Source organism: Flavimobilis soli, assembly GCF_002564025.1.
Classification (GTDB): Bacteria; Actinomycetota; Actinomycetes; order Actinomycetales; family Cellulomonadaceae; genus Flavimobilis; species Flavimobilis soli.
The window spans coordinates 2625497-2683167 of the sequence record NZ_PDJH01000001.1 but is presented as its reverse complement, the minus strand read 5'-3'; the positions used below and the strand labels follow the sequence as shown (position 1 = coordinate 2683167).

Here is a 57671-nt window from a genome sequence, read left to right as displayed (position 1 = left end):
CTCATCACCGCCTGGCCGCGCGTGCGCGCCGAGGTGCCGGGTGCGATCCTCCTGATCGTCGGCGACGGCTCCGCCCGCAAGCGCCTCGACAAGCTCGTCGTCCGGCACGACGTCGCGGACTCGGTCATCTTCACCGGTCCCCTGCCGTGGACCGACGTGCCGCCGTACGTCGACGCCGGGGACGTCTTCGCGATGCCGTCGCGCACCCGACTCATGGGCCTCGAGCCCGAGGGCCTGCCGCTCGCGTTCTTCGAAGGGGCGGCGACGGCGCTCCCCGTCATCGTGGGCCGCTCCGGCGGTGCGCCCGATGCGATCGAGGAGGGCGTGACGGGCTACGTCGTCGATCCGCGCGACCCCGCCGACATCGCCGCGCGGCTCGTCGAGCTGCTCACGGACCCCGAGAAGGCCCGCCGCATGGGCGCAGCGGGGCGAGAGCGTGTGGCGCGCGACTGGACGTGGGACGAGGTCGCGACGACGCTCCACGGCTACCTCGGCCTGCCGCGCTGACCCCGGACGGCACAAGAACGCCCCCACGACAACGTTGGGGCGTTGCGGTTCCAGACGGATGACACCTGGTCGTCCGGGACGTCGATCCGCTTGTAGCCCTTCGGCGCGGCGACTTCGAGGACCAGGTTCTTCAGGTTCGCGTCCTTGTAGGCGCAGAATTCGCCAGCGTCGCACACGCCGTTGCGGTTCGTGTCTGCCCCGGTGACCTTGCCGTCCGAGTTGACCATCACGGTCTGGTACTTCGACCCCACATTGGCAGGGTCGGCGAGCAGGACGATCGCCGCGACGTTGCTGATCTTGCCAGCCGACTCGCCGTACTTCGCGATCCCGTCGTGCGCGACCCAGGCCCCCTGGGAGTATCCGATGATGACCAGCTTCGACTTCGCACAGCTCTTCTTGTCATGGTCGATTCGCGCGATGAGTGCGTCGCGTCCCTTCGCGACAGACTTGTCCATGTTGCTCGCCTTCGCGCCAGAACCGATGTAGCTCTTCAAGTCGGTCGCGCTCACAGCCGGGTACGAGATTCCCTCGAACTTGATCGTGGTGCTCGCCCCCAGTCCTTCCTTGATCTTGTTCGCCACCGCAGTCGTTCGTGTCCCGAAGAGGGCGCGAGCGTTCTTGGAGGCCGCGGTCGGTTCGCCCGACCTCCTCACACCGAGGACGACGACGTTCGCGCACGCCGTCGTCACCTCCTTGCCTGCTGCCTGGGCTGGTGCGCCCGCGACACCGATGGCGGCGAGCGCGAACTCGCCGACGAATGCGGACCGGATCAGCTTTCGCATATGTTCCCCTGAGTTCAGGTGTGAGCACCGTGCTCACACGGCCCAGCCCCTAGAGCGGATCCTTTTCCTCCGCCTCCGCTACGGGGGATCTACCTGGACTTTCACCCCCTCGCCCAAAGACGACGCAGCCCCCGCGACCAGAAGGTCGTGGGGGCTGCGTCGTGCGCGGGCGTGACGGTCAGACCGTCTTGCCAGCCTCGTCGTCGTGCGGGCCGGTCGGCGTCGTCTTCTGCACCTGCAGGAGGAACTCGACGTTCGACTTGGTCTCCTTGAACTTGCCGAGGAGCAGCTCGATCGCCTGCTGCTGGTCGAGCGCGGCGAGCACGCGACGCAGCTTCCAGGTGATCTTGAGCTCGTCGGCGCCCATGAGGATCTCCTCGCGGCGCGTACCCGACGCATTGACGTCGACGGCCGGGAAGATGCGCTTGTCCGCGAGCGAGCGGGACAGGCGCAGCTCCATGTTTCCGGTGCCCTTGAACTCCTCGAAGATCACCTCGTCCATCTTCGAGCCGGTCTCGACGAGCGCCGACGCGAGGATGGTGAGCGAGCCGCCGTCCTCGATGTTGCGCGCCGCGCCGAAGAACCGCTTGGGCGGGTACAGCGCCGAGGCGTCGACACCACCGGAGAGGATGCGGCCCGAGGCGGGCGCCGCGAGGTTGTACGCACGCGACAGACGCGTCAGCGAGTCGAGCAGCACGACGACGTCCTGGCCGAGCTCGACGAGACGCTTCGCGCGCTCGATCGCGAGCTCCGCGACGATCGTGTGGTCGGACGCCGGACGGTCGAAGGTCGAGGCGATGACCTCGCCCTGGACCGTGCGCTCCATGTCGGTGACCTCTTCGGGCCGCTCGTCGACGAGCACGACCATGAGGTGCACCTCAGGGTTGTTCGCCGTGATGGAGTTGGCGATCTGCTGCATGATGATCGTCTTGCCCGCTTTCGGGGGCGCGACGATGAGGCCGCGCTGGCCCTTACCGATCGGGGCGACGATGTCGATGACGCGCGGCGTGAGCTTGGTCGCCCCGACGTTCTCGAGGCGCAGACGCTCCTGCGGGTACAGGGGCGTGAGCTTCGTGAAGTCCGGACGGTCCATCGCCTCGGCGGGCGACATGCCGTTGACCGTGTCGAGGCGGACGAGCGGGTTGGCCTTGCTGCGGGCCGTGTGGACCTGCGGCTGCTCGCCCTCGCGCGGCTGGCGGACGGCGCCGGTGATCGCGTCACCACGGCGCAGGCCGTTCTTCTTCACCTGAGCGAGCGAGACGTACACGTCGCTCGCGCCCGGCAGGTAGCCGGTCGTGCGGATCGACGCGTAGTTGTCGCGGATGTCGAGGATGCCCGCCACGGGGAGCAGGACGTCGTCCTCGTGGACCTCGAAGTCCTCGGCACCGAGGTCGGCGGTGCCGCGCGAACGACCGCGCTTGCGGTCGCGGTCGCGGTAACGGTCGCGCCCGCGGCGGCGTCGGCCGCCGCGCTCCTCGTCGTCCTGCTGCTGGTTGCGCTGCTCACCCTGGGCGCGCTGCGGGCGGTCCTGACGGTCGTTGCGCTCGCGACGACGCTCGTCGCCGCCGTTCTTCTCGGTGCGCTCGCCGTCCTGCTGCGGAGCTCCGGCGTCGCGACCCGCGCGGCGGGAGCGCTGCCCGCGCTCGAGACCGCGCTCGATCGAGGCGAGGTCGGCGGCGACCGCGTCGCGCGCCTTGGCCTCGGGCTGGCCGGAGGCCTGCTCGCCCTGGCCGGCCTGCTCAGCGCGACGGCGCTCCTTGGCGGCGAGGCGGGCCTCAGCACGCTTCCGCGCGGCCTCCTCGCGGGCGAGAGCAGCGTCCTCCGAGCTCGCCGAGCGACGGTCGTCGCCCTGCGGCTGGTCGTCGGAGCCGCGGACGTCGCGCGGCTGCTCTGCCGCGGGCGTCTTCGCGGACGTGTCCGCAGAGCCGCTCTTGCGAGAGCTCGCGGCCGCACGGGGTGCGCTCGAACCGGAGCGCGCGGACTTGATGGCGTCGACAAGATCGCTCTTGCGCATCTTGGACGTACCCTTCACGCCGAGCTGCGCGGCGACAGCCTGCAGCTCGGGGAGACGCATCGCGGAGATGGCGCCGGTGGGGGCATCGATGGTGTCAGTCACGAAGGACCCTTCCCCTGGGGGTTGTGCGAGACGGCTCGTGGGCCGACCGCGGGTGGAGCCGGGGCCCGGGACCGCGCTGGATCTTGCGGTGGGCTCCCGACGATCGCGCGTGCCCCCGAGCCACACCGACGAGGGTGTGCGCGGGCTGACTCACGTGACCTGGTGTGATTCCCCCGACCGCGGACGTGTCGAGAAGAGCTCTGACGCGCGGGATGCTCACGGCGTCGCGAGAGCGGATTCGCTCTGCTGCGGGGAACCACGCCAATCGTAGCACCGCACCTGAGCTCCCAGACACAGCCTGCGACCGGTGTCTCAGAGGCGCTCGGAACGGGCGCCGACGAGGTCGAGGCCCGGCGTGAGCACGTCGAAGGAGTCGCTCCCGCCGAGCAGCTCGGCCACCGCCCGGGCGACGCGGTCACCCTCGCTCGCACGACCGAGCACGAGGACGGTCGGACCTGCACCAGAGACGACGGCTGGCAGACCGAGGCCCCGCAGGCCGCGCACCAGCTCGGTCGATCTCGCCATGACGTCAGCACGGTAGTCCTGGTGGAGCTTGTCCTCGGTCGCCTCGAACAGCAGGTCGGGGCGACGCGTGAGCGCCTCGACGAGCAGTGCGGAGCGTCCGGCGTTGAACGCCGCGTCCGCGTGCGGCACGTGCGTCGGCAGGACGCCGCGCGCCTTCTTGGTCGCGAGACGCACGGTCGGGACGAAGACCCACGGCTCGACGTCGGGGTGCACCTCGAGCCGCGCCGCGCGCGGCCCCTCTCGGCCCTCCCACGCAACGGTGGCGCCGCCCACGAGAGCCGGGGCCGCGTTGTCGGGGTGGCCCTCGAACTCGGTGGCGAGCGCGAGCGCCGCGTCGTCGTCGAGGGCGTCAGGGTCCGCGATGAGGGCGCGCGCCGCGACGATGCCGGCGACGACGGCCGCCGCGGACGAACCCATGCCCCGGCCGTGCGGGATCTCGTTGCGGCACACCATGTGCAGCCCGGTCTGCGGCGCCCCGACGAGGTCGATCGCGGCACGCAGGGCTCGTACGACGAGGTGGTCCTCGCCGAGCGGGACCTCACCGGCCCCCTCGCCGATCACCTCGACGACCGTCTCGGCGGCACCGATCGCGCGGACCTCGACGACGTCGTGCCGCCCGAGGGCGAGGCCGAGCGCGTCGAAGCCCGGGCCCAGGTTCGCGCTCGTCGCGGGCACGGACACCCGGACGTGGTCAGCTCCCAGACGCATGGCTCAGTCGAGGCCGAGCGCAGCCGCGATCGACACGACGTCCGCGGAGATCTTCTGCGGCTCGATCTCGGAGCCGTCGGAGGTGCGCAGCGCCCACTGCGGGTCCTTGAGGCCGTGGCCCGTGACCGTGATCGTGATGCGCGCGCCGGCGGGCACGAGGCCTGCCTCGGCGCGCTTGAGGACGCCCGCGACGCCGGCGGCGGACGCGGGCTCGACGAAGATGCCGACCTCGGAGGACAGGATGCGGTGCGCGGCGAGGATCTCCTCGTCGGTCACGGCCTCGATGACGCCGCCGGACGTGTCGCGGGCCTCCTCGGCCTGCTGCCACGACGCGGGGTTGCCGATGCGGATCGCGGTCGCGATCGTCTCCGGCTCGGTGATCGGGTGGCCGGCCACGATCGGCGCGGCACCTGCGGCCTGGAAGCCCCACATCTGGGGGCGGCGCGTCGCGGGGCCGTCCTGCTCGTACTCGACGAAGCCCTTCCAGTACGCCGTGATGTTGCCGGCGTTGCCGACCGGCAGCGCGTGGATGTCGGGGGCGTCGCCCAGGGCGTCGACGATCTCGAACGCGCCGGTCTTCTGACCCTCGATGCGGTCGGGGTTCACGGAGTTGACGAGCTCGACCGGGTACACCTCGGCGAGCTTGCGGGCGGCGACGAGGCAGTCGTCGAAGTTGCCGTCGACCTGGAGCAGGCGGGCGCCGTGGGCGATCGCCTGGCTGAGCTTGCCCATCGCGATCTTGCCGTCCGGCACGAGCACGGCGCACGTCATGCCTGCGGCGGTCGCGTACGCGGCGGCCGACGCCGACGTGTTACCCGTCGACGCGCACACGACGGCCTTGGCGCCACGGCCTGCCGCGGCCGAGATCGCCGTCGTCATGCCGCGGTCCTTGAAAGAGCCCGTCGGGTTCATGCCCTCGAACTTCACGTACACGTCGGCACCGGTGCGGCGGGAGAGCGCCGGCGCGGGGACGAGCGGCGTGCCGCCCTCACCGAGCGTGACGATCGTCGACTGCACGTGCGCGGGCAGCCGGTCGGCGTACTCGCGGATGATTCCCTGCCACTGGTGGGCCATCAGGCTCCCTCGACTCTCAGAACGGAGGTGACTTCCTGCACGACGTCGAGCCCGGCGATCTCGGCGACCGTCGCGGCGAGCGCGGCCTCGGGAGCGCGGTGCGTCGTCAGCACGAGGTTGGCGACGCCGCCGGCAGGCGTGCCCTGCTGGCGCATCGCCTCGATCGACACGCTGTGCTCCGCGACGACCTGGGCGACGCGCGCGAGCACGCCCGGCTTGTCGTCGACGCGCAGGCGGAACTGGTAGCTCGTGACCGCGGCGTCCGCGGGGGCGAGCGGGTGGGAGGCGTAGCTCGACTCGTCCGGGCCCTTGCCGCCGAGCACGCGGTGGCGCGCGACGGAGACGACGTCGCCGATGACGGCGGACGCGGTCGGGGCGCCGCCGGCGCCCTGGCCGTAGAACATGAGCGGACCGGCCGCCTCCGCCTCGACGAACACCGCGTTGAACGCGCCGCCGACACCCGCGAGCGGGTGCCGGGAAGGCAGGAGCGCGGGGTGCACGCGCGCGGAGACGCCGGCGTCGGTCAGCTCGGCGATCGCGAGGAGCTTGATGGCGTGACCCGTCTCCGTGGCCCACGCGACGTCGTCGGCGGAGATCTTGGTGATGCCCTCGCACGCGACGTCGTCGAGCGAGACGCGCGTGTGGAACGCGAGCGACGCGAGGATCGCGGCCTTCGCCGCGGCGTCGTGGCCCTCGACGTCGGCCGTCGGGTCAGCCTCGGCGTACCCGAGCTCCTGCGCGGTGCGCAGCACCTCGTCGAAAGCGAGACCCTTCGTGGTCATCTCGTCGAGGATGTAGTTCGTCGTGCCGTTGACGATGCCGAGGACGCGCGTGACGCGGTCCCCCGCGAGCGACTCGCGCATGGGCCGCACGAGCGGGATCGCGCCCGCGACGGCTGCCTCGAAGTAGAGGTCGACGCCCGCGGCGTCGGCTGCCGAGTAGAGCGTCGGGCCGTCCTGCGCGAGGAGCGCCTTGTTGGCCGTCACGACGCTCGCACCCGCGGCGAACGACTCGAGGATGAGCGTGCGCGCGGGCTCGATCCCGCCGAGCACCTCGACGACGATGTCGCAGCGTGCGACCAGGCCGTGGGCGTCGTCGGTCAGGAGCGACGGGTCGACGCCGTCACGAGCCTTCGAGGTGTCCCGCACCGCGATGCCGACGAGCTCGAGCGGTGCGCCGACGCGCGCCGCGAGGTCTTCCGACTGCTCGACGAGCAGGCGGGCGACCTGCGACCCGACGACCCCGCACCCGAGCAGGCCGACGCGCAGCGCCTCCTTCGGTGCCACCACGTGACCACACCCTTCGTCCGTGCCGCGCGCTCGCGCGGCCGTGTGCGCCGCGCCGTCGACCGCCGGGGCGCACCGTCTTGCCTGTCTGCGTCAGAGCCGACGTGACGGGCCCGTACGGGCCGTCCACGTCCTCGCCGGCGCCCCGATCCTCCCGCGTGCGGTCAGGCCGGGGTCGACCGTCTCAGGATACGGGTGCTCAGCCCTCGTCCAGGGCGAGCAGGTCGTCGACCGTCTCGCGCCGCACGAGAACCCCGCTCGCGCCGTCGCGCACCGCGACCACGGGCGGCCGGGTGAGCATGTTGTAGTTCGAGGCCATCGAGCGGCCGTACGCTCCCGTCGCCGCGACGGCGAGCAGGTCGCCCGCCTCGACGTCGCCCGGGAGGTAGACGTCGTGGACGACGATGTCGCCCGACTCGCAGTGCTTGCCGACGACGCGAGCGAGCACCGGCTCCGCGGTCGAGAGCCGCCCGACGACCTCCGCGTGGTACGCCGCGCCGTACAGCGCGGGGCGGATGTTGTCGCTCATGCCGCCGTCGACCGACACGTACGTGCGCACGCCGTCGTCCGTGCGGACCGGCTTGACCGTGCCGACCGTGTAGAGCGTCAGGCCCGCAGGGCCCGCGATCGAGCGGCCCGGCTCGATCGAGAAGCGCGGCAGCGGGGTGCCCAGGCGCGCCGCGGACTGCGCGACCGACGCTGCGACGTCCTTCGCGATGCGCGCCGGGTCGAGAGCGACCTCGCCCGGGAGGTACGCGATGCCGTAGCCGCCACCGAGGTCGATCTCCGGGACGAGCACACCCGTGCGCTGCGCGAGCTCGGCACGCAGGCCGAGCACCTTCTCGGCAGCGACCTCGAAGCCCGACGGGTCGAGGATCTGCGAGCCGATGTGCGAGTGGATGCCGAGCAGGTCGAGCTCGGGCCGCGCGACGACCGCGAGGAGCGCGACCATCGCGGGTGCGTCCTGACCGTCCTCCCCCGCTGCCATCGAGAGGCCGAACTTCTGGTCCTCGTGCGCGGTCGAGATGTACTCGTGCCCGCCCGCGTGGACACCCGTCGTCACGCGCACCATGACCGGCGCGCGCACGCCCGCCGCGGCCGCGGCGTCGGCGACGCGCTCGATCTCGACGAGCGAGTCGACGATGATCCGGCCGACACCCACCTCGAGGGCGCGGGCGATCTCCAGGTCCGACTTGTTGTTGCCGTGCAGTCCCAGGTCGCTGCCGGGGACGCCCGCGCGCAGCGCCGTCTCCATCTCGCCGCCCGAGGCGGTGTCGATGCGCAAGCCCTCGGCGTGCACCCAGCGGGCGAAGCCGACCGAGAGGAACGCCTTGCCCGCGTAGTAGACGTCGACGCCCGCGCCGATCTCGGCGAACGCCATCTCGAACGCCTCGCGGTACGCCCGCGCACGCTCGCGCACGTCCCGCTCGTCGACGACGTACGCGGGGGTGCCGTGCTGCGCCGCGAGGTCACGGACGTCGACGCCGCCGACGCGCGCCGCGCCGTCGGCCCCGCGCTCGACGCCGCGCGACCACGGCTCGCCCGGGATCGTCGTGCCGCCCGTGGGGTACGCGGGGACCGCGCCGCCTGCGGGCGCCCCGCTCACATCCGCTCCGGCGCGCTGACCCCGAGCAGGCCCAGCGCGTTCGCGAGCACCTGGCGGGTGGCGTCGTTGAGCCACAGGCGCGTGCGGTGCACGTCCTCGACAGGCGCGTCGCCGAGCGGCGTCACGCGGCACTCGCCGTACCACTTGTGGTACGCGCCGGCGAGGGACTCCGCGTAGCGCGCGACGCGGTGCGGCTCGCGCAGCTGAGCGGCCTGCGCGACGACGCGCGGGAAGTCCGTGAGCATGCCCAGCAGGGCCGCCTCGGTCTCGTGGGTCAGGAGCGACGGGTCGAAGCCGTCCTCCCGGCGCACGCCGTGCTCGGCCGCGTTGCGCGCGACGTTCGCGGTGCGCGCGTGCGCGTACTGCACGTAGTAGACGGGGTTCTCGTTCGTCGCGCTCGCGAGCACGCCGAGGTCGAGGTCGATCGTCGAGTCGCTCGACGAGCGGGCGAGCGAGTAGCGCGCCGCGTCGACGCCGACGGCCTCGACGAGGTCCTCGAGCGTGACGACCGTGCCGGCACGCTTCGACATGCGCACGGGCTCGCCGTCGCGCACGAGGTTGACCAGCTGGCCGATGAGGATCTGCAGGTTGCGGCCCGGCTCGTCACCGAACGCCGCGCAGACGGCCATCATGCGCGAGACGTAGCCGTGGTGGTCCGCCCCGAGCATGAGGATCGCGTCGTCGAAACCGCGCTCGCGCTTGTCGAGGTAGTAGGCGATGTCGCCCGCGATGTAGGCGGCCTCGCCGTCCGACTTGATGACGACGCGGTCCTTGTCGTCGCCGAACGTCGTCGTGCGCAGCCACGTCGCGCCGTCGGCCTCGAAGATGTGGCCCGCGGCGCGCAGACGCTCGATCGCGCGGTCGACCGCGCCGGACTCGTGCAGCGTGTCCTCGTGGAAGTACACGTCGAAGTCCACGCCGAAGCCGTGCAGCGACTCCTTGATCTCCGCGAACATGCGCTCGACGCCGCGCGCCCGGAACACCTCCTGCGCCTCGTCGTCCGGCAGCGTGCGCGGGTCCGGGTCGCCGGCCGCGAGCGCGTCCTCGATGACCGCCGTGGCGATGTCCTCGATGTACTGGCCGCCATAGCCGTCCTCGGGAGCCTCCTCGCCCTTGGCGCGCGCGAGCAGCGACCGCGCGAAGCGGTCGATCTGCGCGCCATGGTCGTTGAAGTAGTACTCACGGGTCACCTCGGCGCCCGCGGCCTCGAGGATGCGCGCGAGCGAGTCGCCGACCGCGGCCCAGCGCACGCCACCGATGTGGATCGGGCCCGTCGGGTTCGCCGAGACGAACTCGAGGTTGATGCGGCGCCCCGCCTCGGCGTCGCCGCGACCGTAGGCGGTGCCCGCCTCGACGATCGTGCGCGCGAGCGCGCCCGCCGCCGCGGCGTCGAGCGTGATGTTCAGGAAGCCCGGACCCGCGACGTCGACCTTCGCGATGCCCGGCGTCGACGCGAGGCGCGCCGCCAGGTCCTCGGCGAGAGCTCGCGGCGGGACGCCCGCCTTCTTGGCGAGCTGCAGCGCGACGTTCGTCGCCCAGTCGCCGTGCTCGCGCTGGCGCGGTCGCTCGACGTGGACGGACTCCGGCACGTCCTCGGCGGGAAGGGCCAGCGAACCGTCGGAGACGGCCGCGGCCAGGGCAGCACTGATCGCGTGAGAAAGCTCGAGAGGGGTCACCGGGACATCCTACCGGCGCGCGGAGGGCCTCAGCCGAGGTCGAGCTCGCGAGCGAGCGACGCCGCCTGGCCCGGCATGCCGACGACGACGAACGTCGTCGTGAAGTGCGTCCACACGACCGTCGCGCGACCGTCGACGTCCGCCCTGCGCGCGTCGTCGGGCAGGCCGCGCGGAACCTTGCGGAGCTTGCCGCCCTGGTCGACGACGGCACGCACCGCGTCGTCGCCCGCGCTGAGCGCGGCCGTCGTCGTCGGCCACGTCGTCACCTCGACGCGGACCGGCTCGTCCTTCGCCGCCTCGACGAGCGGGACGAACACGGCGCGGTAGGACTGGACGCCGTCGGGCGCCGCGACAGCGACGAAGCCGTCGGTACCGAAGCCCGGGATCTCGGCGGGGAGCGAGGCCTCGAGCGCGCTCTGACCCGTGAGGGGCACGCCGCTCGGCTCCGCCTCCGTGGGGACCCCTGCGAGCGCGGACATCACGCTGCCCCCGGCGAAGGACTCCGTACGAGCGCTCGCACCGCTCGCGGTCGGCGTGCCGGGCACCGAGACCTCGGCGCCCGTCACGACGTCGGCCGAGGCTTCCGTCCTGCCGAAGACGGCGAGGCACGCGTAGACGAACCAGACGAGAAGCGCGAGCACGACGAGGAAGAGCGCCACGCGGCCCAGGCCACGGGAGATCTCACGCTCGCGTGCGACGACCACCTCGCCACCTCATCCCTGTCGGACGGCTGCTGTCCTCACCCTCTACTTCGGCCTCGGGGAGGAGGACTTGAGCGCTGTGTCGCCTGATGGCTAGGCCGAACGGGTACCTGCGGTGTTGACTGTGACTCAGCACCCCGAGAACGGAGCAGTTCGCATGTCTACGCGCACCGGGTTGATCGACCGGACCGTGTCCCACCTGCGGGACGCGATCGTCAACGGCACCTGGCCCGTCGGAAGCAGGATCCCCACGGAGACCGACCTCGCGGCGACGCTCGGCGTCGGCCGCAACACGATCCGCGAGGCCGTCCAGTCGCTCGTGCACTCGGGGCTCCTCGCCCGCCGCCAGGGATCCGGCACCTACGTCCTGTCCGACTCCGAGCTCACCGTCGCGCTCGGCCGGCAGATGGCCCACGTCCACCAGCAGCACATCCTCGAGGTGCGCCGCAGCCTCGAGGTCGAGGCCGCCCGCCTCGCCGCGCAGCGCCGCACCGAGCGCGACATCGCGACGATCCGCACGCTCAACCAGCGCCGCGGCGAGTCGTTCGCCGCTCGAGAGATCGACGCGATGGTCACGACCGACCTCGCGCTGCACCGAGCGATCGTCGCCGCCGCACGCAACCCGCTGCTGCTCGACCTCTACGAGAACCTCATCGACGCGATCGGCGACTCGATCCGCGCGAACGTCGAGACCGACCACCCCGACCACACGCACGACGCGCTCGTCGAGGCGATCGCCGACGGCGACGAGGACCGCGCCGCGCAGGAGATCTACGGCTACCTCGAGGAGTACCTCTCTCCCCTGCGCGGCTGACCGGTCGCGCCCTGTCGCGCGTGCGCACCGGGGGCGCCGCGATGGTAGTCTCGGTGCTCGTGCTGGGCCGCGTCCGCGACCCGCACAGGTTCCAGGTCAGCCCTGGTCCCGCCCTCGTAGCTCAGTGGATAGAGCGTCTGCCTCCGGAGCAGAAGGTCGTAGGTTCGAATCCTGTCGAGGGCACCACGGACGCCCCGGTCTCCCGCGTGGAGGCCGGGGCGTCGTCGTTCCTGCCACGTGCACGGAACGATCGACCGCAGCTTTCATACCCGTCACACAGGATCGTCACAGGGCTGACGTAGCGGACGGTGGCTGACTAGGACACGTCCCCACCGTCGCACCCCTCGGAGCCTCACGTGCCGAACCTGTCCCTCGTCCTGGCTGACACCCTCGCGGTCGGCCTCCTCACCTTCGCGCTCTACCTGCCGCGGCACCGGCGTCGTGACCTCGCTGTGGCCTACCTCGGCGTCAACGTCGGGGTCCTTGCCGTCGCCGCCTCTCTCTCCTCCAGCACTGTTGGTGCCGGCCTAGGACTAGGGCTCTTCGGAGTCTTGTCCATCATCCGGCTGCGCTCGACCGAGCTGTCCCAGCGGGAGGTCGCCTACTACTTCTCCGCCCTCGCCCTGGGCCTGCTCGGCGGGCTCGCGGTCTCCACCCCCGCGGTCAGCATCGCATTCATGGGGCTGGTCGTCCTGGTGATGTACCTGGGTGACCACCCTCGTCTGCTGCCGAACCTGCGCTCACAAACCATCGTGATCGACCGCGCCATCAGCCACGAGGACGAGCTCACCGCCCACGTCGCCGAGCTGGTCGGAGGACGAGTGCACTCCGCTAGCGTCCAACGCCTCGACCTGGTCAACGACACCACTCTCGTAGACGTCCGCTACAGCCTCCCGCGCACCCGGCGGCACAGCTCTCGCCAGACCACGAGCGCCGCCCCTACCGTCCGCGAACCCGCGTCATCGGGCATCACCCTGACCCCGGATCCCGTCGCGCGCACCCGCGGGAGTCTCTCCAGCCTCACCGGTGCCGGACAGGCATCGCGATGAGCGCCGCCGACCTTCCCGTGAACCGGCTCCCCGGTGCTGAGCTGGCTGAAGTCAACGCCCAGGCCGCACGCCTGACCCGGGTGGACCGGAAATACCTCCTGCACCACGCTGACGCCACAGCCCTCATCGCGGACCTGCCGCCCGACGTTGCCGCACTGGAGATCGACGGCCGACGCTGCTTCGGCTACGAGTCGGTCTACTTCGACACACCCCAACTCGACAGCTTCGCTCTCACCGCCAGTCGCAGGCGCCGACGATTCAAGATCCGCACCCGCACCTACCTCGACACCGGAGAGTGCTGGCTCGAGGTCAAGACCCGCGGCCCACGCGGCACGAGCATCAAGGTCCGTCAGCACAGCGAGCCGGATTCGCCGTCAACGGTCACCACAACAGGACAACAGTTCCTCGCCGACACGCTGCAGAACGCGGGGATCGATCCATCCCCCGTGGCGACGCTCCAGCCGGTGCTGGTCACCCGTTACCGCCGGTCCACGCTCTACCTGCCCGGCGACGGCACGAGAGCCACTCTGGACACCGAGCTCGAGTGGACCGATGTGGCCGGCCACCGCCGCAGCGCTCCCGGTGCCGTCATCGTCGAGACGAAGACGGCCGCCGTCCCCTCGACCGTCGATCGCCTTCTCTGGGCGCGAGGCCACCGTCCGGCGCCCATCTCCAAGTTCGCCACCGGCCTCGCCCTGCTGCACCCCGACCTTCCCGCGAACCGTTGGCACCGCACGCTGCGTCGTCTCGAACCCGCCACCACCGACCATCTTCCCCACTGACCGGAGGACATCCCATGCGCACCATCACCCGATCCCTGGCCCGTCTGCTCGTGCTCGGTGGTCTCGTCGCCGGCTGCTCAGCCGGTGCCAATGACGACTCGGCCAGCCCCGCGCAGACCGTGGTCGTCACCCAGACCGTCCAGGAGGCTCTGGCCGCCAATCTCCAGGCTCACGAGTCGGAGACCGAGTGGGACACCGCCACGGAGGTCATGATCGACCTCGCGGACGGCGCCACGAGCACCTCCGGAACGGGAGGGGTCGTCGACGGGGACACGGTCACCATCACCCAACCCGGCACCTACCGGCTGAGCGGCACGCTGTCCGACGGACAGGTCGTGGTGAGGTCAACCGTCGAAGGCACCGTCCGCCTCGTCCTCGACGGAGCTGACATCACGAGTTCGACCACCGCACCGATCGCCATCGAGGAGGCCACCGATGCGGTCGTCGTGCTGGCCGAGAACTCGACGAATTCGCTCGCAGACACCGCCCGAACCGTGGCGGATGACTCGGACGAGCCCGACGGGGCGCTCTTCTCACGCGCCGACCTCACCCTCACCGGTACCGGCTCGCTGAGCGTCACCGGAGTCGTCAACGACGGCATCGCCGCCAACGACGGACTCGTCATCGAGTCTGGGACTCTGGAGGTGAACGCCGTCGACGACGGCATCCGCGGAAAGGACTACCTCGTCGTCACCGGCGGGAACGTCACAGTGACCGCGGGAGGCGACGGACTGAAGTCCGACGAGGACGAGGACGCCACAGCCGGGTATGTGGCCGTCCTCGACGGCACGGTCACGATCGACGCCGGCGCGGACGGCCTCGACGCAGCTACCGACGTCCTCGTCGGCGGTGGCGTCCTCGACATCACCACCGGCGGCGGCGCGGAGATGCCACTGGCCGCCGACGTCTCCGCCAAGGGCCTCAAGGCGAACGTCGCGGTCGTCGTCGGGGGCGGCACGACCGTCGTCGACGCAGCCGACGACGCCGTCCACTCCGACGGCGCGATCACCTTCACCGATGGCGAGCTCAGTCTGGCGAGCGGCGACGACGGCGTCCACGCCGAGGAGTCCCTGGTGGTCGCTGGTGGCTCCCTCACGGTCGTCGACTCGTATGAGGCCCTGGAAGCCGTGTCGATCACCGTCTCCGGCGGAGACGTCTCTCTCGTCGCCACCGACGACGGGATCAACGCCGCCGGCGGAGAGCCGACGACCACCGACCTGCCGAAGGAACCGGCACAGGAGACGTCCGGGCAGTACTCGGTCACCGTGACCGGCGGGACGGTGACGATCGACGCCGGCGGTGACGGGCTGGACTCCAACGGCACCGTCGACATGAGCGGCGGGACGGTCGTCGTCTCGGGCCCCACGGACAACGGCAACGGACCGCTCGACGCCCAGGGCGCCTTCACGATCGACGGCGGCGTCCTGTTCGCCGCTGGCAGCTCCGGCATGGCCGTGGCACCCGAGACGGACTCACCTCAGGCCTCCATCCTCGCGACCTTCGACCAGCAGCCTGCCGGCAGCGTCGTCGCGGTCACCACCGCCGACGGCCAGGTCGTGGCCTCGTTCGAGTCGACCAAGGAGTTCTCCTCGGTCGTTCTCTCCAGCAGCGAGATCGTCGCCGGGGAAACTTACGAGGTCCACGTCGGGGGTTCCGTGGCTGGCACCGCCACCGCGAGCCTGTACGACGACGGTGACCTGACCGGCACGACTGTGGTCGCCACCGTGACCGGTGGTGAGTATGCCGCAAGCGGCATGTCCGGCGGCGACATGCCGGGCAGGCCAGGCGGTCCGGGCGGCGACGTCCGCGAGCCGATGCCGGCACCGGCGGACGGCCCCGATGGGACGGCGGAGGGCACCGACGCCGACGCAGCGTCGGCGTGACCTCGTCTGCGCCCCGCTGCCCGGGCCTCGTCTTCCAGGTCCGGGCAGCGGGGTGAGCTGCGTGCGGCGCGGCGACAGTGCGACTCACGGCCGCGGCAGCCCGTGCGATACGACGCTCACGCGGGCAGGGCGATCATCGTGCGCGGAGACTCCGATCAGGGGGCGACCGGGGCGGCTGGCGCCTCTCAGCGGATCGGGTCGATGCCGAGCTCGTCCAGCAGCACCCGCACGCGAGCCTTGATGGCGTCCCGGATGGGGCGGACCGCCTCGATGCCCTGGCCAGCAGGATCGTCGAGCTTCCAGTCCTCGTAGCGCTTGCCGGGGAAGATCGGGCAGACGTCGCCACAGCCCATCGTGATTACGACGTCGGACGCCTTGACCGCGTCGGTCGTGAGGACCTTGGGGGTGAAGGACGTGATGTCGACGCCGTCCTCGGCCATGGCCGCAACAGCGACCGGGTTGATCTGGTCGGCTGGTTGCGACCCCGCGGAACGGACCTCGACCTGACCGGCCCCCAGAGCGTGCAGGTAGCCAGCGGCCATCTGGGAGCGACCGGCGTTGTGGACGCAGACGAACAGGACAGATGGCTTGGCCGAGGTGTGTTCGGCGGTGGGGTTCATGGGTATCTCCTGGTGCTGGTAGGAGAGCTCACCGGGGGTCCGGGAGCTCGAGGTCAGGGAGCAGGGAGGTGAGCAGGGTGCGCACGTGAGCGTCGATCTGGGCGGTGATGGCCATGACCCCGTCGTGCGAAGCAAGGGCAGGGTCGCCGACGACCCAGTCTTCGTAGCGGATCCCCGGAAGAATGGGGCAGGTGTCTCCGCAGCCCATGGTGACCACGACGTCCGCCGCCCGCACCGCGTCATCGGTGAGCGGCTTGGGATAGGCGTCGCCGCTGGACCCCATGGCAGCCAGCACCGTGCGGACGCCAGGATGGATGTCGCTGGCGGGCGCCGATCCTGCTGACCGCACGATGACGGCGTCCCCGGCGTACTGACGCACGAGCTCCGCGGCGATCTGCGAGCGCCCCGCGTTGGCCACGCAGACGAACAGCACCTGCGGGGCCTTCACGGACGGCTGGCTCGTGCGGGTGATGTCCTCGAGGCGTTGACGGGCGAAGCGTTCCGCCGTCGCTACGAGATGGGCCCGGACCCCGGCGCTGCGCGCTAGCGCGGTGTAGGACTCGCGGACCGTGGCCGTGACGAGGGCGGAGTCGATGTTCCCGAAGCGGGCGGCAAGCTGGCCCGCGATACGTGCGAGGACGGCGTCGACGTCGCTGAGGCCGTCGCTGCTCCGGGTCGCCTGGGCGATCTCGAGCACTGCCGGGGCGAAGGCATCGAGCAGCGTGCTCACCGCGCCGCGCAGGTCGGGAGCGATCCGGTAGTAGACCCAGGTGCCGCGCCGCTCAGAGACCAGGACTCCGACGCACTTGAGCACCTTGAGGTGATGGGAGACGGTGGGTTGAGCGACGTCGGCGACCGTCGCGATGTCGCAGACGCAAGCCTCGCCGGTGGGCTCGGTCGCGATGAACGAGAGCATCCGCAGGCGGAGCGGCTCGGCCAGCGCTCTCAGGACGGCCGAGACCTGGGTCGCGGCGTCCAGGCTCATGCTGTGAGCCTCAGCCGGACTCGTCGGGCACTCCTCGCGTGACGTGGTCATGATGCCCTCCCGGACGTGGCGATCGGACAGCGATCGCCCGCCCGACGTTGTTGCCGGCCGCGATGAACGCCCACCTGTATCGGTGTCGATCTATATTGACAGGTGTCGAAGCCGTGCGCCAGGGACCGCTACGGCTCGAACCTGTACCCCACTCCGGGCTCGGTGCGCAGGTGGCGGGGCGAGGCCGGGTCCGTCTCGAGCTTGCGGCGCAGCTGGGCGACGTAGACGCGGAGGTAGCGTGTTCGACGTCGTGACGCAGGGACCAGCGGCGAGCAGCGCTAGACCCGTCTGGGACGTTTGCCTCCACACCACCTTTGACCTGCGGAAATACAGGACAAAAGGTGGGACCTTTGACATGGGACCGGGCCCGAGATGCGCCGTAGCCTTGTGCACAAGATCACAAGCGCACCACAACAAGGCACGCGTACCCGACATCGAAGGGGACCTCAGATGAGTACCACCCAGGCCACGCCCGCCGCCGAGCAGTCGTCGGTCGCCGCGAAGATCGACGAGCTCGTCGCCCGCGGCCAGGAGGCGCTGACCGCCTTCCTCAAGCTCGACCAGGAGCAGGTCGACCACATCGTCAAGAAGGCCTCCGTCGCCGCCCTCTCCGAGCACGGCGAGCTCGCGGTCAAGGCCGTCGCCGAGACCGGCCGCGGTGTCTTCGAGGACAAGGCCGTGAAGAACATCTTCGCGTGCGAGCACGTCACGAACTCGATGCAGAGCCTGCGCACCGTCGGCGTCATCAACCGCGACGAGATCACGGGCATCACCGAGATCGCCGAGCCTGTCGGTGTCATCTGCGGCGTCACGCCGGTCACCAACCCGACCTCGACCGCGATCTTCAAGGCGCTCATCGCGCTCAAGACCCGCAACCCGATCGTCTTCGGCTTCCACCCGAGCGCGCAGCAGTGCTCCGTCGCCGCCGCCAAGGTCGTGCGCGACGCAGCGATCGCCGCTGGCGCCCCCGAGAACTGCATCCAGTGGATCGAGGAGCCGTCCCTCGAGGCCACCAACCTCCTCATGAACCACCACGGCATCGCGCTCATCCTCGCGACCGGTGGTAACGCGATGGTCCGCGCCGCCTACTCGTGCGGCAAGCCGGCCCTCGGCGTCGGCGCGGGCAACGTCCCCGCCTTCATCGAGCGCTCCGCCAAGCTCAAGCGCGCCGTCAACGACGTCGTCCTCTCCAAGGCCTTCGACAACGGCATGATCTGCGCCTCCGAGCAGGCCGTCATCCTCGACGCGCCCATCTACGACGAGGCCATGGCCGAGTTCGCCAAGCTGCACGCGTACCGCGCCACCCCCGCCGAGAAGGCCATGCTCGAGGAGTTCATCTTCGGCGTGACCGCCGGCGGCGAGAACTGCGCCGGGGCGAAGCTCAACCCGACGGTCGTCGGCCAGACGCCGCAGTGGATCGCCGAGAAGGCGGGCTTCTCGGTCCCCGAGGAGACGTCGATCATCCTCGCCGAGGTCTCCGAGGTCGGGCCGAACGAGCCGTTGACCCGCGAGAAGCTGTGCCCCGTGCTCGCCGTGCTGCGCGCCGACGGCGCCGAGGAGGGCATCCGCCTCTCCGAGCAGATGGTCGAGTTCGACGGTCTGGGCCACTCCGGCTCGATCCACTCCGAGAACAAGCAGATCATCGACGAGTTCGGGTCCCGCATCAAGGCGGTCCGCATCATCACCAACGCCCCGTCCTCGCTGGGCGGCATCGGTGACATCTACAACGCGTTCATCCCGTCGCTCACGCTCGGCTGCGGCTCGTACGGCCACAACTCCGTCTCGAACAACGTGTCCGCGATCAACCTCGTCAACATCAAGCGCATCGGGCGGAGGAACAACAACTTGCAGTGGTTCAAGGTCCCCGCGAAGACGTACTTCGAGCCGAACGCGATCCGGTACCTCACCGACATGCGCGGCATCGAGCGCGTCACGATCGTCACCGACACGACCATGACCCGTCTCGGCTTCGTCGACAAGATCCTCGACGTGCTCAACCGCCGCGGCGAGCGCATCGCGCTGCAGATCATCGACGACGTCAAGCCCGAGCCGACGGTCGACTCGGTCCAGCACGGCGCCGAGCTCATGCGTCAGTTCGCCCCGGACACGATCATCGCGCTCGGTGGCGGCTCGCCCATGGACGCGGCCAAGGTCATGTGGCTGCTCTACGAGCACCCGGAGATCAACTTCGCCGACATGAAGGAGAAGTTCTTCGACGTCCGCAAGCGCGCGTTCAAGTTCCCGGAGCTCGGTGACAAGGCGAAGCTCGTCTGCATCCCGACCACCTCGGGTACCGGTTCGGAGATGACGCCGTTCGCGGTCATCACCGACCAGGAGTCCGGGAAGAAGTACCCGCTCGCGGACTACGCGCTCACGCCGACCGTCGCGATCGTCGACCCGGCCCTGACCGCGATGATGCCCGGCTTCCTCGCTGCCGACTCGGGTTTCGACGCCCTGACGCACGCGACCGAGGCGTACGTGTCCGTCTACGCGAACGACTACACCGACGGCCTGTGCCTCCACGCGATCAAGCTGATCTTCGAGAACATCGAGGCGTCGGTCGTCGGCGGCCCGGGCGCCACCGACGAGCGCACGGTCAAGGCGCGCGAGAAGATGCACAACGCCGCGACGATCGCCGGCATGGCGTTCGGCAACGCGTTCCTCGGCATCGTGCACGCGATGGCGCACGTCACCGGGTCGACGTTCCACCTGATCCACGGACGCACCAACGCGACGTACCTGCCTCACGTGATCCGCTACAACGGCACGGTCCCGACCAAGCTCACGAGCTGGCCGAAGTACGAGCACTACGTCGCCCCGGAGCGCTTCCAGGAGATCGCCAAGCACCTCGGCCTCCCGGCCAGCACCCCGGAAGAGGGCGTCGAGTCGTACGCCCGCGCCGTCGAGGAGCTCCGCGACAAGGTCGGCATCCCGCGCTCGTTCCAGGCGCAGGGTGTCGCCGAGGAGGACTTCATCGGCAGCCTCGACAAGCTCGCCATGGGTGCCTACGAGGACCAGTGCGCGCCGGCCAACCCGCGCATGCCGATGCTCGAGGACATGAAGACCCTCATGGAGGCCGCGTACTACGGCACCTCGTTCGAGGAGGTCCGCGCCGGTCGCCGCGCCGTGACCGCTGCCGCGGTCGAGAGCGGCTCCGACGAGGCCCCGAAGGCCAAGACGCCGCGCAAGACCACCAAGAAGTAGACCGCACGAACCCGAAGGCGCCCCGTCGACGACGGGGCGCCTTCGGCGTACCTGGGGTGGGGTGGCGCACCGCGGTGTCCCCTCCCCGGCACGACGGCGTCGCTCCCCGGCCCGGGCAGGTGCCCGTGGCACGCCCCACGCCAAGGCGGCGACGCGCTCCGCGACGACGAGAGGCCCCGCCCGGACGGGCGGGACCTCTCGTGAGGTTCAGGTCGCTCAGTACTCGACGAGCGGGAAGTACTCCCAGTGCCACGGCTCGTACTTGCCGGAGCCGCCAGCCCGGGCCCACGCGGGGTTGTCCCAGCCGTACGTCGGGCCGTTCGCCTTGAGCCAGTTCCAGTGCGCGGTCGACGAGTACGCGGACTTGCACATGTCGACCGCGAGGCCGAGCCCGTGCTGCGAGGTGCCGGGGCGCGCCGAGAGGCCTGGCTTGGTGCGCGCGACCGAGTACTGGCCCTGGAGGCTGCGGTACGAGTCCGTCAGGCAGATGTCGTTGCCGAACTTCGCGCGGTACGCCTCGTTGAGGGCGTCGAACGCGACCGCGGCGAACGGCTGGAGCTTGTGTCCCTGCTGCGTCAGGTCGCACAGCTCGTCGCTGCTCAGACGACCGTTCGCGCTGCGCACGGACTGGCTCAGGTCGCAGCCGGCGAGCATGTCACGGGCCGAGCCACGCGAGGCGACCGCCGCGTCACGGCCAGCGAGGGTGTCCCCCTCGGCGACGATCGCCGCGTCGGTGACAGCCGCGGAGCCCGAGCTCGACGTGATGACCTCGAGAGTGCTGCGCCCTTCGGCGATGGCCGGGACGACCGAGGCGGAAGCGCCGTCGTTCGACGCGTTGGCGAGCGGGACGGCGATCGTCGTGATGCCGAGCGCCGCGAGGACGCCGGCACGGGCTACCCAGCCACCCTTGTGCGCGCGACCACCAGGACGGACGAACGACGAACCGGAGCGCGGCTTCTTGCCCGCAGCGGCGCGACGCGCCTCGACCATCGCGCGGCGGCTCATCGGCGCGTGCGGCGTCGGGACCGGGGCAGTCGCCGGCTCGGTCACGGTCGGAGCGGCGACCTCGGGAGCAGCAGGAGCAGCCGGGACGGGCGGCGCCGGGACGGCCGCGACGACGGGCAACTGGGGAACAGAGGTGCGCGGCGGCACCACGGGGGCGACGGCTGCGGGGCGCTCGTCCGGCTCGACCGACGGGACGACGACGGGCTGCGGGGGCGCAGGGCGCATGGCGGGTGCCGGGCGGACGGTCGCGGCAGGCGTGCGCGGCGCGGAGCCGTGGGCCGTGGGCGCGACGCCCCGGGCACGGTTCTCGCTCGTGCGGCGCAGCTCGGCGATCTCGCTGAACGCGGCGAGCCGCGCGAGGCTCGCCGGGTCAGCGACGACGGACGGCGAGGTGGCGTGGGGCGCGGAGGCGTGACGCACGGGACGGCCGAGCGTGCCGTGGGGGGCCGGCCCGGAGACCCGGGACTCCGTCGTCGGGCGCAGCGGCGACACGGTCGTCTCGCGGTGCGTGCCGAGGGCCGGCGGGACCGTGCCGTCGGGACGCGTCGGCGCGACGTGAGGGGCCGGGGTGCGGACGGCCCCGGGGATGGAGCTGTCCGGGTGGGCGGTGGTGCGGTGCGTGGAGGCTTCGAGGGCTGCGAGGGCCGCTTCGCGGCGTGCGCGGCGCGTCTGGAGGTTCGGCGCCGTGGCCTGGTCCTGCGACTCCATCACACCTCCTCGCTCTCTACCTGCTGCCGCTCGTGCCGTCAGCCGAGGCTGGACGGGCACAGAGGCGTCCTGTCATATGTGTCTCGGCAGGACGGGATCGTTCGTTCACCTCGCGGACGATAACGGAACCATAACGTCCCCGAGGGTCCATATCCAAGGGACCCGCCAAAAGTACGACGTATGTCTCATTTGTCGTCACTCGTCGCAGGTTGCGCCTCAGATCCCCCGTCGCTGCATCGCGTCCCGGACCTCGCCGACGAGCTCCTCGAGGATGTCCTCGAGGAAGACGACCCCCTGCTGCACCCCGCCCTGCTCGACGATCGCGAGATGCGCCCCGGACCGCTGCATCGCGGCGAGAACGTCCTCGATCTCGTCGCCCGGCCCGACGCCCGCGAGCGCGCGCACCCGCCAGCTCGGCACCGGGACTGAACGCTCGGGCCCGTGCGCGTAGAGCACGTCCTTGAGGTGCAGGTAGCCGACGACGCGCGGGCGCGGCTCCCCGCTCGCGCCCGTGACCGCCACGGGGAAGCGGGAGAAGCCGGTGCGGGCCACGAGACCTTCGACGTCGTCCGGGGTCGCGTCGGGCGCGATCGTCACGAGGTCGTCGAGCGGCACCATCACCTCGCCGGCCAGCCGCTCGGAGAACTCGATCGCTCCGGAGAGCAGCCCCTGCTCGTCGGCGAGCACCCCCTCCTTCTGGGAGCGCAGCACGATCGACTGGACCTCGGAGGCGGTGAACGCGGACGCGACCTCGTCCTTCGGGTCGACGCCGGACAGCCGCACCACGTGGTTGGCGATCCAGTTGAGGACGACGATGACGGGCTTGAGGACGCGTCCGACCCACACGAGCGGCGGGCCGAACCACATGACCGCCTTGTCCGGCCCGGACACAGCCATGTTCTTGGGCACCATCTCGCCGAGCACGACGTGCAGGTAGACGACGATCGACAGCGCGACGACGAGCGCGATCGGGTGCTGCCACCCGTCGGGGACGCCGGCGGCGTGCAGCGGGACCTCGATGAGGTGCGCGATGGCAGGCTCGGCGACGACACCGAGCCCGATCGAGCAGACCGTCACGCCGAGCTGGGCGGCGGCGAGCATCAGCGAGACGTGCTCCATGGCCCACAGGACGGTCTTGGCCCTGCGGTCGCCCGCCTCGGCGAGCGGCTCGATCGAGCTGCGCCGCGCGGAGAGGACCGCGAACTCCGCGCCGACGAAGAAGGCGTTCGCGAACAGCAGCACCAGGCCGACGACGAGTGCGGTTCCCGTGCTCATCGCTCCACCTCCGTGCTGTCGTCGCCGTCGGACGCCTCGTTCGTCTGCTCGAGCCGCAGGCGGTCCACCCGCCTGCCCTGCATCGCGACGACCGTGAGCAGGACGTCGCCCACGAGGACCGTGTCCCCCACCTCGGGCACGCGGCCCAGACGCGCCATCACGAGGCCTCCGAGAGTCTCGTAGGCGGGCGAGTCGGGTACCGAGAGCCCGGTGGCCTCCGTGAGCTCGTCGGGTCGCAGGAGCCCCGGGAGCGTCCAGGACCCGTCGGTCTGCCGCGCCGCGCCGACGCGTCGTGTGTCGTGCTCGTCGGCGACCTCCCCGACGAGCTCCTCGACGACGTCCTCGAGCGTCACGACGCCGGACGTGCCGCCGTACTCGTCGAGCACGACGGCCATCTGCAGCCCGAGGCCGCGCAGCGTGACGAGGAGCGGCCCGAGCCGGACCGTCTCGGGGACCGTCGGCGCCTCGACCATGAGCGCGACGACCGGGACGTCGCCCCGACGCTCGCGCGGAACCGCGACCGCGCGGCGAAGGTGCACGAACCCGATGATGTCGTCGCGCGAGTCACCGATGACCGGGAAGCGCGAGTGGCCGGTGCGGCGCGCGAGCGCGACGACGTGCGCCGCCGACTCGTCGCGGCCCACGACGGCGAGACGCGTGCGGTCCGTCATGACGTCGACCGCCGTGAGGGACTCGAGCTCGAGCGAGTTCGTCAGCAGGCGCGCCGTCGACGCCTCGAGCGTCCCCTGCTCGGCCGAGCGGCGCACGAGCGCCGCGAGCTCGGGCGCCGACCGCGCCCCCGAGAGCTCCTCGCGCGGTTCGATGCCCATGCGCCGCAGGAGCGCGTTCGCGGAGCCGTTGAGGACGACGATCACAGGCCGCAGCGCCTTCGTGAACGCACGCTGGAGCGGGACGGCGAGGCGTGCCGTCTCGAGCGGCCGGCTGAGCGCGAAGTTCTTGGGGATGAGCTCACCGAAGAGCATCGAGAAGACGTTGACCAGGACGAGGGTCAGCGTGACCGCGAGCGCGGAGCCTGCCGCCGTCGCCCAGGCCTGGTTCTCCAGGACCTTCTCGAAGATGCGCGTGAGCGCGGGCTGGGCCGTGTACCCGAGGAGGATCGTCGTCATCGTGATGCCGACCTGCGCGCTCGACAGCTCTGTCGACAGCTCGTGCAGGGCACGGACGACCGAGCGCGTGCGGCGGTCGAGCTGCGGTGCTGGCTCGCCGTCCGCGGCGTCCGGGTCCCCCTCGATGACTCCGGGGTCGAGGGTGACGAGCGCGAACTCGCTCGCCACGAAGACTGCGGTGCCAGCCGTGAGGGCGACACCGAGCAGGATCATCAGCCAGTCGGCTAGCACGTCTCGGCCACCGCCGTCGGGGTTCGTCGAGGTCTCATCGTTGTCGGATCGTATCGTCGTCGCGCTCTCCCCACCTTCTCTCCACAGCACAGGTGTGCCGAGTCGTGTGCTCGGCCAGGTGACGTGTGCCACGCTTGACGCATGGCACACACGTCACCAGCAACGACAGGCGGCGCCGCCCCGCGGGCCACCACCGTGCTCGTCGTCGAGGACGAGTCCACGATCGCGACGGCGATCGCCCAGCGACTGACCGCCGAGGGGTGGAAGGTCGAGGTCGCCCGCGACGGTCTGACCGCTGTGAGCGCGGCAGAGCGGCTGCGCCCGGACGTCGTGGTGCTCGACGTCATGCTCCCCGGCATCGACGGGCTCGAGGTGTGCCGCCGGCTCCAGGCGGACAACCCTGTCCCGGTCCTCATGCTGACGGCGCGCGACGACGAGACCGACATGCTCGTGGGCCTGGGCGTCGGCGCCGACGACTACATGACCAAGCCGTTCTCGATGCGCGAGCTCGTCGCACGGCTCAAGGCTCTCCTGCGGCGCGTCGACCGCGCCGCCCAGGCGGCCGCGTCGCCGTCGAGCGAGCCGCCGATCGTCGCGGGCGACGTCGTCATCGACCGCGCCCAGCGGCGCGTCATGCGCGCGGGCGAGGAGGTGCACCTCACGCCGACCGAGTTCGAGCTGCTCGTCATGCTCGCGAGCACGCCGCGCACCGTTCTCACGCGCGAGCGCCTCCTCGCGGAGGTGTGGGACTGGGCGGACGCGAGCGGCACCCGCACCGTCGACTCCCACATCAAGGCGGTGCGTCGCAAGCTCGGCGCCGAGCTGATCCGCACGGTGCACGGCGTCGGCTACGCGTTCGAGCCGCCGGCCACCGACGACGCTGCGGGTTCCTGAGCGCGTGAGCCAGCCGCGACACGGGTCGATCCCGCGGCCGCACCTGCCAGACGTGCGGCCGCTCGACCGCCTGCGGTCGCTCAAGATCAAGCTCGGCGTGCTCGTCGTCGCGACGAACTTCCTCGCCGTGCTCGTCACGTGGCTCGGGCTGCAGTTCGGCTTCGGGCCGACGCGCACCTTCCCGTTCGCGATCGTCGTGTCGGTCGTCATGACCTGGTTCCTCGCGAAGGGCATGACCTCGCCCCTGCGGGAGATGCGCAGCGCGGCGCGGGCGATGGCCGACGGCGACTACACGCGTCGGGTCCGGGCGACGAGCCGTGACGAGGTAGGCCAGCTCGCTGCGACGTTCAACTCGATGGCGGAGGATCTCGCGACGGGCGACCTGCAGCGCCGCGAGCTGATCGCGAACGTGTCGCACGAGCTGCGCACGCCCGTCGCGGCGCTGCAGGCGCAGCTCGAGAACCTGGTCGACGGCGTGACGCCCGCGACGCCCGCGACCCTCGGTTCGGCGCTGCACCAGACCGAGCGCCTCACGCGTCTCGTCAGCTACCTGCTCGACCTGTCGCGGATCGAGGCGGGCGCGACCGACCTGCGGCCGGCACCTGTCGCGCTGCAGGAGTTCCTCGACGACGCGGTCGACGAGGTCGAGATGCTCGAGGCGGGCAAGCAGCTCGACTTCGTCGTGGACGTGCACCCGGAGAACCTCACGGTGACGCTCGACCGCGACCGCTTCCGGCAGGTCGTGCTCAACCTGCTGCACAACGCGATCCGGCACTCGCCGTTCGGCTCGACGATCCGGCTGCGCGCGCGCCGGCGCGGGGACAAGGTCCTCGTCGATGTCGCGGACGAGGGGCCGGGCATCGCGCCGGAGGACCGGGAGCGGATCTTCGCGCGGTTCGTGCACGGCACGTCCCCTGAGCAGGCCGGTCCTGGCACGTCTGGCGGCGGCACCGGCATCGGCCTGGCGATCGTGCGCTGGGCGGTCGCGCTGCACGGCGGCCGGGTCGAGGTGGTGGACTCCGAGCGTGGGGCGACGTTCCGCGTGACGCTGCCCGCCCCCCAGCCGGGCGTGCGCGGTCTGGGCCGTCCGGGGACCGGCCCGACGCCCGCCGTCCCTGCGCCAGAGGCGCCTGCCGCGCCGGACGCGGACGGGGACGCTGCGCACGAGGATCTCGACCAGGTCGACGCGCGTGAGCAGGACGCACTGCCCACGGCGCCGACTCCGAGGACGCCACCGACGGTGTGAGCCCGGTCCGCTCACGACGACGGCGGGAGCCCGGGCCTGCGCCGCGTCCCTCGTCGGCGCCGCAGCAGCCCCGGCGATAGTTCTAGTTGCTCTAGAACTATCGAGGGAAGTAGTGTGGGGCCATGACCCCAGGAACCCCCATCACCGTCCGCGGCCTGACGCGCCGGTTCGGCCAGGTGCTCGCCGTCGACGACCTGAGCTTCGACGTCGCCCCGGGCCGGGTCACCGGCTTTCTCGGGCCCAACGGAGCAGGCAAGACGACGACGCTCCGCATGATCCTCGGCCTCGCTCGCCCCGACGCCGGCACGGCGACGATCGGCGGCCGCGCGTACGTCGACATCCCGCAGCCCACCCGCGAGGTCGGTGCCGTCCTCGAAGCGTCGAGCTTCCACCCGGGCCGCACAGCGATCCAGCACCTCCTGCTGTTCGCACCCGCCGCCGGCGCGACGCGGGCCCGCTGCGACGAGCTGCTCGCGCTCGTCGGGCTGACCGACGCCGCCGAGCGCCGCGTCGGTGGGTTCTCGCTCGGCATGCGCCAGCGCCTCGGTCTCGCGACCGCACTCCTCGGCGACCCGCAGGTGCTCATCCTCGACGAGCCGACGAACGGTCTCGACCCGGGCGGCATCGCCTGGCTGCGCTCCTTCCTGCGCGGCTTCGCGGCCGACGGCCGCACCGTCCTCGTGTCGAGCCACGTCCTGTCCGAGGTCCAGCAGTCGGTCGACGACGTCGTCGTCCTCGCGCACGGCCGCATGGTCCACGCATCCCCGCTCTCGGAGCTCGCCGCCCTCGCGACCCCCGCGGTGCACGTGACGAGCCCCGACGCGTCCGGGCTCGCCCGGCTCGTCGCCACCCACGGGTGGGCGGTCGCACCCGGCGCCCCCGCCGACGGCTCCCGCACGAGCGTCGCGCTGCTCGGCACGACGACGGGCGTCGTCGGCGCGGCCGCCCACGCCGCGAACCTCGAGCTCCACGAGCTGCGCGGCGAGACGCCGGGCCTCGAGGACGTCTTCCTGAGCCTCGTGGGCGAGGCTCCCCCGCTCCAGCGGCACGCCGCCGAACCGACGACCGCCCAGGAGGGCCGCGCATGAGCACCGCCGTCAGCACCGAGATGCGCAAGTTCTTCTCGACCCGGCTCTGGTGGGTCCTGCTCCTCGTCATGGCTGGCTACATGGCGTTCCTCGCGGCCGTGCTCGCGTTCTCCCTCGTGGAGTCGCCCGAGCAGCCCACGGTCGAGCCGCTCGACCTCGTCCGCTCGATCTACACGGTCGCGACGTCGCTCGGCTACGTCTTCCCGGCGATCGTGGGGACGCTCGCGGTGACGAGCGAGTTCCGGCACCGCACGATCGTGCCGACGCTCCTCGCCGACCCGAGCCGCACGCGGCTGATCACCGCGAAGATGATCGCGGCCGCCCCGATCGGCGTCCTCTTCGGCCTGGCCGGGACCGTCGCCTGCATCGGCGCCGGCGCCGGGATGCTCGCCGCGCTCGACGTCGACCCGATGCTCGGGGAGCCCGAGGTGTGGCGCTCCGCCGCCCTGTCCGTCGTCGCGCTGACGGTCTGGGCCCTCGTCGGCGTCGGTCTCGGCACCGCGCTGCCGAACCAGGTCGCGTCGATCGTGACCCTCCTCGCGTTCACGCAGTTCGTCGAGCCGATCGCACGCATGGCCCTGCCCGCGCTCCTCGACGACGCCGGGGCGCGCGTCGCCTCCTACCTCCCCGGCGCGGCTGGCGAGGCGATGACCGGCGCCAGCCTGTTCAACGCGTTCGCGCCGGGCGGGATCCTCGAGTGGTGGCAGGGCGCGCTCGTCCTCGTCGGCTACGGGCTGCTGTTCGCCGTCGTCGGACGGCTGACGACGTTCCGGCGGGACATCGGCTGACAGGCGCACGGGATGGCGGTCCGGCGGTCCGGGCCGCCGTCCCGTCGACCAGCGCCCGCTCGCCCCGCGCGCGTCGCGCGCGCGGGAGTGAGGTTCGTCACACGCTGCCGTCGGGCCTACCCTTTGATGGCAGTTCGTCAGACGTCTTTGGCGGCCCGACAGTCACCTCCTTGCCCGCCGTTTGCCATCCCTGGGGCCTGCCACGACGCAGACGCAGATCTCTGGGTCCAACGGCCCGATCCGGGCCCCCGAAGAAGCTCTCGCACCGTAGGGTTGAGGGTGATCGAGCAATCCGATCACATCACCGAGATCACGTACATCGTGTGGAAGAGGCGAGCTCAGAGTGGCCCCGAACGCTGAATCAAAGCCGATCAGCCCCGCGAACGCGTCCTTCGGGGCGAACGAGTGGCTCGTCGACGAGCTCTACGAGCAGTACCGCAAGGACAAGAACTCCGTCGACCCCGCCTGGTGGGACTTCTTCGCCGACTACAAGCCCGGCGAGCCGGACGATTCCGCGAAGCCTTCCACCCAGGCACCCGCCGCTGAGCCCGCAGTGCAGGCCCCCGCCCAGCCCGCGCCCGCGGCGGCCCCCGCCGCACCGGCCGCCCGCCCCGCCGCCGTGCAGCCGACGCCGAAGGCCACCCCGCCCGTGGCACCCGCTCCCGCAGCGCCCGGCGGCCACGGCACCCACACGCCGCCGCCCGCCGTCATCGCGCAGCCGCCGACCGCCGTCTACGCGCAGAAGCCCGCCACGCGCACGGACGCCGCCGTCGCGGGCAGCACCGAGAACGTGGAGAAGCTACGCGGCCCCGCCGCACGCGTGGTCAAGAACATGGAGGCGAGCCTCGAGGTTCCCACGGCGACCTCGGTGCGCGTCGTCCCGGCCAAGCTCATGGTCGACAACCGCATCGTCATCAACAACCACCTCGCCCGCGGGCGCGGCGGCAAGATCTCCTTCACGCACATCATCGGTTTCGCGCTCGTCGAGGCGCTCGCCGAGATGCCCGCGATGAACGCCTCCTACACGCTCGTCGACGGCAAGCCGAGCGTCCACCACCCGGCGGACGTCAACCTCGGCCTCGCGATCGACCTGCCCAAGCCGGACGGCACGCGCCAGCTGCTCGTCCCCGCCATCAAGGCCGCGCAGGCGATGGACTTCGCCCAGTTCTGGGCCGCCTACGAGGACGTCGTGCGCCGCGCGCGCGGCGGCAAGCTCGGCGTCGACGACTTCGCAGGCGTCACCATCTCCCTGACCAACCCCGGCACGATCGGCACCGTGCACTCGGTGCCGCGCCTCATGCAGGGCCAGGGCGCGATCATCGGCGTCGGCGCCATGGAGTACCCGGCCGAGTTCCAGGGCGCCTCGCCCGAGCGCCTCGCCCGCATGGGCATCTCCAAGGTCCTGACGATCACGTCGACGTACGACCACCGCATCATCCAGGGCGCGCACTCCGGCGAGTTCCTCCGGATCCTCGCGAACAAGCTCCTCGGTCTCGACGGCCTGTACGACCGCATCTTCGCGGCGCTGCGCGTCCCCTACGAGCCCGTCCGCTGGGTCCAGGACAACACGGTCGACGAGGACGTCGAGGCAGCCAAGCCCGCACGCATCGCCGAGCTCATCCACGCGTTCCGCTCGCGCGGCCACCTCATGGCCGACACCGACCCGCTCGCCTACCGCGTGCGACGTCACCCGGACCTCGACGTCCAGACGCACGACCTCACGCTGTGGGACCTCGACCGCACGTTCCCGACCGGCGGCTTCGGCGGCAAGCAGAAGGACACGCTGCGCAACATCCTCGGCCTCCTGCGCGACTCGTACTGCCGCTCGATCGGCTCCGAGTACATGCACCTCGCCGACCGCACCCAGCGCAAGTGGCTCCAGGCCCGCCTCGAGGCCGGCTACGAGCGCACCCCGCGCGAGGAGCAGCTGCGCATCCTGCGCCGCCTGAACTCCGCCGAGGCGTTCGAGACGTTCCTGCAGACGAAGTTCGTCGGCCAGAAGCGCTTCTCGCTCGAGGGCGGCGAGTCCGTCATCGCGCTGCTCGACGCCGTCCTCAACAAGGCCGCCAAGAACGGCCTCGACGAGGTCTGCATCGGCATGGCCCACCGCGGCCGCCTCAACGTCCTCGCGAACATCGCGGGCAAGAGCTACGCGCAGATCTTCGCCGAGTTCGAGGGCAACCTCGACCCGCGCACAGTCCAGGGCTCCGGCGACGTGAAGTACCACCTCGGCACCGAGGGCACGTTCACCGCGGAGACCGGCGAGCAGACCCGCGTCTACATCGCCGCCAACCCGTCGCACCTCGAGGCCGTCGACGGCGTGCTCGAGGGCGTCGTGCGCGCCAAGCAGGACCGGATCGACCTCGGCGGTGACGGCTTCTCCGTCCTGCCGATCCTCATCCACGGCGACGCGGCGTTCGCGGGCCAGGGAGTCGTCACCGAGACGCTCAACCTCGCCGGCCTGCGCGGCTACCGCACCGGCGGCACGATCCACGTCATCATCAACAACCAGGTCGGCTTCACGACGGGCCCCGCCTCGTCGCGCTCGACGCTGTACCCGACCGACGTCGCGAAGGGCCTCCAGGTCCCGATCTTCCACGTCAACGGTGACGACCCCGAGGCCGTCGTCCGCGTGGCCGAGCTCGCCTTCGCCTTCCGCGAGGAGTTCGACCGCGACGTCATCATCGACGTCGTCTGCTACCGCCGTCGCGGCCACAACGAGGGCGACGACCCCTCGATGACGCAGCCGCTCATGTACAACCTCATCGAGGCCAAGCGCTCCGTGCGCAAGCTCTACACGGAGAACCTCGTCGCCCGCGGCGACATCACCCTCGAAGAGGCCGAGCAGGTCCTCCAGGACTTCCAGACCCAGCTCGAGCGCGTCTTCACCGAGACCAAGGAGGGCGGCTTCATGCCGCCGTCTGACCCCGAGTCGGTCCGAGGCCTCGAGCGCCCCGAGTCGCAGCGCGAGGACGCCGGCACGATGGTCGGCTGGCAGACAGCGGTGCCCGGCTCGATCATCGAGCTCATCGGACGCTCGCACGTCAACCCGCCCGAGGGCTTCACCGTCCACCCCAAGCTCAAGCAGCTGCTCGCCAAGCGTGAGCAGATGTCCCGCGAGGGTGGCATCGACTGGGGCTTCGGCGAGCTCCTCGCGTTCGGCTCGCTCCTCGTCGAGGGCACCCCGGTGCGCCTCGCCGGCCAGGACTCGCGCCGCGGCACCTTCGTGCAGCGTCACGCCGTCATGCACGACCGCGAGACCGGTGCCGAGTGGACCCCCCTGCTCTACCTCACGGGTGACCAGGCGAAGTTCTGGGTCTACGACTCGTCGCTGAGCGAGTACGCGGCCCTCGCGTTCGAGTACGGCTACTCGGTCGAGCGTCCTGACGCGCTCGTGCTGTGGGAGGCGCAGTTCGGCGACTTCGTCAACGGCGCGCAGACCGTCATCGACGAGTTCATCTCCTCGTCCGAGCAGAAGTGGGGCCAGCGCTCGTCGCTCGTCATGCTGCTGCCGCACGGCTACGAGGGCCAGGGACCGGACCACTCGTCGGCACGCATCGAGCGCTTCCTCCAGCTCGCCGCGCAGGACAACATGTTCATCGCGCAGCCGTCGACGCCCGCGTCGCACTTCCACCTGCTGCGTCGCCAGGCGTACTACCGCCCACGCCGCCCGCTCGTCGTCTTCACGCCGAAGCAGCTGCTCCGCCTCAAGGCCGCAGCGTCCTCGGTCGAGGAGTTCACGTCGGGCTCGTTCCAGCCGGTGATCGGCGACGCCGAGGCTGCCGCTCGCGGTGGCGTCGACCGCGTCATCATGTGCTCGGGCCGCGTCTACTACGACCTGCTCGCGCGCCGCACGAAGCTCGAGGACGAGCGGACCGCGATCGTCCGCATCGAGCAGCTGTTCCCGCTCGAGGGCGACGCGCTGCGCGAGGCGCTCGCACCGTTCGGCGACGCCGAGCTCGTGTGGGTGCAGGACGAGCCTGAGAACCAGGGCCCGTGGCCGTTCATGTACGTGCACGCGACCCGCGAGGTCGGCCGCGAGATCCGGGTCGTCTCCCGCCCCGCGTCCGCATCGCCGTCGGCCGGGACGTCCAAGAAGCACCTGCGCCAGCAGGAGGAGCTGCTCACCGCGGCCTTCGCCCGCTGACACCAGCGACGCACCGAGAGGCGCCGCCCCGCGAGGGTCGGCGCCTCTCGCCGTCTCGGGCTGGCCTGAGGCCGAGCGATCTGTGCACGCTGCCAGCCGCGGACAGCGCTGTCGGCGGCGCAGGACCGACGACAAGGGCCGCCCGGGATACCGGGCGGCCCTTGTCATGACCTCAGCGTTGCTGCGCGGTCACCAGCGGTCGTGCACGTCCACCTTGATGAACCGCTCGTAGACGTCGCGCACCGCCGCGTCGAACGACGCGGGCAGCGGGCCGAGCTCGCCCGCCGACGCGTTCGAGCGCGCCTGCTCGGGCGAACGACCACCAGGGATGACGGTCGTGATGCCCTCCTGCTGCGCCAGCCACGCGATCGACGCCTGCGCGAGCGTCATGCCCGCCGGCACGGCCGCCGCGAGCTCCTGCGCCGCCGCGACACCGCGCGCGTAGTCCACGCCCGCGAAGGTCTCGCCGACGTCGAAAGCCTCGCCGTGCCGGTTGAACGTGCGGTGGTCGTTCTCAGCGAACGTCGTCTCGAGCGTGTAGCGCCCCGACAGGAGGCCCGACGCGAGCGGGACACGCGCGATGATCGACACGCCGCGCTCGGCCGCAGCAGGGATCACGTCGTCGAGCGGCGCGAGACGGAACGCGTTGACGATGATCTGGATGCTCGCGAGACCCGGGCGCTCGAGCGCGCGCAGCGCCTCGCTGCGCTTCTCGACGCTCACGCCGTACTGCTTGATCGCGCCCTCCTCGACGAGGGTGTCGAGCGCGTCGAACACCTTGTCGTCCTCGTAGACCGCCGACGGCGGGCAGTGCAGCTGCACGAGGTCCAGCCGCTCCACGCCGAGGTTGCGGCGCGACCGGTCCGTCCAGCCGCGGAACGCCTCGAGGTTGTACGCCTCGGGCACCTGCTCGACGCGGCGGCCCATCTTCGTCGCGACGAAGAGGTCCAGCCCAGGGTTCTGCGCGAGGTAGGACCCGATGATCTGCTCGGACCTCCCGTCGCCGTACACGTCCGCGGTGTCGAGGAAGGTCACGCCCTCCCCCACCGCCGTGTCGATCACCGCGTGGGCGTCAGCCTCGCTGACCTCGCCCCAGTCCGCACCCAGCTGCCACGTACCGAGCCCGACGCACGACACAGTGCGCCCGTCGCTCCATCGCTTCATCTCCATCGCCCCAGCCTAGCTATCGAAAGCCCGGCGTGTTGCCAGGCCGCGCGAGCGTCGTGGCGGACAATGGGCAGGATGCGACACCTGAGGAACGAGGACACGTGAGCGGGCAGGAAGTGCGGATCTGCGTCGTCGGCGACGAGCTGGCGGCAGGAACTGGAGATCCCAAGGCCCTCGGCTGGGTGGGACGCGTCGTCGCGCGCACCCAGTCGCCCGGGACGCTCTCGCACCACGTCCTCGCCGTGCCCGGCGAGACCACGACGGCGCTCAGCGCACGCTGGGAGGCCGAGGTCGACCGTCGCCTCGCCCACTCCCCCGACGTCGACGACCGTCTCGTCGTCGCGCTCGGGCGGCACGACGTCGCAGCCGGGCTCTCCGTCGCGCGCAGCCGTCTCAACCTCGCGAACATCCTCGACGTCGCCGAGTCGCGCAACCTCCCGGCGCTCGTCGTCGGACCGCCGCCCGGAGCCCGGACGGACAACGCCCGGCTCGGCGAGCTGTCCCGCGCGTTCGCCGACGTCGCGCACCGCCGCCGCGTGACCTACGTCGAGACGTTCGCGCCGCTCGAGACGCACGACCAGTGGCACGCCGACCTCGCGACCCGCGGGGACGACATGCCCGCGCAGGCCGGCTACGGGCTCATGGCGTGGCTCGTGCTCCACTCCGGCTGGCACGGCTGGCTCGGCATCCCCGACGCCGGCGCCTGACCGTCGAGACCGAGGACCCTGCGACCCGTCCCCCCGGAGCGGGCCGCAGGGCGCGGCCAGCGGCAGCTGCCGCCGTCAGACCTGCATGCCGGCGGCACGCAGGGACAAGGTGAGGTCCTGAGGCTTCGACGCCGTCTGGAGCGCCTCGTCGTACGAGATGCGACCGTCGAGGACGAGCTGCCCCAGGTGCTGGTCGAACGTCTGCATCTTGTAGTAGTCGCCCTCGGCGATGAGGTCCGCCAGCGGCGGGTTGTCGAGCGGGGCGACGATCGCCTCCGCCGTTCGGCCCGTGTTCACGAGGACCTCGACCGCGGGGCAGCGGCCGTCGTCGACCGTGCGCACGAGGCGCTGCGAGATGACGCCGCGCAGCGTCTGCGCGAGGGCCGTGCGCACCTGCATCTGCTCGTGCGGCGGGAAGAAGTCGACCACGCGGTTGATCGACTCCTGCGCATCGAGCGTGTGCAGGGTCGACAGCACCAGGTGACCGGTCTCGGCAGCCTGGAGCGCCGCGCGCACCGTGTCGATGTCACGCATCTCACCGACGAGGATGACGTCCGGGTCCTGACGCATCGCGGCGCGCAGCGCGGTCGCGAACGTCCGGGTGTCCTGACGGACCTCGCGCTGCGAGATGATCGCCTTCTTGTCCTCGTGGAGCACCTCGATCGGGTCCTCGATCGTGATGATGTTGACCTCGCGGTACGTGTTGATGAGGTCGACCATCGCCGCGAGAGACGTCGTCTTTCCCGAGCCCGTCGGGCCCGTCACCAGCACGAGGCCGCGCGGCTCGAGCGCCAGGTCGCCCACGACCGGCGGCAGACCGAGCTCCGCGATCGACGACGACACGACCGAGACGAGACGGAAGACCAGCGCCGTCGTGCCGCGCGCCTGGTACGCGTTGACACGGAAACGGCCGACGCCCGCGACCGAGTAGGCGAAGTCCGCCTCGTGCGTCCGCTCGAACTCCTCGACCAGGTCGGCCGGGAGCACCTCGGAGAGCATGTAGTCCGTGTCGACCGGCTCGAGCGTCGGGACCTGCAGACGGCGCAGACGGCCGTCGACGCGCACGCGCGGCGCCGAACCGACCTTGCAGTGCAGGTCGGACGCCCCCGCCTTGACGACGGCGTGCAGCAGGGGGATCACGGACTGAGGCGTAGCGTTCACACCAGGGGTATCGGAACGATCCCCCGACGACTTGACCCCGCGGCGTCGACGAGAGGGTCGAAACCCCCAACTTTCACCGAGACACCGAGGTGTGGGATCATGGTGGGCGCGTGAGCCGAGAGCGTGCGCGGACCATTGGTCCGGTGGCGCCCTGTGCCACGACCCCGGACCCGCACGAACGACAGGAGTCACCATGAGCAAGCGCGGACGCAAGCGTCGCAGCCGCAAGGGCAACGCCGCCAACCACGGCCGTCGTCCCAACGCCTGAGCAGGCGCACACGACATCGCCGGGTCTCCCGGTACACGAAGGGCCTCGGTGCACAGCACCGAGGCCCTTCGTGCATGTCCAGGTCTCGACCCGGAGGCCGGGGATCAGCCCTCCGAGCGCCAGACCGCCATCTGCGTGCGGACCCGCACGCGAAGCGTCTCCGGGGCGCGCTCGCAGCACGAACGCTTCATGATCACGCGGATGATCTCCTCGACCTCGAGGTCCGCGAGGCCCGGCAGGCTACCGGCGACGTTGTCGCGCAGGTCCTGCGCGTCGTCAGCCGACATCGGGGAGCTCAGGAACTCCTCGACGTGCCCGATGACCTGCTCGCACTCCTCCTGGTCCAGCGGAGGCGTGGTCGGGTCCTCGGGTTGCTCGGCCCCGGGGCCGCCGCGGAAGGGATCGACGTTCATGACTCGTCCTTCGTCGTGCGCACCGGGAGGAGCCCTCGGTCCGCTGCGTACTCGGCCAGCAGGTCGCGCAGCTGCGCGCGGCCACGGTGCAGGCGCGACATCACGGTTCCGATCGGGGTGCCCATGATCTGCGCGATCTCCTTGTAGGGGAAGCCCTCGACGTCAGCGAGGTACACCGCGATGCGGCGGTCCTCCGGGAGGGCCGCGAGCGCCTCCTTGACGTCCGAGTCCGGGAGCGCGTCGAGCGCCTCGACCTCCGCGGACCGCAGCCCCGCCGACGTGTGCGACGCCGCGCGGGCGATCTGCCAGTCCTCGATCTCGTCGGTCGCCGCCTTCTGCGGCTCACGCTGCTTCTTGCGGTACCCGTTGATGAACGTGTTGGTCAGGATCCGGTACAGCCACGCCTTGAGGTTCGTGTCCGGCCGGTACTGGTGGAACGCCGCGAACGCCTTCGTGAACGTCTCCTGGACAAGGTCCTCGGCGTCCGTCGGGTTGCGCGTCATGCGCAGCGCAGCCGCGTAGAGCGGGTCGAGAAACTCGAGGGCGTCGCGCTCGAACCGCAGGCGCCTCTCGACGTCTGTCTCTGTCTGCGGCGCGCGGTCCGTGTCTTCAGTCATCACCATCGAGCCTAGCCCTGACAGGGCGGTGCGGGCTCGCGGGGCGGGCGGTGCTTGGCAGGTCACGTCAGGAGGAACACCCCGGCCTGCGCGAACATTCCCCGTCCGTACGCAGGGCCGACCGCCGCGCCTGGCGATACGGTGGGACCACACGCCCGGTCGAAGGAGAACCCGATGCTGGTACGCCGCGTTGCCCGTCCCCTGCTCGCCTCCTGGTACCTCGCCGCGGGGGTCGACGCCGCCCGCAGGCCCGCGCCCCACGTCGAGGCCGCCCGCCCTCTCGCCGACAAGGTCGCCAGCGACGCCGGCCTGCGCCGGACGCTCACGGAGCGCGAGCTGAAGATCGCGGTGCGCGTGCACGGCGTCGCGACCGCGGTCGCCGCCGCGAACCTCGCTCTCGGCCGCGCACCCCGAACGAGCGGTCTCGCGCTCGCCGCGCTCACCGCACCCCTCGTCGTCGTGCACCAGCCGTTCGACGGTCGCCGCGTCGACCCCGAGAAGGTCACCCCGTTCGTCCAGTCGCTCGGCGCCCTCGGGGCCGCGCTCCTCGCGGGCGCCGACACCGCGGGCAGCCCGTCGTTCGGCTGGCGCGTGCGCCAGGCGCGCGGCAGCGTCGCGGCCCAGACGACCGAGGCCGTCGACTCCGTCGTCTCGTCCGCGACCTCGACCGGCAGACGCCTCGGACGCAAGGTCTCTATCAGCTGACGCGGCCCGCCCGCGCCGCCGCACCCGACCCGCCCGGACGCGTGCACCCCGATACCCTGGAGGCATGACGTCCCCCTCGCTCGGCTCCCCCGCGCGCCCTGCCCCCGGCGACGCGTGGGCGGCACCGACCGCGGCCGGTGCGCTCCGCGCGACCGTCGACGTCCCTGGCTCGAAGTCGCTGACGAACCGGCACCTCGTCGTCGCGGCCCTCGCCGACGGCCCGTCGACGATCTCCGGCGCCCTGCGCAGCCGTGACACCGACCTCATGGCCGACGCGCTGCGCGCGCTCGGCGCCCGCATCGAGACCGACGGTGCCGCGAGCTCGCTGCGCGTGACGCCCGGACCGATCGCCGGCCCCGCGACGATCCGCTGCGGGCTCGCCGGGACCGTCATGCGCTTCCTCCCCGCCGTCGCCGCCCTCGCCGACGGCGACGTCCGTTTCGACGGTGACGAGGCCGCGCGCAGGCGTCCCATGGGCCCAGTCCTCGCGGGCCTGCGCTCGCTCGGGGTCGAGGTGACCGACGACGACGGGGGCCGCCCGAGCACGCTCCCCTTCACGGTCGCGGGCCACGGCGGGGTCGTCGGCGGCGCCGTCGACCTCGACGCGAGCGCGTCGAGCCAGTTCGTCTCCGGGCTCCTGCTCGCTGCCGCCCGCTTCGACCGCGGGCTGCAGGTGCGGCACGTGGGACCGACCCTGCCGAGCCTGCCCCACATCGAGATGACCGTCGCCGTCCTGCGCGCCGCCGGGGTCCGCATCGACGACTCGCGGCCCGCGATCTGGATCGTCGAGCCGGGCCCGATCGCCGCGCGCGACGTGCGCATGGAGCCCGACCTGTCGAACGCCGCCGTCTTCCTCGCGGCCGCCCTCGTCGCGGGCGGCTCCGTGTCCGTCCCCGGTTGGCCCGGCGAGACCACCCAGGCGGGCGCGCTCGCGCCCGAGCTGCTCGCCGCGATGGGCGGCAAGGTCCGGCTGCGCGGCGACGTCATGACAGTGACGGGCGACGGCACGATCCACGGCATCGACGTCGACCTGCACACCGCCGGGGAGCTGACGCCGACGATCGCCGCGCTCGCCGCGCTCGCCGACTCCCCCAGCCGCCTGCGCGGCATCAGCCACCTGCGCGGCCACGAGACCGACCGCCTCACCGCGCTCACGACCGAGATCACGCGACTCGGCGGGCGGTGCGAGCAGACGTCCGACGGCGTCGTCATCGTCCCCGCGCCGCTGCACGGCGCCCTCGTCGAGACGTACCAGGACCACCGCATGGCCATGGCCGCAGCTCTTGTCGGGCTGCGGGTGCCGGGCGTGCAGGTGCGCGACATCGGCACGACGGCGAAGACGCTCCCCGAGTTCGCGACCATGTGGGGACGCATGATCGGCAGCGCCACCGGCACCGACGGAGGGACCGCGTGAGCCCGCGCTACCGCGACGAGTCCGACTTCAGGTCACGGCCGAGCAAGCGCGGCAGCCGCCCGCGCAGCAAGCAGCGCCCTGCCCACGACGAGGCGACGACGGCGTTCGTCACGGGCATCGACCGTGGCCGCTACACCCTCCTCGTCGACGAGGGTCTGCCCGACGAGCGCGTCGTCATCGCGATGAAGGCGCGCGAGCTCGGGCGCACGCGCGTCGTGTGCGGCGACCGTGTCGACGTCGTCGGCGACGTCTCGGGCGACGACGGGACCCTGTGCCGCATCGTGCGCATCACCGAGCGCGTCTCCGTGCTGCGCCGCACCGCCGACGACACCGACCCGTACGAGCGCATCATCGTCGCGAATGCGCACCAGCTCGTGATCGTCACGGCGCTCGCCGATCCCGAGCCTCGCCCGCGCATGATCGACCGTTGCGTCGTCGCCGCGTACGACGCCGGCATGCGTGTCCTGCTGTGCCTCACGAAGGCCGACCTCGCCGACCCCGAGCCGCTCGCGGCGATGTATCGCCCGCTCGGCGTCGAGGTCGTCGTCTCGCGCCGGGGCGAGGACGGCTCGGCGCTCGACGCCGAGTCCGTCGAGCGGGTGCGCGCAGAGCTCGTGGGCCGCACGAGCGTCTTCGTCGGGCACTCGGGCGTCGGCAAGTCGACGCTCGTCAACGCCCTGGTACCCGACGCGCGCCGCGCGACCGGCCACGTCAACGCCGTGACCGGCCGCGGACGCCAGACGTCCACGTCGGCGGTCGCGCTGCGCCTGCCCGGGCAGGCCGGCTGGGTCATCGACACCCCCGGCGTGCGCTCGTTCGGCCTCGCGCACGTCGAGCCGAGCACGATCCTCGCCGCGTTCGAGGACCTCGCCGAGGTGGCCGCCCAGTGTCCGCGTGGCTGCACGCACCTCGACAGCGCGCCCGACTGCGAGCTCGACGCGTGGGCCACCGAGGACCCGGAGCTCGCGCCCCTGCGGGCGGCACGCCTCGTGTCGTTCCGTCGCGTCATGAGCGCCCGCACCGAGCCGGCGGGCCGCGCCGACTGACGCTGCGGCGTCGTGCGTGCGAGCGCGGGACGCGCAGGACGCACCCTGCGCGGCCGCTGCCGTCGCGGCCCCCGTCATCGCGCTGCGCCGTCGGCGCCGCGCCGCGGACGTGGGACCTGCACGGACGCCGTGCGCGCTAGCGTGAGGGCATGACCCTCCAGGAGTCCTACGACGACGACCTCCGCCTCGCGCACGTCATGGCCGACCAGGTCGACTCGCTGACGATGGCCCGCTTCAAGGCGATCGACCTGCACGTCGAGACCAAGCCGGACCACACGCCCGTCTCCGACGCCGACCGCGCCGCGGAGGAGCAGATCCGCGGCCAGCTCGCGCGCGCACGCGGCCGCGACGCGTTCCTCGGCGAGGAGTCCGGGGCGACGGGCCACGGCGCCCGCCAGTGGGTCGTCGACCCGATCGACGGGACGAAGAACTTCGTGCGCGGCGTGCCCGTGTGGGCGACGCTCATCGCGCTCCTGCACGACGGCGCGCCGGTCGTCGGCCTCGTGAGCGCCCCGGCGCTGGGGCGACGCTGGTGGGCGGCGCGCGGCACGGGCGCGTGGACCGGGCGGAGCCTGAGCAGCGCCACGCGCATGCGCGTCTCGGGCGTGCGCGACCTCGCCGACGCGTCCTTCTCGTACTCGAGCCTGACGGGTTGGGACGAGCGCGGTCTGCTCCCCGGCCTCCTCGAGCTGTCCGACAAGGTCTGGCGCACGCGGGCGTACGGCGACTTCTGGTCGTACATGCTCGTCGCCGAGGGGGCGGTCGACGCGGCTGCGGAGCCCGAGCTCGCGCTGCACGACATGGCGGCGCTCGTGCCGATCGTCACGGAGGCCGGCGGCCGGTTTACGTCCCTCGCCGGCGAGGACGGCCCGTTCGGCGGTGACGCGATCGCGTCGAACGGGCTGCTGCACGACGAGATCCGCGGCTACCTCTCCCGGCCATGAGCCGGCGCCGCTGACCCCGGTCCAGCGGCCACCCGACAGCCGACGGCGCCTCGCGTCGTCGGCTGTCGCCGTTTCCGGCGGCCTCGGGCGGCTGCGTCGTCAGCCCTGGTCGACGAGGCCCGGCAGCTCGCTCGCGTCGTACCAGAGCAGGTCGCGCTCGACGAGGCGCTCGACAGCGTCGTCGTCCCCCGCGAGGGTCGCCTCGACGTCGGCCACCGCGTCACGCTCGTCGACGTGCCCGCACACCACGACCGCGCCCGGGACGGGCACCACGACGTCGACGGCCGACGGTGAGATGACGGTCGCGTCACCGGCTGCGGCGACGACCGCGTCGTCGGGGACCTCGACGGTCAGCACGAGCCGACGGCGCGGGGCTGTCGGCGAGGCCGCGATGAGCGCGAGCGTGTCGTCGGCCGCGGCGAGGTGTGCCGAGTACTCGAGACCTTCCTCGTCCTCGTCGGGCAGGGCGGCCGCGAGCGCGGCCGTCACGGCGTGCGCGCCGCGCGGCTGGAGATCGAGCGAGGCTGGACGCCTGGTCGACACCGCGAGGGCGGTGAGCTCGTCGAGCGTCGCCGGGAGGTAGATCCGCATGCCCTCAGTCAACCACCGCGCCCGCCCGTGCGACGGCACGCTCGCCGGTCGGGGCGCCACGCAGGCGTGCGAGCCAGCCTCGACGCCCGGCGCTGCCGAGCTGCGGCTCCCCCTGTCCCGGCGTGCCCGGTGACGGGCCGGGTGCGACGTCGTCGACCGGCGCGGGCGTGAGCCCGAGGGCGCCGACCAGCTCGAGGACAGCCCGTCGCGCGGCCGACGCAGGCACCTCCTCGGCGAGCACGCGACCCGCGAGGAGCGCGGCGTCGACCGAGGTGCCGTCCTCGGGGACGACCACGTCCGGCGTCGTGCCTGCGAAGCGCTCGAGGGCGTCGCGCAGGACGGTGGCCGGGCGTCCGCCGGCGACCGTGCCGCGGGCGCGGTTGAGCACGACGACGCGGCGGGCGCGCTCGGCGACGCCCGTCTCGCGCAGGTCGTCGAGCGCGACGACGAGCCGCTGCACCGCGACGGGGTCGCAGCCCGCGACGACGACCACGACGTCGGCGGCCGCGAGCGCGGCGAGCGTCGCGGCGTTGCGCTGGGGCGCACGGGTGTCGTAGACGAGGGCCTCGTCCTGCTCGAGCGACGCGGCGCAGTCGACGACGACGACGTCGGCCAGCTGTCGCGCAGCCTGCCAGACCGCCGGGAGGGTCGACGCCGGGACCTCTCCCCAGCGGGCGGCCCGGCCGATGCCCGTGAGGACGCGCAACCGAGGCAGGACGACGGGGGCGAGGGACGCGAGCGTGTGAGCGGTGAGCCGCCCTTGCGTCGCGGCTCGCGCGGCGAGCACGAGGCCCGATGACTCGTCGAGCAGCGCGAGGTGCTGAGCGACCGAGGGCGCGTGCGTGTCCGCGTCGATCAGGAGCACCTCCGGCACGGCGACCTGCTGGGCGCCGCGCGCACGGACGGCGGGAGGACGCGCGAGCTCGGCGGCCAGGTTCACGGCGATCGTCGTCCTGCCAGGGGACCCGGGCGGCCCCCACACGGCGACGAGGGTGCCGTCGCGCGGCGGTGGCGGGACCGCGGGGGCGTCGCTGGGAGGCGCGCCCGTGCTGGGCGGGTCCGCCCAGAACCGGTTCCCTGCTCCCGGCTCCCCGCGGCCCTCGTCGATCGCGGCACCCGGCCCGGCAGCCTGCGCGGCGAGCACGACGCTGCTGAGCCCCTCGGGGTCGAAGGGTGCACGGACCACCCCGTCGACGCCGAGCGCTCGAGCCGCGTCCTCCTCGTCCTGGCCGACGCCGTCGAGCAGGGCGAGCACGACGAGCCCGTCGGCGTGCAGCCGCGCGACGACCTCGAGGTCGAGCCGGTCCTGAGCCGGCCGGTCGACGCTCACGAGCGCGACGTGGCCACCGCCGGCCTCGGCTACCGCGAGGAGCTCGGCCAGGTCACCGCAGCGACGGACGAGACGTACCGGTCCGCGCGGCGCCGAGAGCGCCTCCGCGACCGCGGTCTCGCTCGGCCCGAGGACGGCTCCGAGCACCTCGCACGGGTCACCTGGCCTCATCGGGCGGCCCCAGGCACGGCGACGGGCGTGACCTCGCCGGGACCCGCGAGTGCGGCGAGCACCGCGGGGAGGTCCTCGGCCGGGACGAGGACGTGCACGACGGCACCGGACGAGATCGAGAGCGTCGACCCGCCGCGGTCGACCTCGGCGACCTCGACGCCCGTGACGAGGGGCGCAGGCGACGCGGCGCCCTCGTCCTGCTCGGGGACGTGCCACAGGTCCACCCGGCTGCCGGCGACGACGGCGGCCGACAGGTGCGGACCGGCAGGCACGGCGACCGGGCGGACGCTGACGGCGGAGGCTGCACCCAGCGCCGACCTGGGAACCAGCTCCCCTGCACCTATTCCGCGCAGGACGACCGTCCCCTCCGCGAGCGCCTCCGCGGCGAGGTAGAGCTCGGCGGTCGCGTCGGCCGCGATCTCGACGGGCCTGACGTCAGCCGCGGCGAGCGTCGTGCCCGGCGTGAGCTCGCGCGCGGCCGCGTGCACCGTGACCGTCGTGCGGGCACCGTCGACGACGGCGACGCCGAGCCCGACAGAGACGGCGACGAGGACGATACCGAGCACGAGCCTCGGGTCTCGCCAGCCGGGCCTGCGCAGCCGCGGCGCTGCCGGTGCCGGCAGCGAATCCCTCGTGCCCATGAGCACCCCTGTCATTCCCCTGCTCCTCGCGTCCGTGGGCGACCCAGCCCCCGTGCTGGCCGCTCCCGGCGGACATCCTGGCGCGGATCGCGCGTCCGCGCGCGTCGAGCGCCCGACCTGTGGACAGCGGTCCGCGCGCACGTCAGCGTGGTTTGATGGGGCCATGAGCCCGCGATTCATGACTCTCGCCGACGTGGCCGAGCAGCTGGCCATCAAGTCCGACCAGGCTTACGCCCTCGTGCGGTCGGGCGAGCTCCCCGCGATCCAGATCGGCGGGCGCGGCCAGTGGCGCGTCGAGGTCGACGAGCTCGAGAAGTTCATCGCGCGCAAGTACGACGAGGCACGCCAGGCGCGCGAGAAGGCGCGCAGCTGACCGGAGGCGGTCTCAGACGGCCTGGGCGGACTCCGCGACCGCGGCGACCGCGCTGAAAGCGACCGTGGTGGCTCGGGCGTCGCGCGCCCCACGTTCACCCCAGCCGTAGGCGGGCACGACGTCGAGGTGGTCGGAACCCACCCGGTCGACGCGGCCGACGTAGCTGCTGCCGCTGCGCGTGCGCACGTCCACGACGACACGGTCGCGCGCGAGCCTGCGCAGCGCGTGGGCGAGCGTAAGCCGTGAGGTGACGTCCTCGCGCGGCGCCGCTGAGCGCGGCCCGAGGCCGCCGATCGCCTCGATCGCACCCGTCGGCACGACGACGTCGCGCGCTGCCCCGCCGACGCTGGTCTCCAGGAGCACCCACTGCGCTGCGACCTGTGCGACGACACCCGTGATCGAGCCGCCGTCCCACGTCTGGACCACCACCTGGGCTCCTGACGACGCCCTGAGGCGATCGACGAGCGCCGATCCTGCCTCCTCCGCCCGGACCAGCTCGGCGACCGTGCCAGCACGCTCCTGGGCAGCGGCATTCTCCATGCGGGCGTCGAGGTCGGCGAACAGTCGGTTCCAGCGCACGTCGACACCCTAGCGCTCCGTCCCTTCCCCGCGGGGTTGTCCACATCGCCCCGTTCCGGTGGACAGCATCCGGATCGTCAGGTGTGATGTAGCCACGTCAAATCGGATCAAACAGCATCTAGAGCGATCTAGGCAGCCCGAGGGGGGTCACGTGGTGTCAGCACCCGACAGTCGAATGCCGCGGCAAGCGGGGACGCGCCCTTCCGCGCGTTCCACGCCCCGCACCTTCCTCCTCGCCCTCCTCACGACCGTCGCTCTCGCGACCGCCGTCGCGCTCGGCGCTGGTGCCCTGCCGCTCGCCCGCGAGGCTTCGACCCGCCTCGACGCGGCAGTCGGGGCATTCGCTCTCGCGGCCGGGGCGTGCGCCGCGGCTTGGACGACGGCGTGGCTCGCCCTCACCCTCGGCTGCGTCGTCGCGGCGCAGGTCGGCGGACGCTCCCGTCGCCTCGAGCGGGTGACCCTGCGGATCGCGCCCGCCGTCGCGCGGCGCTTCGTCGCCGCGGCGATCGGAGCGACGCTCGCGGTCGGTGCGATCCCCGCCCACGCGCAGGAGGTGACGCCCGTCGCCGACGTCGGCTGGCAGGTGAGCGCCGCCGTGCCCGGCGCCCAGACGGCCGACGCCACCGAGGCGGCCCGGGCCGCGATCGCCCTTCCCGGGCCCGCGGCCGAGCCGTCCGAGACCGAAACCGAGACGGCGACGTCCCGCTCGCGCGCGGGGACGTCCGCATCGGCGGCCCCGCAGCGAGCCGGCGCAACCCTTGCGACGACACGCACGCTCACCGGTGCGCAAAGCTCAAAGACCGCTCCTGCACCGACCTCGACCGCACCGCAGCGCCCATCCCGCGCGTCGGCCTCGGACGCGGCCCCGGCGACGAAGAAGCCGCAGAGGGCCGCGAAGACGCCGTCCCAGCCCCGGCAGACCGTCACCGTGCGCGCCGGCGACACTCTCTGGGCGCTCGCCTCCCAGGCTCTCGGACCACGAGCGACCGACGCCCAGATCGCCCACGAGTGGCCGCGGTGGCACGACGCCAACCGCGCCCTCCTCGGTGACGACCCCCACCTCATCCGACCGGGCGACACCCTGACCGTCCCGGCACCGACCACCACCCACCCCACGACCGACGCCGCGCGCGGCTGACCGAGGAGTCACGATGACCGTCACGACCACATCCCACCCGCGCACCGCCCCGGCGTCCCGCTCGCACGGTCCGCACCGCGAGCGCACGAGCCGCCCCGTCCGCAGCACGGCTCAGGCAGCAGCGACCAGCAGGGCCGCACGCACCCTCCCCGCCCCTCCGGCTGGCGCGGCCGGCGCGGCCGGCGTCGGCCAGGTCGGCCAGGGTTCTGCCAACCCGCGCGGCGCCACGACGCCGCTCAGGGCGCTCGCTCCCTCGCGCGCGGACGAGCGTCGCCCTGGCATCCCCGTGCCCGGCCGCACCGCTGCGCCCACGGACCCGACTGCGCTGTGCTGCTCGATCACCCAGGCGGCCGTCGAGTCGCTGCGGGGCGTCCGGCCCGTGTCCCAGCTCGTGCAGTGGCTCGCGCCCGAGGTCTACGAGGCGCTGCTCAACCGCAGCCGGATCACGCTCGCCGCCGGGCCACGGTCCACCCGCCCCGCACGGATCCGCCGAGCTCGCGTGCACCGCGTCTCCGAGCGCGCTGCCGAGGCGACCGTCGTCGTCGAGGACCTCGACCGTGTCCGCGCCGCCGCTCTGCGCCTCGAGCACCACCGCGGAGCGTGGCGCGTCGTCGCCTTCGTCCTCGGCTGACGCCTCCCACCACGACGGCGGCCGCCGTACCGATCCGGTACGGCGGCCGCCGTCATGTCACACCTGGCGCGTCAGCGCTTCTTCTTCGCCTCGCGAGCCGCGCGACGACGCTCCTCACGGTTGCCCGACACCGCGCCGCCCGCCTCCTGCGCGACAGCGGAGTCGCCGTCGACCGACGGCGCGCTGTACTGCAGCGGCACGCGGCGCTCGGGGCCGTCGAGACCCTTCGCGACGAGCTTCGGAGCCTTCTTGCGCGGCGTCTCCTCGACGTCGACGTCCTCGCCGTCGCCCTCGACCGCGCCCTCGACGTCGATCTCGAGCTCGACCTCGTCGTCCGTCTCGTCCGCGACCTTGACCTCGAGGTTGAAGAGGAAGCCGACCGACTCCTCCTTGATCCCGTCAGTCATCGCGGCGAACAGCTGGTAGCCCTCGCGCTGGTACTCGATGAGGGGGTCACGCTGCGCCATCGCGCGCAGGCCGATGCCCTCCTTGAGGTAGTCCATCTCGTAGAGGTGCTCGCGCCACTTGCGGTCGAGGACCGACAGGACGACACGACGCTCGAGCTGACGCATGTTCTCCGCGCCGAGCAGCTCCTCACGCTTCGAGTACGCGACGTGCGCGTCCGAGAGGACCTCCTCGAGCAGACGATCGCGTGTCAGCATGTGCTTGCCGCCGACCTCCTCGAGCAGCTCGTCGACCGTGATCGAGATCGGGAACACCCCGCGCAGCGCGGTCCACAGCGTGTCGAGGTCCCACTCGTCGTTCGTGCCGCCAGCCGTCGCCACGTCCACGTACCCGGTGACGACGTCGTCGATGAAGTGCTGGATCTGGTCACCCAGGTCCTCGCCCTCGAGGACCCGGCGCCGCTCGGCGTAGATGACCTCGCGCTGACGCGACAGCACGTCGTCGTACTTGAGGACGTTCTTGCGGATCTCGAAGTTGCGCGCCTCGACCTGGCCCTGCGCCGACGCGATCGCGCGGCTGACCATCTTGGACTCGAGCGGCATGTCGTCGGGGAAGCCCGCACGCGTCATCATCTGCTCGGCGAGGCCCGAGCTGAACAGGCGCATGAGGTCGTCCTCCATCGACAGGTAGAACCGGGACTCGCCCGGGTCACCCTGACGGCCGGAACGACCGCGCAGCTGGTTGTCGATGCGGCGGGACTCGTGGCGCTCCGTGCCCAGGACGTAGAGGCCGCCGAGCGAGACGACCTCGTCGTGCTCCGCCTTGACCGCGGACTGGGCGGCCTCGAGGACCTCGGGCCACACGGCCTCGTACTCCTCCGGGTTCTCGGCCGGGTCGAGACCGCGCTTCTCCATCTCGTCGACCGCGAGGAACTCGGCGTTACCACCGAGCATGATGTCCGTGCCACGGCCGGCCATGTTCGTCGCGACCGTGACGGCGCCCTTGCGGCCCGCCATCGCGACGACGCGCGCCTCGCGCTCGTGCTGCTTCGCGTTGAGGACCTCGTGCGGGACACCCTGCTTCTTGAGCAGGCCCGAGAGCAGCTCCGACTTCTCGACGCTCGTCGTGCCCACGAGGACCGGCTGGCCCTTCGCATGGCGCTCGACGATGTCGGCGACGACCTGGCTGAACTTGCCGGCCTCCGTCTTGTAGACGAGGTCGGACTGGTCGACGCGCTGCATCGGGCGGTTCGTCGGGATCGGCACCACGCCGAGCTTGTACGTGCCCTGGAACTCGGCCGCCTCGGTGTCGGCGGTACCCGTCATGCCCGAGAGCTTCGCGTACAGACGGAAGTAGTTCTGCAGCGTGACCGTGGCGAGCGTCTGGTTCTCGGCCTTGATGGCCACGCCCTCCTTGGCCTCGATGGCCTGGTGCATGCCCTCGTTGTAGCGGCGGCCCGGCAGGATGCGGCCGGTGTGCTCGTCGACGATCAGGACCTCGCCCTTGAGGACGACGTAGTCCTTGTCGCGCTTGAACAGCTCCTTCGCCTTGATCGCGTTGTTGAGGAACCCGATCAGCGGGGTGTTGAGCGACTCGTAGAGGTTGTCGATGCCGAGGTGGTCCTCGACCTTGGCGATGCCCGGCTCGAGGACGCCGACGGTGCGCTTCTTCTCGTCGACCTCGTAGTCCTCGCCCGGCGTCAGGCGGCGGGCGATCTTGGCGAACTCGCTGTACCACTTGTTCGCGTCGCCGGACGACGGGCCGGAGATGATGAGCGGCGTGCGCGCCTCGTCGATGAGGATCGAGTCGACCTCGTCGACGATCGCGAAGTTGTGGCCGCGCTGCACGAGCTCCTCGGTCGACCACGCCATGTTGTCGCGCAGGTAGTCGAAGCCGAACTCGTTGTTCGTGCCGTACGTGATGTCGGCCGCGTACTGCTCGCGGCGCTCTGCCGGCGTCATCGACGACAGGATGCAGCCGGTCGTCAGGCCGAGGAACCGGTAGACGCGGCCCATGAGCTCGCTCTGGTACTGCGCGAGGTAGTCGTTGACCGTGACGACGTGCACGCCCTTGCCCGACAGCGCGTTGAGGTAGGCGGGCAGGGTCGCGACGAGCGTCTTGCCCTCACCGGTCTTCATCTCGGCGATGTTGCCCAGGTGGAGCGCGGCCCCACCCATGAGCTGGACGTCGAAGTGCCGCTGGCCGAGCGTGCGGCGCGACGCCTCACGGACGGCCGCGAACGCCTCCGGCAGCAGGTCGTCGAGCGTCTCACCGTCGGCGAGACGTGCCTTGAAGCGGGCGGTCTCCTCGCGCAGCTCCTCGTCGCTGAACTCCCGGAAGCTCTCCTCGAGGGCGTTCACCTGCTTCGCCACATTGGACAGCTTCTTGAGGATGCGCCCCTCGCCGAAGCGAAGGACCTTCTCGAGGATCGCAGCCACGCGTCACTCCTGATCGTCTGGGTCACTGAGCCGCCCCGGGCCTCGTGCCCAGGCGACATACGCCACCATCCTATGCGCGTCGGGGTGTGCCGAGTCACATCGCCGTCGGCCCCGGTACCCCGCGGCGCCGGCCGCCCGTCGGTGCCGCGCCGCGCGGGCCCCGGCGCTCACGCCCGGGCGACCTCGTCCAGTCCTCTCGTCCCGCCGACCAGCCGGTCTGCGAGGTCTCCCCGGGCCCCTTGCTCGACGACGACGGCGCCGAGCCCGAGCCAGCCCGCGAGCCGCGCGAGCTCTCGGCGCGCCGCCGCCACGACGTCACCGACCGCACCGGGTTCCTGGTGCGCGGACCGCACGACGAGACGGCCCGTGTCGCGGTCCGCCTTGAGGTCGCACCGCGCAGCGATCCTCTCGCCGACGAGGAGCGGGAGCACGTAGTAGCCGTAGACCCGCTTGTGGGCAGGCGTGTAGATCTCGATCCGGTAGTCGACGCCGAAGAGCTCCTGGAGCCGGCGCCGCTCGAACACGAGCGGGTCGAACGGGCTGAGGAAGGTCGTCGCGGACGCGCTGCGCGGTAGCTGCGCGTCACGGTGGAGATAGGTCGGCCGGTCCCAGCCACGCACCTGGACGGGGCGCAGGCTCCCCGCCTCGACGAGCTCCTCGAGCGCTGTGCGCACGCCCGGGCCGCGCAGGCGGAAGTAGTCCTGGAAGCACCTGAGCGTCCCGATGCCGTGGGCCCGCGCACCGATCTCGAGCAGCGCTCGGACCGCGTCGGGCTCCGGCACGTCCGGGGCAGCGAGGACCTCGGGAGGGAGCACCCGTTCTGCCAGGTCGTAGCGCCGCTCGAACGACGCGTTCCGCTCGGCGACCGCGACGCGTCCCACGAAGAACAGGTGCTCGAGGCACTGCTTTCCCGCTGACCAGTTCCAGCCCCACTCGTCGGCCTTGCCTCGCGGGTGCTCGTGCTCGATCTCCGCCTGCACCTCGGTCGCGGTCACCGGCCCTCGCGCGGCGACGATCTCGAGGACGCGCTGCAGCGTCTGCGGGTGGGCGGACGCGACCGACGCGATGCTCCCCCACGCCTCACGCTCGAACTCGCGCCGCCGCCAGGCGAGGAGCGGGTAGGTCTGCACCGGGATGTACGAGGCCTGGTGCCCCCACGCCTCGACGACCCGGCGCGGTCTGCGGCTCGCGGCCCGGTCGAGCGCGGCCGTCGGGTACGGTCCCAGCCGCGAGTAGACCGGCACGAGGTGCGCACGGGCGAGGACGTTGACCGAGTCGATCTGGAGCACACCCATCTGCTCGACGAGCCGACCGACCGCCGCGCCGCCGGCCGGCGGCCGGCCCGGCGCGGGCGCGCGGTGCAGACGCTGCGCCGCGAGCGCGACGCGGCGCGCCTCCGGCAGGGACAAGGTCTCGCGCGTGATGGCCACGAGCCCATTCCACCGCGCCCCTCCGACACCCGCGCGTCCACCACGGGCACTGACGGCACGTGAAGGGGCCCCGGCCGGGTGAGCGGCCGGGGCCCCGGTGCGGGGTGCGTGCGGGCGGCAGAGCCGCGCCGCTACGGCGTCTCGACTACGCGGGCGCCTCGCTGACGTCGAGCTCGAGCACGCCATAGCTCCAGCCCTTGCGGTGGTAGACCGCGGACGGGCGGCCCGTCTCGCTGTTCACGAACAGGAAGAAGTCGTGCCCCACGAGCTCCATCTCGTAGAGCGCGTCGTCGATCGTCATCGGCTTCGCCGCGTGCACCTTCTGCCGGATGACCACGGGCGAGTCGCCGAGCGGCACCTCGATCTCCTCGCCCGGCGCGAGCGGGCCACGCGGCTCCGGCTCGGGCTCGGGAGCGGGCTCGTAAGGCCTGACGTCGACCGGCGGGAGGGGGTTGTTCGACCGGTGGTACTTGCGGCGGTCGCGAGACCTGCGCAGACGCTCCAGCAGCTTGGTGGTGGCGAGGTCGAGGGCGGCGAACCTGTCGTCAGCAGACGCCTCGGCCCGGATGACCGGGCCCTTGTCGCGGACCGTGAGCTCGATCCTCTCGCGCACGTCGGAGAGCCGGGGGTTGTTCTCGTGCGTGATCTCGACATCGACACGCTGCGCGCTCGGCGCGAGCTGCGAGACCTTGGCGAGCTTTTCCTCAACGTGACGTCGGAACCTGTCGGGCACCTCGGTGTGCCGTCCGACGATGGCGATCTCCATTTTGAGCCTCCACGTGGGTGGTGGGGCGGCAACTCCGGCCGCCCGGCATGAATCAGAGGGGGTGGGCCACCGTGGGCCTCGAGTACCGATCACCTCCTCGCGATCGTCGGTGGCCGCCCGGACGGAGGCCCTCGGGCACGACCGTCCTGCTGCGAACCACCGGTGAACTGGCTCGCAGCCAGACTATCCCGCACCGGGCCCGGGTGGCAGCACCAAAGTCCCTCGCGGCGCCGGGGTGGCCGCCAGGACGAGTGCGGCGAGCGTGGGTATCCGCACCTGCCCGAGGGCCGCGGCGGCCGTGGCGAGCGTCGCCCCGGTCGTCAGGACGTCGTCGACGAGCACGATCGCGCAGCCAGGCACGCCGGCACGGCCGCTGCGCCCGCGGGCGCTGCCCAGCACGGCACCCGCCCCGCGCGCCGTGCGTGCCGGTGCGGAACGCCGCAGCGCGACCCGTCCGCTCACGTTGCGCTGCCGCGCCCGTTGCCCGAGCCCCACCTGGTCGCGCGCCGACGCGCGTCCGACGAGCGCGGGGCACAGGCTCGCGCGCAGGCCCACTCCCCGGAACCCGTCGACGACGGCGCTCGCGAGCACGCCGACCGGCGCGCGCCCCCGCCGCAACGACGCGAGGGGTGACGACGGGACGGGGACGACGAGGACGTGCGTCGTCGGGCCGACGGCGCGCTGGACGCTGGGAGCCACCGTCCGCGCCGCCGACCGCAGCCCCGCCACGAGGACAGGGTCGAGGTCTGCGCGCCCGCGGTCCTTCCACGCGACGACAGCCTCGCGGACCGGGCCGCGGTAGTCCGCGAGCGCCCAGACGGGGAGGCGGTCGTCGCGCCCGGCGACGTCGAGCCGCGGCGCGTCCGCGTCCACCCGACGGGGCGCTCCGCAGAGCAGCTCGCTGCACGGTCCGCACAGGACGACGTCGGGGCGACCGCACCCCGCACACTCGAGCGGCAGCACGAGCCGGACGACCTCACGCAGCATCCGGCGATACTGGTCCCGCCGACAGGGGCGCCTGGCGCGCGACGTCGGGGGTCGAGGGAGCCGCGCCGTCCGCGGGCACCTGTGGGCGGACGCACCGACCAGGGGTCCGCCCCGACGCACCGGGCCCCGCCCGGAGGACCGGGCTCAGCCCGGGAAGGTGAACAGGTCGACGCCGGTCGTCACGAGCGACCAGTTCGTCCCCGTCGTCGAGCGCGTGAACAGGTCCCCGCCCTCGGTACGCACGTAGACCGCCCGCTTCCCGCGCCCCGCCGCGACGCCCGCAGCGGCCTCGACGGGCTGGAGCGTCTCGGTCTGGCCGCCCACGGGGGCGAGCGCCACGGTCGTCGCAGCGCCCGGCGCCTCACCGTCGGCGCGGTCGCCCAGGATCGCGACCGTCACCTCGTCGACCCACGCGGCGTCCGACGCCGACGCGAGCGAACCGCCCACCGGGACAGGTGCGTTGAGCCTCTGCGGGCTGCCGCTGGCGTCGCGGACGATCCCCGCGACCTCGACCTGCGTCCCCTCCGGTCCCGCCGACAGCACGGCGACCCGTGCGCCGTCGCGCGACACCTTCACCCGGCGCACCTCCTGCCCGGCGAGCCAGTCGACGACGAGGTCCATGCGCGTGCCGTCGGACGCGCGCACCGCGGTCAGCGTGCCGTCGCGGTCCTCGGAGCCGGTCCACACCCAGCCGAAGCGGTCGACCGACGGCGCGACGAGGCCAGGCTCGGCGAGGAGGTCCGTCGCCTCTCCCGCGGTCGAGAGCCGGACCAGGCGCTCCTCGCCCAGCCGGGCGACGACGACGTCGCCGCGCACCGCGAGCGCGGTCGGGTCGAGCGCCGCGAGGGAGGGCATCCCCACGACCGGCGACAGCTGACGGCCGTCGAGCGAGACGAGCGTCCCGGCCTGCACCCCGAGAGCCGGGCCGTCCGGCGCCGGGTCGCGCTCGAGGTCGGAGTGCGGCTTGACCGTCAGGGCGGCCCCGCCGACCGTCAGGGCGACGTCGGACACTCCCGAGATGCGCTGCAGGGTCGCCTCGAGCTGGGCGGAGAGCAGCGCCCGCTGGTCCTCGTCCGCCGCGAGCACCGGTCCCGTCAGGTCGACGCTCGCCGTGCCGGCCGCGTCGATCGCGACAGCCTCGACCGACAGCGCGGTCCCTGCGGGTGCCCCGGAGACGACCGCGTCGCGCATCCACTCCGACGGTCCCGCGAGCAGGGCGCGCACCGCGTTCGTCGCGATGTTGCGCTGCGGGAACCAGCGCAGCTCGGGCACGAGCGTCGTGAGGTCGGGCGACAGGAAGTAGACGGGCGTCGAGCGGTACACGGACGCGAAGTTCGGCTGCGACACGAGGACCCCGTCGGCGACCTCGTCGATCCGCCACTGCCCGGCGGCGTCCTTCGCAAGGACGAACGAGACGTCCTGCCGCGCGTCCTTCGACGCCTCGACGTACTGCCCTGCGACGTCCACGACGCCCGCGATGTTCGCCGGGCCGGACAGCACGACCTGGTCGACGGCCGCGAGGTCGGGGGCCGGCTGCTCGGTCGACGGCCCCGCTCCGTCCGCGACGCCGTCGGCCGACGGCGCGCTCGCCATCGTCAGGCCCAGGTCCCCCGAGTAGACGGTCACCTGACCGTAGGGGTCCCACTCCTGGCGAGCGCCCTCGGTGAGGAACTCCCGTGCTGTCGCGAACGCCTCGTTGACGCCGGCCGCCTGCGCAGACAGGAAGCCTCGCACGATCTGCTCGGGGGTCGCGTCGGCCGTCGGTCCGTAGACCTGGAGGAACAGCGCGTCGTTCTCGGTGAGCACGACGTCGCCCTGCGCGACCGGGCCCTCGGTCGGGATCGAGGCGCAGCCGGCGAGCGCGGCGAGCGCCGTCGCCGCCGCGACAGCTCCGCGCGCGACGGAGCGACGTGCACGCGACGAGGTCGCGGCGGCCTCGGCCGCAGGAGATACGCGGTTCATGAGACCTCCTGGGGGCTGTCGGCGTCGTCGTCCGCCGCGAGCGCGGCCAGGTCCGGCAGCGCGCTCGGGCCGTGCTGGTCGATCGTCACGATCGGCACCTGACCCGTCGTCGGTCCCGTGGCGCCGCCCGCGCGCGGGCGTGACGACTCCGGGACGAGCGGGAGCGGCGACGTCGTCAGCACGATGCCCGCGCGCACCGGCAGCGTGAGGCGGAAGCACGCACCCGCGCCGGGACGGCCCCATGCCTCGAGCCAGCCCGCGTGCAGGTGGGCGTCCTCGAGCGAGATCGCGAGGCCGAGGCCCGTGCCGCCCGACGTGCGGGCGCGCGCGGGGTCTGCGCGCCAGAAGCGGTCGAAGACGTGCGACGCCGCCTCGGGCGTCATGCCGACGCCGAAGTCGCGGACGGTGACCGCAACCGCCTCGCGGTCCTGGCGGATCGTGATCTCCACGGGGCCGTCCTCGGCGTGCTCGATCGCGTTGACGAGCAGGTTGCGCACGATGCGCTCGACCCGGCGAGGGTCGAACTCCGCGATCGCGGGCTCGGCCGGGTAGTCCGCCGAGAGGAACACGCCCTTGCGCTCGGCGAGGGCGACGGCCTGGTCGGTCGCGCGGTCGACGACGTCGCGCAGGTCCCGCCGCTCCGCGTCGAGCGTCGCCGCGCCCGCGTCGAAGCGGGAGATCTCGAGAAGGTCCGCGAGCAGGTCCTCGAAGCGGTCGAGCTGCAGCGCGAGGAGCTCGGCCGACCGGCGCACGGCCGGGTCGAAGCCGTCGCGCGACGCGTGGATGACCTCGCTCGCCATGCGGATCGTCGTCAGCGGGGTGCGCAGCTCGTGGGACACGTCGGAGACGAACCTGCGTTGCAGCGCGGAGAGCTCCTCCATCTGCCGGATCTGGTCCCGCAGGCTCGCAGCCATCTCGTTGAAGGACCGCGCGAGCGTCGCCATCTCGTCCTGGCCGCGCACCGTGAGGCGCTCGTCGAGGTGGCCGTCGGCGAGGCGCTCCGCGACGCGTGCCGCGTTGCGCACGGGCTGCACGACCTGCCGCGTCGTGATCCACGTGATGATGCCGAGCATGCCGACGAGCGTGACCCCGCCCGCGCCCATGATGCGCTGGATGAAGCCGAGCGTCTCCGCCTCGCCGCCGAGCGAGTACACGTAGTACAGCTCGAACGGCCCGGCGAGCGGCACCTCGACGAGGGAGCCGACGACGATCCCCGGCACGACGCGCGAGTCCTCCGCTGCCGGGTCCGCCGGGATCGCGACGGACTGCCACACCTGCCCCTCGCCGCGGACCGTCTGGGCGCGCATCTGCGGGCTCACGAGCCCGTTGAGGGTGGGCGCGGTCGTCAGGTCGATGACGGCGGCGGACGCGGTGCTGTTCTCGGGGCGCCACAGGAACACCTCGCGGCTGCCGGCACCGCCCGTGCGCAGGCGCGGCAGCATGTCGTTGAGGAGCTGCTGGACCTGCGTGCCCGTGCCCGCGGTGGCCGAGTCGAACTGCGCCTGCGCCTGGGCGGTCGACCGCGCGCTCTCGACGAGGATCTCCTCGAGACGCTGGTCGAACACGCCATCGCGGATCGACGTCGTCAGGTACGCGCCGAGGGCCCCGACGGCGACGAGCCCGACGAGGAGCGACGTCGTGACGACCTGGAGCTGCATCGAGGTGCGCCAGCGGCGCGCCCCGCGGCGGACGCCTGCGGCGACGAGCGTCGCTCTGCGCCGGACGCGCGCGACGAGCGGGCGCGTGGGCGTGCTCATGGGGTCACGCGCCCGAGACACCGGCCTTGTAGCCGACGCCGCGGACCGTCACGACGATCTCCGGCTTCTCCGGGTCGTGCTCGATCTTCGAGCGCAGGCGCTGCACGTGCACGTTCACGAGCCGCGTGTCCGCGGCGTGCCGGTAGCCCCAGACCTTCTCGAGGAGCACCTCGCGGCTGAAAACCTGCCAGGGCTTGCGGGCGAGCGCGACGAGCAGGTCGAACTCGAGCGGCGTCAGCAGGATCGGGTTACCGTCGCGCGTGACGCGGTGCCCGGTCACGTCGATCTCGAGGTCGCCGATCGTCAGGCGCTCGGGCTCCGGGTCGTCGTTGCGGCGCAGGCGCGCGCGGATCCGGGCGACGAGCTCCTTGGGCTTGAACGGCTTCGACACGTAGTCGTCGGCCCCGGACTCGAGGCCCAGCACGACGTCGACCGTGTCGGACTTCGCGGTCAGCATGATGATCGGGACCCCGGACTCGGCGCGGATCTGCCGGCACACCTCGTTGCCGTCCTTGCCGGGGAGCATCAGGTCGAGCAGGACGACGTCCGGCTTGTTCGCGCGGAAGGCCGCGAGCGCGGAGTCGCCGTCCGCGCAGAAGGACGGCTCGAATCCCTCGCCGCGCAGGACGATCCCGATCATCTCCGCCAGCGCAGTGTCGTCGTCGACCACCAGGACGCGTTCTTTCATGCGGACAGTGTGCCACCATTCCTGCGCCGGAGGTCCGGTTCGTGGCACGATGGCGGCTGGTGCGCCGCAGGGGGCGGCGCTGGCCTGCAACGGGAGGGAAAGGCCTGATGACGAGCCCGGACGAGCGCGACGACGTGCCGTCGCCCGACGAGCGGCCGGCTCCGCGCTACGGGCAGTACGCGCCCCCTCCGCCTGCTGCTACAGCTGCTCCGCGCTACGGGCAGACGCCCCCTCCCGGCACGCCTCCGGCGCAGCCCGGCTACGGTCAGCCGCAGTACGGGCAACCCGGCTACGGCCAACCTCAGTACGGGCAACCCGGCTACGGTCAACCGCAGTACGGACAGCCTGGCTACGGTCAACCGCAGTACGGACAGCCTGGCTACGGTCAACCGCAGTACGGACAGCCCCAGTACGGACAGCCCGGCGGGCCGCAGGCTCCGACCGGCTTCACCGGCTCCCAGGGC

Annotated in this window: 48 protein-coding genes, 1 tRNA gene and 1 pseudogene (1 of these 50 cut by a window edge); 21 read left to right on the top strand and 29 right to left on the bottom strand. The window is 72.2% G+C overall.

The window, feature by feature from the left end:
- Nucleotides 1-507, top strand: the 3' end of a protein-coding gene (locus tag ATL41_RS12075) for a glycosyltransferase family 4 protein (protein WP_098458691.1). 630 nt of this gene lie to the left of the window's left edge; 507 of the gene's 1137 nt are visible here — the last part of the coding sequence; its start codon lies off the left edge, out of view; its stop codon occupies nucleotides 505-507.
- Here ATL41_RS12075 and ATL41_RS12070 read toward each other — a convergent pair.
- From ATL41_RS12070 to ATL41_RS12035, 8 genes are all read right to left on the bottom strand, one after another.
- Nucleotides 486-1289, bottom strand: coding sequence for a cutinase family protein (locus tag ATL41_RS12070; protein WP_098458690.1), 804 nt, complete (start codon nucleotides 1287-1289; stop codon nucleotides 486-488). The two genes, ATL41_RS12075 and ATL41_RS12070, sit on opposite strands and share 22 nt — an antisense overlap.
- A gap of 178 nt (nucleotides 1290-1467) precedes the next feature.
- On the bottom strand, nucleotides 1468-3363 hold the full coding sequence (gene rho, locus ATL41_RS12065; RefSeq protein WP_219810424.1) for a transcription termination factor Rho: 1896 nt from the start codon (nucleotides 3361-3363) through the stop codon (nucleotides 1468-1470).
- 354 nt (nucleotides 3364-3717) lie between these two features.
- A complete protein-coding gene (gene thrB / locus ATL41_RS12060; protein ID WP_098458688.1) occupies nucleotides 3718-4638 on the bottom strand; it encodes a homoserine kinase in 921 nt (306 codons plus the stop codon).
- A 3-nt stretch (nucleotides 4639-4641) separates the two neighbouring features.
- Nucleotides 4642-5712, bottom strand: coding sequence for a threonine synthase (gene thrC / locus ATL41_RS12055; protein WP_098458687.1), 1071 nt, complete (start codon nucleotides 5710-5712; stop codon nucleotides 4642-4644).
- Nucleotides 5712-7001 carry a homoserine dehydrogenase gene (locus tag ATL41_RS12050; protein WP_098458686.1) on the bottom strand — a complete coding sequence of 430 codons (1290 nt, stop codon included), beginning with the start codon at nucleotides 6999-7001 and terminating at the stop codon, nucleotides 5712-5714. The genes thrC and ATL41_RS12050 overlap by 1 nt, the downstream gene beginning before the upstream one ends.
- A 196-nt stretch (nucleotides 7002-7197) precedes the next feature.
- Nucleotides 7198-8604 carry a diaminopimelate decarboxylase gene (lysA, locus tag ATL41_RS12045; RefSeq protein ID WP_169924564.1) on the bottom strand — a complete coding sequence of 469 codons (1407 nt, stop codon included), beginning with the start codon at nucleotides 8602-8604 and terminating at the stop codon, nucleotides 7198-7200.
- On the bottom strand, nucleotides 8601-10280 hold the full coding sequence (gene argS, locus ATL41_RS12040) for an arginine--tRNA ligase (protein ID WP_098458685.1): 1680 nt from the start codon (nucleotides 10278-10280) through the stop codon (nucleotides 8601-8603). The genes lysA and argS overlap by 4 nt, the downstream gene beginning before the upstream one ends.
- A 29-nt stretch (nucleotides 10281-10309) precedes the next feature.
- Complete coding sequence (locus tag ATL41_RS12035) at nucleotides 10310-10984, bottom strand: hypothetical protein (RefSeq protein WP_098458684.1); 675 nt, start codon at nucleotides 10982-10984, stop codon at nucleotides 10310-10312.
- A gap of 154 nt (nucleotides 10985-11138) precedes the next feature.
- Here ATL41_RS12035 and ATL41_RS12030 point away from each other — a divergent pair, with 154 nt between their 5' ends.
- The 5 genes from ATL41_RS12030 (at nucleotide 11139) to ATL41_RS12010 (ending at nucleotide 15509) form a co-directional block, all read left to right on the top strand.
- A complete protein-coding gene (locus ATL41_RS12030; RefSeq protein WP_098458683.1) occupies nucleotides 11139-11795 on the top strand; it encodes a FadR/GntR family transcriptional regulator in 657 nt (218 codons plus the stop codon).
- 110 nt (nucleotides 11796-11905) lie between these two features.
- Nucleotides 11906-11981 (top strand) — tRNA-Arg (locus ATL41_RS12025).
- 170 nt (nucleotides 11982-12151) lie between these two features.
- Nucleotides 12152-12844, top strand: coding sequence for a DUF4956 domain-containing protein (locus ATL41_RS12020; protein WP_098458682.1), 693 nt, complete (start codon nucleotides 12152-12154; stop codon nucleotides 12842-12844).
- Nucleotides 12841-13626 carry a polyphosphate polymerase domain-containing protein gene (locus tag ATL41_RS12015; protein ID WP_098458681.1) on the top strand — a complete coding sequence of 262 codons (786 nt, stop codon included), beginning with the start codon at nucleotides 12841-12843 and terminating at the stop codon, nucleotides 13624-13626. The genes ATL41_RS12020 and ATL41_RS12015 overlap by 4 nt, the downstream gene beginning before the upstream one ends.
- 14 nt (nucleotides 13627-13640) lie before the next feature.
- Entirely contained in the window at nucleotides 13641-15509 is a 1869-nt protein-coding gene (locus tag ATL41_RS12010) for a carbohydrate-binding domain-containing protein (RefSeq protein WP_098458680.1), read from the top strand.
- Nucleotides 15510-15694: 185 nt separating this feature from the next.
- Here ATL41_RS12010 and ATL41_RS12005 read toward each other — a convergent pair whose 3' ends face one another.
- The 3 genes and pseudogenes from ATL41_RS12005 to ATL41_RS11995 all read right to left on the bottom strand — a co-directional run.
- Nucleotides 15695-16129, bottom strand: coding sequence for an arsenate reductase ArsC (locus ATL41_RS12005; RefSeq protein WP_098458679.1), 435 nt, complete (start codon nucleotides 16127-16129; stop codon nucleotides 15695-15697).
- 28 nt (nucleotides 16130-16157) lie between these two features.
- Nucleotides 16158-17114 (bottom strand): metalloregulator ArsR/SmtB family transcription factor, encoded by a 957-nt coding sequence (locus ATL41_RS12000; RefSeq protein ID WP_245854824.1) that lies wholly within the window; start codon nucleotides 17112-17114, stop codon nucleotides 16158-16160.
- Nucleotides 17115-17293: 179 nt separating this feature from the next.
- A pseudogene (locus ATL41_RS11995) lies at nucleotides 17294-17407 on the bottom strand (winged helix-turn-helix domain-containing protein); the annotation flags it as partial.
- 208 nt (nucleotides 17408-17615) lie between these two features.
- Here ATL41_RS11995 and adhE point away from each other — a divergent pair.
- A complete protein-coding gene (adhE, locus tag ATL41_RS11990; protein ID WP_098458677.1) occupies nucleotides 17616-20369 on the top strand; it encodes a bifunctional acetaldehyde-CoA/alcohol dehydrogenase in 2754 nt (917 codons plus the stop codon).
- 216 nt (nucleotides 20370-20585) lie between these two features.
- Here adhE and ATL41_RS13560 read toward each other — a convergent pair whose 3' ends face one another.
- The 3 genes from ATL41_RS13560 to ATL41_RS11975 all read right to left on the bottom strand — a co-directional run bounded on the left by ATL41_RS13560 (nucleotide 20586) and on the right by ATL41_RS11975 (nucleotide 24715).
- Nucleotides 20586-22082, bottom strand: coding sequence for a M15 family metallopeptidase (locus tag ATL41_RS13560; RefSeq protein WP_245854822.1), 1497 nt, complete (start codon nucleotides 22080-22082; stop codon nucleotides 20586-20588).
- Nucleotides 22083-22298: 216 nt separating this feature from the next.
- Nucleotides 22299-23357, bottom strand: a complete 1059-nt coding sequence (locus ATL41_RS11980; RefSeq protein ID WP_098458676.1) for a hemolysin family protein — start codon at nucleotides 23355-23357, stop codon at nucleotides 22299-22301.
- Nucleotides 23354-24715, bottom strand: coding sequence for a hemolysin family protein (locus ATL41_RS11975; protein WP_219810398.1), 1362 nt, complete (start codon nucleotides 24713-24715; stop codon nucleotides 23354-23356). Before ATL41_RS11975 ends, ATL41_RS11980 begins: the two co-directional genes overlap by 4 nt.
- 141 nt (nucleotides 24716-24856) lie before the next feature.
- Here ATL41_RS11975 and ATL41_RS11970 point away from each other — a divergent pair, with 141 nt between their 5' ends.
- The 5 genes from ATL41_RS11970 to ATL41_RS11950 all read left to right on the top strand — a co-directional run bounded on the left by ATL41_RS11970 (nucleotide 24857) and on the right by ATL41_RS11950 (nucleotide 32878).
- Nucleotides 24857-25609 carry a response regulator transcription factor gene (locus ATL41_RS11970; RefSeq protein WP_098458674.1) on the top strand — a complete coding sequence of 251 codons (753 nt, stop codon included), beginning with the start codon at nucleotides 24857-24859 and terminating at the stop codon, nucleotides 25607-25609.
- 4 nt (nucleotides 25610-25613) lie between these two features.
- Nucleotides 25614-26855 (top strand): HAMP domain-containing sensor histidine kinase, encoded by a 1242-nt coding sequence (locus tag ATL41_RS11965; protein ID WP_098458673.1) that lies wholly within the window; start codon nucleotides 25614-25616, stop codon nucleotides 26853-26855.
- 122 nt (nucleotides 26856-26977) lie between these two features.
- Nucleotides 26978-27943: an ABC transporter ATP-binding protein gene (locus ATL41_RS11960; RefSeq protein ID WP_098458672.1), complete on the top strand. Its 966-nt coding sequence runs from the start codon at nucleotides 26978-26980 to the stop codon at nucleotides 27941-27943.
- Entirely contained in the window at nucleotides 27940-28731 is a 792-nt protein-coding gene (locus tag ATL41_RS11955; protein WP_098458671.1) for an ABC transporter permease, read from the top strand. The genes ATL41_RS11960 and ATL41_RS11955 overlap by 4 nt, the downstream gene beginning before the upstream one ends.
- A 343-nt stretch (nucleotides 28732-29074) precedes the next feature.
- Nucleotides 29075-32878 carry a multifunctional oxoglutarate decarboxylase/oxoglutarate dehydrogenase thiamine pyrophosphate-binding subunit/dihydrolipoyllysine-residue succinyltransferase subunit gene (locus ATL41_RS11950; protein ID WP_098458670.1) on the top strand — a complete coding sequence of 1268 codons (3804 nt, stop codon included), beginning with the start codon at nucleotides 29075-29077 and terminating at the stop codon, nucleotides 32876-32878.
- 189 nt (nucleotides 32879-33067) lie between these two features.
- Here ATL41_RS11950 and ATL41_RS11945 read toward each other — a convergent pair whose 3' ends face one another.
- On the bottom strand, nucleotides 33068-34042 hold the full coding sequence (locus ATL41_RS11945) for an aldo/keto reductase (RefSeq protein WP_425432685.1): 975 nt from the start codon (nucleotides 34040-34042) through the stop codon (nucleotides 33068-33070).
- A 104-nt stretch (nucleotides 34043-34146) separates the two neighbouring features.
- Between ATL41_RS11945 and ATL41_RS11940 the strand changes: the two genes are divergently transcribed.
- A complete protein-coding gene (locus ATL41_RS11940) occupies nucleotides 34147-34752 on the top strand; it encodes a GDSL-type esterase/lipase family protein (protein WP_245854820.1) in 606 nt (201 codons plus the stop codon).
- Between the two features lie 75 nt (nucleotides 34753-34827).
- Here ATL41_RS11940 and ATL41_RS11935 read toward each other — a convergent pair whose 3' ends face one another.
- The gene (locus ATL41_RS11935; RefSeq protein ID WP_245854818.1) at nucleotides 34828-35913 is read right to left on the bottom strand and encodes a type IV pilus twitching motility protein PilT; all 1086 of its coding nucleotides are present in this window, start codon (nucleotides 35911-35913) and stop codon (nucleotides 34828-34830) included.
- A gap of 193 nt (nucleotides 35914-36106) precedes the next feature.
- Between ATL41_RS11935 and ATL41_RS13715 the strand changes: the two genes are divergently transcribed.
- Complete coding sequence (locus tag ATL41_RS13715; protein ID WP_098459088.1) at nucleotides 36107-36181, top strand: 50S ribosomal protein bL37; 75 nt, start codon at nucleotides 36107-36109, stop codon at nucleotides 36179-36181.
- Nucleotides 36182-36285: 104 nt separating this feature from the next.
- Here the strand turns inward: ATL41_RS13715 and ATL41_RS11925 are convergent, their stop codons facing one another.
- Nucleotides 36286-36594, bottom strand: coding sequence for an anti-sigma factor (locus ATL41_RS11925; RefSeq protein ID WP_098458666.1), 309 nt, complete (start codon nucleotides 36592-36594; stop codon nucleotides 36286-36288).
- On the bottom strand, nucleotides 36591-37277 hold the full coding sequence (locus ATL41_RS11920; protein WP_425432677.1) for a sigma-70 family RNA polymerase sigma factor: 687 nt from the start codon (nucleotides 37275-37277) through the stop codon (nucleotides 36591-36593). The genes ATL41_RS11925 and ATL41_RS11920 overlap by 4 nt, the downstream gene beginning before the upstream one ends.
- Before the next feature lie 108 nt (nucleotides 37278-37385).
- Between ATL41_RS11920 and ATL41_RS11915 the strand changes: the two genes are divergently transcribed.
- The 4 genes from ATL41_RS11915 to ATL41_RS11900 all read left to right on the top strand — a co-directional run bounded on the left by ATL41_RS11915 (nucleotide 37386) and on the right by ATL41_RS11900 (nucleotide 41320).
- Nucleotides 37386-37916 carry a DoxX family protein gene (locus tag ATL41_RS11915; RefSeq protein WP_181010248.1) on the top strand — a complete coding sequence of 177 codons (531 nt, stop codon included), beginning with the start codon at nucleotides 37386-37388 and terminating at the stop codon, nucleotides 37914-37916.
- Between the two features lie 64 nt (nucleotides 37917-37980).
- Nucleotides 37981-39330, top strand: a complete 1350-nt coding sequence (gene aroA / locus ATL41_RS11910) for a 3-phosphoshikimate 1-carboxyvinyltransferase (RefSeq protein ID WP_098458664.1) — start codon at nucleotides 37981-37983, stop codon at nucleotides 39328-39330.
- Entirely contained in the window at nucleotides 39327-40376 is a 1050-nt protein-coding gene (gene rsgA, locus ATL41_RS11905; RefSeq protein WP_098458663.1) for a ribosome small subunit-dependent GTPase A, read from the top strand. Before aroA ends, rsgA begins: the two co-directional genes overlap by 4 nt.
- Before the next feature lie 149 nt (nucleotides 40377-40525).
- Nucleotides 40526-41320 carry an inositol monophosphatase family protein gene (locus tag ATL41_RS11900; RefSeq protein ID WP_098458662.1) on the top strand — a complete coding sequence of 265 codons (795 nt, stop codon included), beginning with the start codon at nucleotides 40526-40528 and terminating at the stop codon, nucleotides 41318-41320.
- 99 nt (nucleotides 41321-41419) lie between these two features.
- Here ATL41_RS11900 and ATL41_RS11895 read toward each other — a convergent pair whose 3' ends face one another.
- The 3 genes from ATL41_RS11895 to ATL41_RS11885 are packed head-to-tail and all read right to left on the bottom strand — an operon-like array spanning nucleotide 41420 to nucleotide 44068.
- Nucleotides 41420-41911 carry a DUF6912 family protein gene (locus tag ATL41_RS11895; RefSeq protein ID WP_098458661.1) on the bottom strand — a complete coding sequence of 164 codons (492 nt, stop codon included), beginning with the start codon at nucleotides 41909-41911 and terminating at the stop codon, nucleotides 41420-41422.
- A gap of 4 nt (nucleotides 41912-41915) precedes the next feature.
- On the bottom strand, nucleotides 41916-43388 hold the full coding sequence (locus ATL41_RS11890; RefSeq protein ID WP_143556623.1) for a CpaE/TadZ family protein: 1473 nt from the start codon (nucleotides 43386-43388) through the stop codon (nucleotides 41916-41918).
- Nucleotides 43389-43408: 20 nt separating this feature from the next.
- The gene (locus tag ATL41_RS11885) at nucleotides 43409-44068 is read right to left on the bottom strand and encodes a CpaB family protein (protein WP_245854816.1); all 660 of its coding nucleotides are present in this window, start codon (nucleotides 44066-44068) and stop codon (nucleotides 43409-43411) included.
- 148 nt (nucleotides 44069-44216) lie between these two features.
- Between ATL41_RS11885 and ATL41_RS11880 the strand changes: the two genes are divergently transcribed.
- Nucleotides 44217-44426: a helix-turn-helix domain-containing protein gene (locus ATL41_RS11880; protein ID WP_098458660.1), complete on the top strand. Its 210-nt coding sequence runs from the start codon at nucleotides 44217-44219 to the stop codon at nucleotides 44424-44426.
- Nucleotides 44427-44438: 12 nt separating this feature from the next.
- On the opposite strand, the gene ATL41_RS11875 is transcribed toward ATL41_RS11880, so the two are convergent.
- Nucleotides 44439-45005, bottom strand: a complete 567-nt coding sequence (locus ATL41_RS11875) for a hypothetical protein (protein ID WP_098458659.1) — start codon at nucleotides 45003-45005, stop codon at nucleotides 44439-44441.
- Between the two features lie 151 nt (nucleotides 45006-45156).
- Here ATL41_RS11875 and ATL41_RS11870 point away from each other — a divergent pair, with 151 nt between their 5' ends.
- Entirely contained in the window at nucleotides 45157-46143 is a 987-nt protein-coding gene (locus tag ATL41_RS11870; protein ID WP_169924563.1) for a LysM peptidoglycan-binding domain-containing protein, read from the top strand.
- 13 nt (nucleotides 46144-46156) lie between these two features.
- The gene (locus ATL41_RS11865; RefSeq protein WP_098458657.1) at nucleotides 46157-46774 is read left to right on the top strand and encodes an Rv3235 family protein; all 618 of its coding nucleotides are present in this window, start codon (nucleotides 46157-46159) and stop codon (nucleotides 46772-46774) included.
- Between the two features lie 71 nt (nucleotides 46775-46845).
- Here ATL41_RS11865 and secA read toward each other — a convergent pair whose 3' ends face one another.
- From secA to mtrA, 7 genes are all read right to left on the bottom strand, one after another.
- Nucleotides 46846-49617, bottom strand: coding sequence for a preprotein translocase subunit SecA (gene secA, locus ATL41_RS11860; protein WP_098458656.1), 2772 nt, complete (start codon nucleotides 49615-49617; stop codon nucleotides 46846-46848).
- Nucleotides 49618-49784: 167 nt separating this feature from the next.
- Nucleotides 49785-51047 (bottom strand): winged helix-turn-helix domain-containing protein, encoded by a 1263-nt coding sequence (locus tag ATL41_RS11855; protein WP_245854814.1) that lies wholly within the window; start codon nucleotides 51045-51047, stop codon nucleotides 49785-49787.
- A 145-nt stretch (nucleotides 51048-51192) separates the two neighbouring features.
- A complete protein-coding gene (gene hpf / locus ATL41_RS11850; protein WP_098458654.1) occupies nucleotides 51193-51813 on the bottom strand; it encodes a ribosome hibernation-promoting factor, HPF/YfiA family in 621 nt (206 codons plus the stop codon).
- 183 nt (nucleotides 51814-51996) lie between these two features.
- The gene (locus tag ATL41_RS11845) at nucleotides 51997-52800 is read right to left on the bottom strand and encodes a ComF family protein (protein ID WP_098458653.1); all 804 of its coding nucleotides are present in this window, start codon (nucleotides 52798-52800) and stop codon (nucleotides 51997-51999) included.
- A 144-nt stretch (nucleotides 52801-52944) separates the two neighbouring features.
- Complete coding sequence (locus tag ATL41_RS11840; protein WP_098458652.1) at nucleotides 52945-54762, bottom strand: LpqB family beta-propeller domain-containing protein; 1818 nt, start codon at nucleotides 54760-54762, stop codon at nucleotides 52945-52947.
- A complete protein-coding gene (gene mtrB / locus ATL41_RS11835) occupies nucleotides 54759-56519 on the bottom strand; it encodes an MtrAB system histidine kinase MtrB (protein WP_098458651.1) in 1761 nt (586 codons plus the stop codon). Before mtrB ends, ATL41_RS11840 begins: the two co-directional genes overlap by 4 nt.
- A gap of 4 nt (nucleotides 56520-56523) precedes the next feature.
- A complete protein-coding gene (gene mtrA / locus ATL41_RS11830) occupies nucleotides 56524-57207 on the bottom strand; it encodes an MtrAB system response regulator MtrA (RefSeq protein WP_098458650.1) in 684 nt (227 codons plus the stop codon).
- Nucleotides 57208-57671 lie beyond the last annotated feature (464 nt).

Excerpts from the sequence above, each read along its gene's own strand:
- mtrA (WP_098458650.1), bottom strand. The coding sequence starts at position 57,207 with ATGAAAGAACGCGTCCTGGTGGTCGACGACGACACTGCGCTGGCGGAG.
- ATL41_RS11865 (WP_098458657.1), top strand. The coding sequence starts at position 46,157 with ATGACCGTCACGACCACATCCCACCCGCGCACCGCCCCGGCGTCCCGC.
- ATL41_RS11955 (WP_098458671.1), top strand. The coding sequence starts at position 27,940 with ATGAGCACCGCCGTCAGCACCGAGATGCGCAAGTTCTTCTCGACCCGG.
- thrC (WP_098458687.1), bottom strand. The coding sequence starts at position 5,712 with ATGGCCCACCAGTGGCAGGGAATCATCCGCGAGTACGCCGACCGGCTG.
- ATL41_RS12070 (WP_098458690.1), bottom strand. The coding sequence starts at position 1,289 with ATGCGAAAGCTGATCCGGTCCGCATTCGTCGGCGAGTTCGCGCTCGCC.
- ATL41_RS12005 (WP_098458679.1), bottom strand. The coding sequence starts at position 16,129 with ATGAACCCCACCGCCGAACACACCTCGGCCAAGCCATCTGTCCTGTTC.
- ATL41_RS11900 (WP_098458662.1), top strand. The coding sequence starts at position 40,526 with ATGACCCTCCAGGAGTCCTACGACGACGACCTCCGCCTCGCGCACGTC.
- ATL41_RS11970 (WP_098458674.1), top strand. The coding sequence starts at position 24,857 with ATGGCACACACGTCACCAGCAACGACAGGCGGCGCCGCCCCGCGGGCC.
- rho (WP_219810424.1), bottom strand. The coding sequence starts at position 3,363 with ATGCGTCTCCCCGAGCTGCAGGCTGTCGCCGCGCAGCTCGGCGTGAAG.
- ATL41_RS12015 (WP_098458681.1), top strand. The coding sequence starts at position 12,841 with ATGAGCGCCGCCGACCTTCCCGTGAACCGGCTCCCCGGTGCTGAGCTG.
- ATL41_RS12000 (WP_245854824.1), bottom strand. The coding sequence starts at position 17,114 with ATGAGCCTGGACGCCGCGACCCAGGTCTCGGCCGTCCTGAGAGCGCTG.
- thrB (WP_098458688.1), bottom strand. The coding sequence starts at position 4,638 with ATGCGTCTGGGAGCTGACCACGTCCGGGTGTCCGTGCCCGCGACGAGC.
- ATL41_RS12010 (WP_098458680.1), top strand. The coding sequence starts at position 13,641 with ATGCGCACCATCACCCGATCCCTGGCCCGTCTGCTCGTGCTCGGTGGT.
- hpf (WP_098458654.1), bottom strand. The coding sequence starts at position 51,813 with ATGGAGATCGCCATCGTCGGACGGCACACCGAGGTGCCCGACAGGTTC.
- ATL41_RS11925 (WP_098458666.1), bottom strand. The coding sequence starts at position 36,594 with ATGAACGTCGATCCCTTCCGCGGCGGCCCCGGGGCCGAGCAACCCGAG.
- aroA (WP_098458664.1), top strand. The coding sequence starts at position 37,981 with ATGACGTCCCCCTCGCTCGGCTCCCCCGCGCGCCCTGCCCCCGGCGAC.
- ATL41_RS11840 (WP_098458652.1), bottom strand. The coding sequence starts at position 54,762 with ATGAACCGCGTATCTCCTGCGGCCGAGGCCGCCGCGACCTCGTCGCGT.
- ATL41_RS11945 (WP_425432685.1), bottom strand. The coding sequence starts at position 34,042 with ATGAAGCGATGGAGCGACGGGCGCACTGTGTCGTGCGTCGGGCTCGGT.
- ATL41_RS11980 (WP_098458676.1), bottom strand. The coding sequence starts at position 23,357 with ATGAGCACGGGAACCGCACTCGTCGTCGGCCTGGTGCTGCTGTTCGCG.
- ATL41_RS13560 (WP_245854822.1), bottom strand. The coding sequence starts at position 22,082 with ATGGAGTCGCAGGACCAGGCCACGGCGCCGAACCTCCAGACGCGCCGC.
- ATL41_RS11895 (WP_098458661.1), bottom strand. The coding sequence starts at position 41,911 with ATGCGGATCTACCTCCCGGCGACGCTCGACGAGCTCACCGCCCTCGCG.
- ATL41_RS11960 (WP_098458672.1), top strand. The coding sequence starts at position 26,978 with ATGACCCCAGGAACCCCCATCACCGTCCGCGGCCTGACGCGCCGGTTC.
- ATL41_RS11845 (WP_098458653.1), bottom strand. The coding sequence starts at position 52,800 with ATGCTGCGTGAGGTCGTCCGGCTCGTGCTGCCGCTCGAGTGTGCGGGG.
- ATL41_RS12030 (WP_098458683.1), top strand. The coding sequence starts at position 11,139 with ATGTCTACGCGCACCGGGTTGATCGACCGGACCGTGTCCCACCTGCGG.
- mtrB (WP_098458651.1), bottom strand. The coding sequence starts at position 56,519 with ATGAGCACGCCCACGCGCCCGCTCGTCGCGCGCGTCCGGCGCAGAGCG.
- ATL41_RS11885 (WP_245854816.1), bottom strand. The coding sequence starts at position 44,068 with ATGACAGGGGTGCTCATGGGCACGAGGGATTCGCTGCCGGCACCGGCA.
- ATL41_RS11915 (WP_181010248.1), top strand. The coding sequence starts at position 37,386 with ATGCTGGTACGCCGCGTTGCCCGTCCCCTGCTCGCCTCCTGGTACCTC.
- adhE (WP_098458677.1), top strand. The coding sequence starts at position 17,616 with ATGAGTACCACCCAGGCCACGCCCGCCGCCGAGCAGTCGTCGGTCGCC.
- ATL41_RS11880 (WP_098458660.1), top strand. The coding sequence starts at position 44,217 with ATGAGCCCGCGATTCATGACTCTCGCCGACGTGGCCGAGCAGCTGGCC.